The sequence below is a fragment of the Variovorax sp. KK3 genome, from assembly GCF_001984055.1.
Classification (GTDB): domain Bacteria; phylum Pseudomonadota; class Gammaproteobacteria; order Burkholderiales; family Burkholderiaceae_C; genus Variovorax.
Window position 1 is genome coordinate 1 of record NZ_LYVO01000026.1, and the last position, 56,914, is coordinate 56,914.

Annotated in this window: 52 protein-coding genes (1 of these 52 cut by a window edge); 23 read left to right on the top strand and 29 right to left on the bottom strand. The window is 65.5% G+C overall.

Annotated elements, in window-relative coordinates:
• Nucleotides 1–168 precede the first annotated feature (168 nt).
• The 5 genes from B0W80_RS14505 to B0W80_RS14525 all read right to left on the bottom strand — a co-directional run bounded on the left by B0W80_RS14505 (nt 169) and on the right by B0W80_RS14525 (nt 8,412).
• On the bottom strand, nt 169–471 hold the full coding sequence (locus tag B0W80_RS14505; RefSeq protein WP_143684626.1) for a hypothetical protein: 303 nt from the start codon (nt 469–471) through the stop codon (nt 169–171).
• Nucleotides 472–655: 184 nt separating this feature from the next.
• The gene (locus B0W80_RS14510) at nt 656–1,282 is read right to left on the bottom strand and encodes a response regulator transcription factor (RefSeq protein ID WP_076999862.1); all 627 of its coding nucleotides are present in this window, start codon (nt 1,280–1,282) and stop codon (nt 656–658) included.
• Between the two features lie 46 nt (nt 1,283–1,328).
• A complete protein-coding gene (locus tag B0W80_RS14515; RefSeq protein WP_143684630.1) occupies nt 1,329–3,386 on the bottom strand; it encodes an ATP-binding protein in 2,058 nt (685 codons plus the stop codon).
• A gap of 42 nt (nt 3,387–3,428) precedes the next feature.
• Nucleotides 3,429–4,244 (bottom strand): carbon-nitrogen hydrolase family protein, encoded by an 816-nt coding sequence (locus tag B0W80_RS14520; protein WP_076999864.1) that lies wholly within the window; start codon nt 4,242–4,244, stop codon nt 3,429–3,431.
• Between the two features lie 37 nt (nt 4,245–4,281).
• The gene (locus tag B0W80_RS14525) at nt 4,282–8,412 is read right to left on the bottom strand and encodes a YhdP family protein (protein ID WP_076999865.1); all 4,131 of its coding nucleotides are present in this window, start codon (nt 8,410–8,412) and stop codon (nt 4,282–4,284) included.
• Nucleotides 8,413–8,437: 25 nt separating this feature from the next.
• Here B0W80_RS14525 and glnE point away from each other — a divergent pair, with 25 nt between their 5' ends.
• Together glnE and B0W80_RS14535 are read left to right on the top strand one after the other, a co-directional pair.
• On the top strand, nt 8,438–11,209 hold the full coding sequence (gene glnE / locus B0W80_RS14530; RefSeq protein WP_076999866.1) for a bifunctional [glutamate--ammonia ligase]-adenylyl-L-tyrosine phosphorylase/[glutamate--ammonia-ligase] adenylyltransferase: 2,772 nt from the start codon (nt 8,438–8,440) through the stop codon (nt 11,207–11,209).
• On the top strand, nt 11,202–12,332 hold the full coding sequence (locus tag B0W80_RS14535) for a septal ring lytic transglycosylase RlpA family protein (protein WP_076999867.1): 1,131 nt from the start codon (nt 11,202–11,204) through the stop codon (nt 12,330–12,332). The genes glnE and B0W80_RS14535 overlap by 8 nt, the downstream gene beginning before the upstream one ends.
• A 37-nt stretch (nt 12,333–12,369) precedes the next feature.
• On the opposite strand, the gene B0W80_RS14540 is transcribed toward B0W80_RS14535, so the two are convergent.
• Together B0W80_RS14540 and B0W80_RS14545 are read right to left on the bottom strand one after the other, a co-directional pair.
• Nucleotides 12,370–13,320: an RNA polymerase sigma-70 factor gene (locus tag B0W80_RS14540; RefSeq protein WP_076999868.1), complete on the bottom strand. Its 951-nt coding sequence runs from the start codon at nt 13,318–13,320 to the stop codon at nt 12,370–12,372.
• 55 nt (nt 13,321–13,375) lie between these two features.
• Complete coding sequence (locus B0W80_RS14545) at nt 13,376–14,233, bottom strand: ferritin (protein ID WP_076999869.1); 858 nt, start codon at nt 14,231–14,233, stop codon at nt 13,376–13,378.
• Nucleotides 14,234–14,372: 139 nt separating this feature from the next.
• Here B0W80_RS14545 and B0W80_RS14550 point away from each other — a divergent pair, with 139 nt between their 5' ends.
• Nucleotides 14,373–14,951 carry a glutathione peroxidase gene (locus B0W80_RS14550; RefSeq protein ID WP_076999870.1) on the top strand — a complete coding sequence of 193 codons (579 nt, stop codon included), beginning with the start codon at nt 14,373–14,375 and terminating at the stop codon, nt 14,949–14,951.
• Between the two features lie 391 nt (nt 14,952–15,342).
• On the opposite strand, the gene B0W80_RS14555 is transcribed toward B0W80_RS14550, so the two are convergent.
• A complete protein-coding gene (locus B0W80_RS14555; protein ID WP_076999871.1) occupies nt 15,343–15,954 on the bottom strand; it encodes a glutathione S-transferase N-terminal domain-containing protein in 612 nt (203 codons plus the stop codon).
• A 106-nt stretch (nt 15,955–16,060) separates the two neighbouring features.
• Here B0W80_RS14555 and B0W80_RS14560 point away from each other — a divergent pair, with 106 nt between their 5' ends.
• Genes B0W80_RS14560 through B0W80_RS14575 form a run of 4 tightly spaced genes read left to right on the top strand, consistent with a single transcriptional unit; the run spans nt 16,061 to nt 20,371 of the window.
• A complete protein-coding gene (locus B0W80_RS14560; protein ID WP_076999872.1) occupies nt 16,061–17,221 on the top strand; it encodes a YjgN family protein in 1,161 nt (386 codons plus the stop codon).
• Between the two features lie 55 nt (nt 17,222–17,276).
• The gene (locus tag B0W80_RS14565; protein WP_076999873.1) at nt 17,277–18,335 is read left to right on the top strand and encodes a M48 family metallopeptidase; all 1,059 of its coding nucleotides are present in this window, start codon (nt 17,277–17,279) and stop codon (nt 18,333–18,335) included.
• A gap of 37 nt (nt 18,336–18,372) precedes the next feature.
• The gene (gene purB, locus B0W80_RS14570) at nt 18,373–19,761 is read left to right on the top strand and encodes an adenylosuccinate lyase (RefSeq protein WP_076999874.1); all 1,389 of its coding nucleotides are present in this window, start codon (nt 18,373–18,375) and stop codon (nt 19,759–19,761) included.
• A 49-nt stretch (nt 19,762–19,810) separates the two neighbouring features.
• A complete protein-coding gene (locus B0W80_RS14575) occupies nt 19,811–20,371 on the top strand; it encodes a YaeQ family protein (RefSeq protein WP_076999875.1) in 561 nt (186 codons plus the stop codon).
• Nucleotides 20,372–20,416: 45 nt separating this feature from the next.
• On the opposite strand, the gene B0W80_RS14580 is transcribed toward B0W80_RS14575, so the two are convergent.
• Entirely contained in the window at nt 20,417–20,725 is a 309-nt protein-coding gene (locus B0W80_RS14580; RefSeq protein WP_076999876.1) for a putative signal transducing protein, read from the bottom strand.
• Between the two features lie 13 nt (nt 20,726–20,738).
• Nucleotides 20,739–21,203, bottom strand: coding sequence for a DUF3717 domain-containing protein (locus B0W80_RS14585; protein WP_076999877.1), 465 nt, complete (start codon nt 21,201–21,203; stop codon nt 20,739–20,741).
• A 418-nt stretch (nt 21,204–21,621) separates the two neighbouring features.
• Here B0W80_RS14585 and B0W80_RS14590 point away from each other — a divergent pair, with 418 nt between their 5' ends.
• Genes B0W80_RS14590 through B0W80_RS14600 form a run of 3 tightly spaced genes read left to right on the top strand, consistent with a single transcriptional unit; the run spans nt 21,622 to nt 23,252 of the window.
• Nucleotides 21,622–22,359, top strand: coding sequence for a TerC family protein (locus tag B0W80_RS14590; RefSeq protein ID WP_076999878.1), 738 nt, complete (start codon nt 21,622–21,624; stop codon nt 22,357–22,359).
• Between the two features lie 48 nt (nt 22,360–22,407).
• Nucleotides 22,408–22,872, top strand: a complete 465-nt coding sequence (locus B0W80_RS14595; protein WP_076999879.1) for a hypothetical protein — start codon at nt 22,408–22,410, stop codon at nt 22,870–22,872.
• Between the two features lie 23 nt (nt 22,873–22,895).
• Nucleotides 22,896–23,252: a phage holin family protein gene (locus B0W80_RS14600; RefSeq protein ID WP_076999880.1), complete on the top strand. Its 357-nt coding sequence runs from the start codon at nt 22,896–22,898 to the stop codon at nt 23,250–23,252.
• A 9-nt stretch (nt 23,253–23,261) separates the two neighbouring features.
• Here the strand turns inward: B0W80_RS14600 and B0W80_RS14605 are convergent, their stop codons facing one another.
• Complete coding sequence (locus B0W80_RS14605) at nt 23,262–24,821, bottom strand: M48 family metalloprotease (protein WP_076999881.1); 1,560 nt, start codon at nt 24,819–24,821, stop codon at nt 23,262–23,264.
• Between the two features lie 56 nt (nt 24,822–24,877).
• Here B0W80_RS14605 and moaC point away from each other — a divergent pair, with 56 nt between their 5' ends.
• Nucleotides 24,878–25,381 (top strand): cyclic pyranopterin monophosphate synthase MoaC, encoded by a 504-nt coding sequence (gene moaC, locus B0W80_RS14610; protein ID WP_179106922.1) that lies wholly within the window; start codon nt 24,878–24,880, stop codon nt 25,379–25,381.
• Nucleotides 25,382–25,412: 31 nt separating this feature from the next.
• Here the strand turns inward: moaC and B0W80_RS14615 are convergent, their stop codons facing one another.
• Nucleotides 25,413–27,095 (bottom strand): Wzy polymerase domain-containing protein, encoded by a 1,683-nt coding sequence (locus B0W80_RS14615; protein WP_076999882.1) that lies wholly within the window; start codon nt 27,093–27,095, stop codon nt 25,413–25,415.
• A 149-nt stretch (nt 27,096–27,244) separates the two neighbouring features.
• On the opposite strand from B0W80_RS14615, the gene B0W80_RS14620 reads away from it, so the two are divergent.
• The 7 genes from B0W80_RS14620 (at nt 27,245) to B0W80_RS14650 (ending at nt 36,125) form a co-directional block, all read left to right on the top strand.
• On the top strand, nt 27,245–27,703 hold the full coding sequence (locus tag B0W80_RS14620; RefSeq protein WP_076999883.1) for a type IV pilin protein: 459 nt from the start codon (nt 27,245–27,247) through the stop codon (nt 27,701–27,703).
• On the top strand, nt 27,658–28,299 hold the full coding sequence (locus B0W80_RS14625; protein ID WP_256856580.1) for a Tfp pilus assembly protein FimT/FimU: 642 nt from the start codon (nt 27,658–27,660) through the stop codon (nt 28,297–28,299). Before B0W80_RS14620 ends, B0W80_RS14625 begins: the two co-directional genes overlap by 46 nt.
• Before the next feature lie 2 nt (nt 28,300–28,301).
• Nucleotides 28,302–28,706 (top strand): type IV pilus modification protein PilV, encoded by a 405-nt coding sequence (gene pilV / locus B0W80_RS14630; RefSeq protein WP_076999885.1) that lies wholly within the window; start codon nt 28,302–28,304, stop codon nt 28,704–28,706.
• Entirely contained in the window at nt 28,703–29,905 is a 1,203-nt protein-coding gene (locus B0W80_RS14635; RefSeq protein WP_179106923.1) for a PilW family protein, read from the top strand. The genes pilV and B0W80_RS14635 overlap by 4 nt, the downstream gene beginning before the upstream one ends.
• Entirely contained in the window at nt 29,902–30,522 is a 621-nt protein-coding gene (locus B0W80_RS14640) for a hypothetical protein (RefSeq protein ID WP_076999887.1), read from the top strand. The genes B0W80_RS14635 and B0W80_RS14640 overlap by 4 nt, the downstream gene beginning before the upstream one ends.
• A gap of 15 nt (nt 30,523–30,537) precedes the next feature.
• Nucleotides 30,538–34,722 (top strand): PilC/PilY family type IV pilus protein, encoded by a 4,185-nt coding sequence (locus B0W80_RS14645; RefSeq protein WP_076999888.1) that lies wholly within the window; start codon nt 30,538–30,540, stop codon nt 34,720–34,722.
• Nucleotides 34,723–34,829: 107 nt separating this feature from the next.
• Nucleotides 34,830–36,125: an ATP-grasp domain-containing protein gene (locus B0W80_RS14650; protein WP_076999889.1), complete on the top strand. Its 1,296-nt coding sequence runs from the start codon at nt 34,830–34,832 to the stop codon at nt 36,123–36,125.
• 15 nt (nt 36,126–36,140) lie between these two features.
• Here B0W80_RS14650 and B0W80_RS14655 read toward each other — a convergent pair whose 3' ends face one another.
• Complete coding sequence (locus B0W80_RS14655; RefSeq protein WP_076999890.1) at nt 36,141–37,136, bottom strand: glycosyltransferase; 996 nt, start codon at nt 37,134–37,136, stop codon at nt 36,141–36,143.
• Nucleotides 37,137–37,276: 140 nt separating this feature from the next.
• Here B0W80_RS14655 and B0W80_RS14660 point away from each other — a divergent pair, with 140 nt between their 5' ends.
• Nucleotides 37,277–38,290, top strand: a complete 1,014-nt coding sequence (locus B0W80_RS14660) for a glycosyltransferase family 2 protein (protein ID WP_083745404.1) — start codon at nt 37,277–37,279, stop codon at nt 38,288–38,290.
• 55 nt (nt 38,291–38,345) lie between these two features.
• On the opposite strand, the gene B0W80_RS14665 is transcribed toward B0W80_RS14660, so the two are convergent.
• The 13 genes from B0W80_RS14665 to sucC form a co-directional block, all read right to left on the bottom strand.
• Nucleotides 38,346–39,164 carry a methyltransferase domain-containing protein gene (locus B0W80_RS14665; RefSeq protein WP_083745405.1) on the bottom strand — a complete coding sequence of 273 codons (819 nt, stop codon included), beginning with the start codon at nt 39,162–39,164 and terminating at the stop codon, nt 38,346–38,348.
• Nucleotides 39,161–40,654, bottom strand: a complete 1,494-nt coding sequence (locus B0W80_RS14670; RefSeq protein WP_179106925.1) for a lipopolysaccharide biosynthesis protein — start codon at nt 40,652–40,654, stop codon at nt 39,161–39,163. Before B0W80_RS14670 ends, B0W80_RS14665 begins: the two co-directional genes overlap by 4 nt.
• 102 nt (nt 40,655–40,756) lie before the next feature.
• Nucleotides 40,757–41,866, bottom strand: a complete 1,110-nt coding sequence (locus B0W80_RS14675) for a DegT/DnrJ/EryC1/StrS aminotransferase family protein (RefSeq protein ID WP_083745406.1) — start codon at nt 41,864–41,866, stop codon at nt 40,757–40,759.
• A gap of 17 nt (nt 41,867–41,883) precedes the next feature.
• Nucleotides 41,884–43,062 (bottom strand): hypothetical protein, encoded by a 1,179-nt coding sequence (locus B0W80_RS14680; RefSeq protein WP_076999894.1) that lies wholly within the window; start codon nt 43,060–43,062, stop codon nt 41,884–41,886.
• Nucleotides 43,059–43,820, bottom strand: a complete 762-nt coding sequence (locus B0W80_RS14685; protein ID WP_143684628.1) for a hypothetical protein — start codon at nt 43,818–43,820, stop codon at nt 43,059–43,061. Before B0W80_RS14685 ends, B0W80_RS14680 begins: the two co-directional genes overlap by 4 nt.
• 19 nt (nt 43,821–43,839) lie before the next feature.
• Complete coding sequence (locus B0W80_RS14690) at nt 43,840–45,012, bottom strand: glycosyltransferase family 2 protein (protein WP_083745407.1); 1,173 nt, start codon at nt 45,010–45,012, stop codon at nt 43,840–43,842.
• Nucleotides 45,013–45,110: 98 nt separating this feature from the next.
• On the bottom strand, nt 45,111–45,626 hold the full coding sequence (locus B0W80_RS14695; protein WP_076999897.1) for a pilin: 516 nt from the start codon (nt 45,624–45,626) through the stop codon (nt 45,111–45,113).
• Between the two features lie 205 nt (nt 45,627–45,831).
• Nucleotides 45,832–46,638 carry an MBL fold metallo-hydrolase gene (locus B0W80_RS14700; protein ID WP_076999898.1) on the bottom strand — a complete coding sequence of 269 codons (807 nt, stop codon included), beginning with the start codon at nt 46,636–46,638 and terminating at the stop codon, nt 45,832–45,834.
• A gap of 207 nt (nt 46,639–46,845) precedes the next feature.
• Complete coding sequence (locus B0W80_RS14705; protein WP_076999899.1) at nt 46,846–47,496, bottom strand: FHA domain-containing protein; 651 nt, start codon at nt 47,494–47,496, stop codon at nt 46,846–46,848.
• Nucleotides 47,497–47,562: 66 nt separating this feature from the next.
• Entirely contained in the window at nt 47,563–48,372 is an 810-nt protein-coding gene (locus B0W80_RS14710; RefSeq protein WP_076999900.1) for a Stp1/IreP family PP2C-type Ser/Thr phosphatase, read from the bottom strand.
• A 32-nt stretch (nt 48,373–48,404) separates the two neighbouring features.
• Nucleotides 48,405–49,088 (bottom strand): TerC family protein, encoded by a 684-nt coding sequence (locus B0W80_RS14715; protein WP_076999901.1) that lies wholly within the window; start codon nt 49,086–49,088, stop codon nt 48,405–48,407.
• An 89-nt stretch (nt 49,089–49,177) separates the two neighbouring features.
• Nucleotides 49,178–50,071, bottom strand: coding sequence for a succinate--CoA ligase subunit alpha (sucD, locus tag B0W80_RS14720; RefSeq protein WP_076999902.1), 894 nt, complete (start codon nt 50,069–50,071; stop codon nt 49,178–49,180).
• An 11-nt stretch (nt 50,072–50,082) separates the two neighbouring features.
• A complete protein-coding gene (gene sucC / locus B0W80_RS14725; protein WP_076999903.1) occupies nt 50,083–51,246 on the bottom strand; it encodes an ADP-forming succinate--CoA ligase subunit beta in 1,164 nt (387 codons plus the stop codon).
• A gap of 193 nt (nt 51,247–51,439) precedes the next feature.
• Between sucC and argC the strand changes: the two genes are divergently transcribed.
• Nucleotides 51,440–52,363: an N-acetyl-gamma-glutamyl-phosphate reductase gene (argC, locus tag B0W80_RS14730; protein ID WP_076999904.1), complete on the top strand. Its 924-nt coding sequence runs from the start codon at nt 51,440–51,442 to the stop codon at nt 52,361–52,363.
• Between the two features lie 66 nt (nt 52,364–52,429).
• Here argC and recX read toward each other — a convergent pair whose 3' ends face one another.
• Both recX and recA read right to left on the bottom strand, forming a co-directional pair.
• Nucleotides 52,430–52,882 (bottom strand): recombination regulator RecX, encoded by a 453-nt coding sequence (gene recX, locus B0W80_RS14735; RefSeq protein ID WP_076999905.1) that lies wholly within the window; start codon nt 52,880–52,882, stop codon nt 52,430–52,432.
• A 12-nt stretch (nt 52,883–52,894) separates the two neighbouring features.
• On the bottom strand, nt 52,895–53,968 hold the full coding sequence (recA, locus tag B0W80_RS14740; RefSeq protein WP_076999906.1) for a recombinase RecA: 1,074 nt from the start codon (nt 53,966–53,968) through the stop codon (nt 52,895–52,897).
• Nucleotides 53,969–54,115: 147 nt separating this feature from the next.
• On the opposite strand from recA, the gene B0W80_RS14745 reads away from it, so the two are divergent.
• Genes B0W80_RS14745 through B0W80_RS14755 form a run of 3 tightly spaced genes read left to right on the top strand, consistent with a single transcriptional unit; the run spans nt 54,116 to nt 56,813 of the window.
• Complete coding sequence (locus tag B0W80_RS14745; RefSeq protein WP_076999907.1) at nt 54,116–54,601, top strand: MarR family winged helix-turn-helix transcriptional regulator; 486 nt, start codon at nt 54,116–54,118, stop codon at nt 54,599–54,601.
• Between the two features lie 60 nt (nt 54,602–54,661).
• A complete protein-coding gene (locus tag B0W80_RS14750) occupies nt 54,662–55,333 on the top strand; it encodes a response regulator transcription factor (RefSeq protein ID WP_076999908.1) in 672 nt (223 codons plus the stop codon).
• 28 nt (nt 55,334–55,361) lie between these two features.
• Nucleotides 55,362–56,813, top strand: coding sequence for a sensor histidine kinase (locus B0W80_RS14755; RefSeq protein WP_076999909.1), 1,452 nt, complete (start codon nt 55,362–55,364; stop codon nt 56,811–56,813).
• 24 nt (nt 56,814–56,837) lie between these two features.
• On the opposite strand, the gene B0W80_RS14760 is transcribed toward B0W80_RS14755, so the two are convergent.
• On the bottom strand, nt 56,838–56,914 hold the 3' portion of the coding sequence (locus B0W80_RS14760; protein ID WP_076999910.1) for a sporulation protein. 115 nt of this gene lie beyond the right edge of the window; only the last 77 of its 192 coding nucleotides appear in the window; the start codon falls outside the window, past its right edge; its stop codon occupies nt 56,838–56,840.

Below are 56,914 nucleotides of genomic sequence, written 5' to 3' on the forward strand. Positions count from 1 at the left end.
GGTGATGCGTGCAAGCGCCAGCGGCGTCTCCAGGTCGATGCGGGCTGACGGATTGCCTGCCTGCTCTCTCTTGCTGATACGGGCGCGCACGCTCTTGCCGGCGCAGTTGGACTGGACGCGCTTCGCCCAGCCGAGGAATGCATTCAACATCGAGGCCTCCCTGGACGACTACCGCCGCTGACCCATGCCCAGCATCCCGACGAACGGAGCGAACATTTTGGGCACCTGTTTTTCTTGCTCGACGGCGCCGAGCTTCAGGTAGATCTCGGCAGAGTTTTTCTTCGCGACGACCTTGGCTTCGAAGTGGCCGCTCTTCCAGAAAATGACACGGCCGAAGGTCGACGGCGTTTCCAGGTCGAGCCTGATCGATGGATTGTCCGGGTCTTGCCTCTTGGTGATTTGCGCCTGCATGTTTTGACTGGCGCCGGCAGCCTCCATGCGGTGGGCCCATGCAAGAAATGCGTTCAACATAGTTCTCCCCTCAAAGATCGAGTTGGCGAGCGAAAGAGTCTTCAGGTGCCCCCGTGAGGGCTGTCGAACCGTAACAAGCATCCAACAATGTGCTCTTGCAGCGCGACAAAGTGCGAGAAAGACGCTGCACGCCTGCCAATCGACGCGGCGGGCTTGCGCGGGCTGCGCAGGCCGCCGCGAGAACTCAGATATCCCTCAGCAAATTCGCCAACTCCACCGCAGACTTCACCTCCATCTTCTCGAACAGCCGCGCCCGGTGAACTTCCACCGTGCGCACGCTGATCGACAGCTGGTCGGCGATCAGCTTGTTGGGCAGACCCTCGACCACGCGCCGCATCACCTCGCGTTCGCGCTCGGTCAGTTCCTCCACGCGCTTGGTGAGCATGCCGCGCGCGCGCTGCGCCTCGACGGCGCGCAGCGAAGCGCCCAGCGCATGCTCGATGCGGTCGACCAGCGCGTTGTCGGAGAAAGGCTTCTCGCAGAAGTCGAAGGCGCCTCGCTTGACCGCATCGACGGCCGTGGGCACGTCGGCGTGTCCGGTGAGGAAGATGACGGGCAGCACGTCCAGCAGGCCGCGCTCGGCGAGGCGGTCGAAGAGCACCAGGCCGCTGGTGCCGGGCATGCGCACGTCGAGCAGAAGGCAGTGCGGCTGGTCGGCCAGCGGGCCCTCGGCCAGGCGCAACTCGAAGTCTTCGGCGCTCGCGAACTGCTCGCTCACCAGCCGCCGTGACCGCAGCAGCCAGGCCAGGGCTTCGCGCACGATGGCGTCGTCGTCGACGATGAAGATCAGGGCATCGATAAGGGGTTGCATGCTTCGAGATTCCGGGACGAAAGGCGCGGGTGCCGAGGAGCAGCCATCAAGCGGTGGGCAGGGTAAAGCGGAAGACGGTGCCGCGCGGCCGGTTGGGCTCGTAGGCCAGTGCGCCCCCATGCTGCTCGACCACCGTGCGGCACAGGCTGAGGCCGAGGCCCATGCCGTCGGGGCGGGTGGTGAAGAAGGGAGTGAAGAGGCGCGCCGAGGTTTCCTCGCTGATGCCGCCGCCGCGGTCGGCCACCGAGAACTCGATCCACCGGCGCAGGTCGGTCTTGTCGAGCGCCGTGCTGCTTTCGCCGACGGCACGGGCGTGGCTCACGCGCAACTGCAGCACGCGGTCGCTCAGCTCCGGCAGGTCCATGGCCTGCATGGCGTTGCGCGCCAGGTTGAGCAGCACCTGCTCGACCAGCGTGCGGTCGCACTGCACGCGCGGCAGGCGCTCCTCGAAATGCACGTCGACCCGCACGCCGAGCTTGCGTGCCTGCAGCCGCACCAGCGGCAGCACGGCCTCGATGAGGGCTTGCGGCGCGACGGCTTCGCGCGTGCGGTCGCGGCGCCGGACGAAGTCGTGCACGCTGCGGATGACCTGCCCGGCACGGTCGGCCTGCTCGGCGATGCGGCGCACCGCCATCGCGACCTCGCCATGGTCGCCGCCGGAACCACCGCCGGCATTGCGCAGCAGGTTGAGCGAGCCGCTCGCGTAACTGGCGATGGCAGCCAGCGGCTGGGTGAGCTCGTGGCTCAACAGCGAGGCCATCTCGCCGACGGTGGCCAGGCGTGCGCTGGCCTGCAGCCGCTCCTGGCTGGCGCGCGACAGCTCCTCGATGCGGCGCTGCTCGCTGAGGTCGATGGACGCGCTCATCCATCCGGTCTGGGCGCCCTGCGCGTTGATCAGCGGCGCTTCGAAGATCAGCACGGGGAAGCGGCGGCCTTCCTTGTGCATGAAGATCGACTCGAAGCCCTCGCGCGGGGGCACGCCGCCGGCCATGCGCTGGTTCTGGCGCAGGCGGTACTCCTGCGCCAGCTCGGTGGGCCAGTAGGGCACGTCGCCCGCATGGTCCATGAGCTCTTCGGCGCTGAAGCCCACCATCTCGCAGAAGGCCGGGTTCACGTAGGTGATGCGGCCCTGCAGGTCGCGCGCGCGCAGGCCGGTGATGACCGAGTCCTCCATCGCCTTGCGGAAGGCCAGCGCGTCGGCCAGGTCGTGCTCGGCGCGCAGGCGGCGGCGTGTGTCGCGTGCCAGCAGCACCAGCACCGACACCAGTGCGATCGAGATGGCGGTGACCAGTCCGGTGAGCAGGTTGGGGAAGAGGTCGGGCGCCGCGCGCCAGCCATCGACGCGCAGCATCAAGGTGGCGCCGGGCAGGTCGACCAGTTGCTGGGCCGTGAACACGCGGGTGCCGACGCGGCGCGCGGCGCCGATCGCCACCAGGCGCGTGCCGTCGGCCTCGGTGAAGGCGACCTCCTGGCCGCGCGTGAGCGTGGGCGCGACCAGCTCGATGAGCGTGTCGCGCAGCGAGTAGGTGGCGACGAGGTAGCCGCCGCCTTCGACCGGCAGGCACAGCTCCATGACTTCGAGGCCGCCGCTCGGCGTGAAAGGGACGTAGTGGCTCGACGAATAGGCGGGCGCGCCGGTCTTGCGCGCGGCCGCGCAGGCGAGCGTGACGTCGGGCTGCTCGGGGCCACGGCTCGCGTCTTCGAACACGCGCCGGCGGTATGGCGTGTCGACCGCGGCCAGCGTGCGCAGGGCGCCGTCGCGCCATTCGAGCCGCAGCCATTCACGGTGCTCGCGCAGCAGCGCCGCGGCTTCCACGGGCCAGCGCTCACGGTCGAGCCCCACCGCCTGCGAGGCGCGCAGGCTCTGTGCATTGCGCTGGAGGCCGCTGCGCAGGTCGGACACGGCGTCGGCGGTGTCCCGGTCGAGCACGGTCTGCACCTGCTCGACCTCGTGCCGGCCGGCGAGCCAGACCACGGTGGCGAGCAGGGCGACCACCAGAACGGCCAGCAGCACCCAGAGGAACCAGCGCTGCCACAGCGAATGCAGCGAGCGCAGCGAACGCAGGCCCGACACGGCCCCGCGGACGGTTCTGGCGATGGGCAATGCGGTGGAGGACACGGGCCAGTGAAGCGCTGACGATGGAATTCAGAGCACGCGGTGCGAGAGCGCGGGCAGTTGGGTGCGCGCACGTTCGATCTGGGCGGCGTCGAGATCGAAGCAGACCACGCCCTCCTCCGATGCGCGTTGAGCCACGATGCCACCCCACGGGTCGACCACCATCGACTGGCCCCAGGTGCGGCGCCCGTTCTCGTGCTTGCCGCCCTGGGCGGGTGCGACGACCCAGCACAGGTTTTCGATGGCACGCGCGCGCAGCAGCAGTTCCCAGTGCGCGGAGCCTGTGGTGTGGGTGAAGGCGCTGGGCACCAGCAGCAGCTCGGCGCCCTGCCGCGCGAGCGCACGGTACAGCTCGGGAAAGCGCAGGTCGTAGCACACGCTCATACCGATGCGCCAGCGGTGCCCGTCGCGAGAGGGCAGGTCGAAGCACACCGGCTGGCTGCCGGGCGAGATGACGTTGCCCTCGTCGTAGCGCTCGCGGCCGTTGTCGTAGAAGAACAGATGGATCTTGTCGTAGCGCGCGACGCGCTCGCCCGCCGGCGAATAGGCCAAAGAGCTGTTGAACACGTGCGTCTCGTCGCCGGTTTCGAGCGGAAGGGTGCCGCCGACGATCCACAGGCCGAACTCGCGCGCGGCATCGGCGAGGAAGCCCTGCACGGTGCCGGCGCCGTCGGTTTCGCGCAGGCCCAGCTTGTCGGTGTCGCGCGCGCCCATCATGCAGAAGTACTCGGGCAGCACGGCCAGCTCGGCGCCGGCCGCCGCGGCTTCGCCGAGCAATGCGTGGGCACGAGCGAGATTGGCTTCGCGGGCGATGGCCGAGACCATCTGGATGGCGGCGACTTTCATGAATGGGCTCCGGGTGTCGTCACGTGTTCGATCGGGTTCAGCGGGGCGCCGGCGTCTGCGGCGTGCCCAGGGCTTCCGGCAGCAGCCGGCGCGGCACCTTGACGATCTTCGGATCGGTCCAGGTGCCGTCGATCTGGAACTCCTGCGTCGTCGCGGCGATGAGCGGGCGGCTCAGCACCATCTGCGCGAGGAAGGTGCCCAGGCCGATCGCAGGATTGATGGCGGTGGCGACCAGCGCGGCGGTGCCGGCGTTGATCTCGGGCACGACCACCACGCGAAGGTTCTGCGTTTCCTTGGCGATGTCGGCCGAGCCGTCCATCAGCACGGCGGCGTTGACGCCCTTCATCTGCAGGTTGTTGGTGGTGGCCACGCCCTGCTCGACCGTCGCGTCGCCGCGCAGGAAGTCGAAGGAAAAGCCCTGGCTGAACACGTCGCGGAAGTCGAGCGTGAGACGCCGCGGCAGCGCCTGCAGGCTGAGCACGCCGAGCAGCTTGGCGATGCCGGGCTCGGCCTTCAGGAACTGGCCCGACTGCACGTCGATCTTGAGCTGGCCGCCCAGGCTGGGATAGTCCAGCGAGAAGGGCGAGCCGCTCCAATGCATCTGGCCTTCGAGGCGGCCACGGCCGGCGCGAATCACGTCCTTCATGCCGAAGCGGCCGAGCAGCCCGCCGGCGTCGGCGATGTCGAGCTTGAAGTCCATGGTGGTGCGGCGCGGCTCGGCGCGGCCACGCGCTCCGCCGGGCGCGGCGGCCCAAGCGCCCTGCGCGTTGAAGCTGGCCTCGGGCGTGGTGAAGCTCAGCTTGTTCAGCCGCCACTCGCGCCCCGCGCCGCCGCGGTTGACGGCGTCGATCTCGGCGCGGCCGAGCCGGCGGCCCAGCAGCTCGAAGTCGTCGACGACGATGTCGAGCGCGGGCAGCGTGCTGGGCTGTTCGTCGAGCAGCGATTCGACCTGGTTGGCGGTGCTCGGGGCGATCTTGAGGCGCGCCAGCCGTGCGTAGAGACGCCCGGCCTGGTCGCTGCGGTATTCGGCATAGCCGCTGAGCTCGGTGGCGTCGATGTTGGCGCGCCAGAGCTGGCCATCGCGCGTGCCGCCCATCACCACGTTGTGCAGGGTGCGGCCGCCGATCGCGAGCTCCTGCGCCCGCAGCGCGAGCACGGTGGGCATGTAGTCATCGTCGTCGTCGCCGCCGGCCGCGGCGGGTGTGCGCTCGGCGGGCTTGCCGGTGGTGTCGCCGAAAAGCGCCTGCCAGGCCGGAACGTCGATGCGTGCGAGCTGGATGTTGGCGAGCACGCCGCGCTCGGGCGCCGCGGCGGACTCGCCGGCGGCCAGGCCGAAGCCGATGCCGCCGCGCAGCACCCGAGGCTCGTTGCCGGAGATGTCGCGCAGATACGAGGCCGAGCCGATGCGGCCCAGTTCGACCGATATCCGGTCGTGCACGAGCGCGCTGCCGCTGGCACGCGCCTCGCGCAGCACGATCTTCTTCTCGACCGTGAGCGGCATGGCCTCTTCGGCCGGCTTGGCCAGCGGCACGGGCAGCGTGAGCCCCAGGCCCTGCAGGTTGCTGGCCAGCGAGAACTCGGACGCGCCGTCGCGCAGCGAGAAGTTCGCTGTGTAGGCGGTGCCGCCGCTGGCGTGCTTGGCCAGGCGCGCGAGCCAGTCGACCTCGCGCGCCGCGCGCAGGCCTTCGGCGCTGGCATTGCCCTGGGCGCGGAAGTTCAGCTCGGTGGCGGCGGTGCCGTAGCGGCCCGAGCCCTCCAGGCGAAAGGCGCCGCCGAGCGCGCGCGCCTGCACGCCGGCCAGCGAGAAGCCGCTTTCGCTCAGGTTCAGGATGCCGCGCGTCTGGGTCAACGCGGGCGCCTCGGGCAGGAACTGCAGTTCGTTGTCGGCGAAGGCGATGCTGGCCTGCACCTTCGATTTGTCCATGGCGGACAGGGGCAGCTCCAGGCGCAGCCTGTAGTCGGCATTGCCGGTGGCGCGCGCACGCGCGAGCGTCGGGGCGGCCTCGCCGGTCAGCGGCCCGCCGGCGCGCAGCAGTTCGGCCAAAGGCCCCTTGGCCTGGGCCTCGACCTTGAGCAGCGGCGACGGGTGGCCCATGTCGGCGATCTGCGCGTCGGCCTTGCCGACCTCGATGCCCGATGCGCCCACGATGCGCCCGCGCGCATTGCGCACCAGCATGCCGGAGCGCTCGAAGACCAGCTCGCCCGACAGGCCGTTGAGGGCCGGCCAGGGCCGGCCGTCGCCGAGCGACGGCGGCACGTAGGCGAAATGCACGTCCTGCACCCGCGCGGCGATGCGGAAGTCGCCGAGCTTCGGGTCGTTGAAGGGCATGTCCCACAAGTCGCCGCGCACCTTGAAGTCGACGGCGCTGGCGGTGCCCTTCTGCACCGCCTCGCGCACGTAGTCGCGCGTGTGCTTGGGGATGTCTTGCGGCAGGTAGCGGAAGACGCGGGTGCCGTCGGCCCGCGTGAGCTTGCCCTGCAGGTCGAGCACGCCGGGAAAGCGCGAGCGGCTGCTCGATGAAGCGGGCTCGCTGGTGCGCCAGGTGGCGACGGCCTCGCCTTCCGCGTCGGCGTTGGCGAACTTCAGGCCTGCGACCTGCAGCTGGATCGCTTCGCCGTCGCGCTTCCACGCCAGCTGTGCGGACAGGCGTTCGACCGGAATCCTGGGCTCTTCGAACACGCCGGGGAAATCGAGGGCACCGTCGGCAATGGCGAGCACGGCGCTGCCGCCGGCCTGCGTGGCGTCGAAGTCGATGGTGGCGCCGCGGATGCCGGGCGCGCCGACCGGCGGAGGCTTCGGCTCCGCCACCGGCGCTGCCGCGACCGGCCCGCGCGGACGCGAGGCGTTCGCGACGGGCGCCGGCGGCGCAGGGTCGTCGGCAGGCTGCGAAGCGATGGCGAGGCCGCTGACGCGACCACGGGCCTGGTATTTGTCGGGCGCGCCGACCGGGCCCTGCCAGGTGGCGTCGATGCGCTCCACCAAACCGCGCGGCGCCAGGCCGACCATGAGCTTGCGCGTGGCATCGGGCAGCGGCAGGCGGTCGCCGATCATGGCCAGTGCCGCCAGGTCGAGCCGATCGGCGCGCACGGCGCCGCGCTCGGTCTGGCGGCCTTTGGACGGGACTTGCTGGAACCACAGGTTGCCACCGGGCCAGCGCATGCCGTCGGCGGTCTGGAACTCGAGGTTGGCGGTGGAGAACTCCACGGCCTCGTCGGTCATGCGGCCGGCCAGCCGGCCGGTGACGCCGCGCAGCACCAGGGGCTGCAAGTCCTTGCCCATGGTCGCATCCACGCGCAGCAGGGCCAGGTCGGCCGTGCCGCCGGTGACGCGGCCGTCGTCGATGTCGGCCCACACGCGCAGCGCACCGGCGCCTTCGCGCACGCGGGCGTCGAGCGACACGTAGCGGCCCAGCTGGCGGATGTCGATGCGCGGCAGCTCGGCGTAGGCGACGCCGTCCCAGCTCTGCCAGTTGCCGCTGCGCACCGACAGCAGCGGCTGCCGGAACTGGCCGCGCAGCGTGAAGCGCTCGCCCCATCCAGCGGGCGGCGTGGCATCGAGGCGGAGGGTGTGGCTGCGCGGGCCGTTGCGGGCGATGAACTGCACGTCGGACAGCAGCAGCGGCGGCGCGCCGCGGCTGTCGTCGGTCCATCGCACCGTGCCGCCCTGGATCACGAACTCGCGCTGTGCGAAGAACCAGTCGGCGCCGCGGCCTTCACCGCTGGTGTCGGTCGACATGTCGAGGCCGGCCACGTGCAGCTTGCCGGCGGCGTCCTTGCGCACCTCGATCTCGGGCCGCTCGATGTAGAGCTGCTCGAAGTTCAGGCGCCACAGCGAACGCGGCGACACGCTGGCCACCACCCTGCCGAGCCGCAGTGCCTCGCGCTGATCGTCGTCCTGCAGCACCACGTCGCGCAGCTCGAACCTCGGAAACAGGGTAGCGCTGCTGGCGGTGATCGACCCGATGCGAACAGGTACCCCGATGGCCTTGCTGGCCTGCGCTTCCAGCGCGGGACGGTACTCGCCGATTCGCGGCACAATCCAGCTGTGTAGGACAAGCACTGACAGCGCAAGCAGAAGCCATGCAGCGATCAGCAAACCCAGCAACCAGCGCGCCGCAACAGCGGTGATCTTGAGCAGACGTGAAGGGGAAGACGTCGTGTCGTTCATTGAGGATCGCGCTGTGAAGGGAATTATGACTGCGAGCCCCTCGACCGGTTCCATCGAAGCAGCGGCAGCACTCGCCGCGCACTCGCGTTTCGTGCAGCGCCTTCGCCGTCGCTATGCGAACGAGTTGGCCCTGCTGCCGGCCGGCGAGCCGCAGCACCCCCATATGGCGCAGGCTTATGCGGCACTGCGCGAGCGCGGCGACGGCGTGGCCGACGCACTGCGAGTCGTGCGCCAGTTGGTGATGGAGCGCCTGGTCACGCTGGACTGCGGGCAGCAAGTGCCGCTTGCCGTGGTCACGACCGCGGTCACCCACCTTGCCGAGTTCGCGCTCGACACCGCATGCCGCGAGGCCGGCGCCGAGCTCGAGCTCCAGCACGGCGCGCCGCTCGCACCCGACGGCCGGCAGGCGCAGCTCTGGGTGGTGGGCATGGGCAAGCTGGGCGCGCGCGAGCTCAACGTGTCGAGCGACATCGACCTGATCTACCTGTACGACCACGACGGCGATACGGCCGGCGATGCGCAGGGGCGCGGCCGCATCGCGAATCAGGAGTTCTTCTCGCGCGTGGTCAAGCGCATCTATGCGATGGTGGGTGACACCACCGAGCATGGTTTCGTGTTCCGGGTCGACCTGGCACTGCGGCCCAACGGCAACTCGGGGCCCAGCGTGGTGTCGCTCGATGCGCTCGAAGAGTATTTCCAGGTGCAGGGCCGCGAATGGGAGCGCTTCGCCTGGCTCAAGAGCCGTGTGGTGGCGCCCCGTCGCGCCATCGACGACGGCTCGGCCCAGGCGCTGCGCGGGGCCGTGCTGCCCTTCGTGTTCAGGCGCTATCTGGACTACAGCGTGTTCGATTCGCTGCGCACGCTGCATCGGCAGATCCGCGAGCAGGCCGCGCGCCGCAGTGCCGGGCGGCCCGAGCGCGCCAACGACGTGAAGCTGTCGCGCGGCGGCATTCGCGAAATCGAATTTATCGTGCAGCTGCTGCAGGTGGTGCGCGGCGGGCAGTTCCCTGAGTTGCGCACGCGGCCCACGCTCGATGCGCTGCAGCGCCTCGCGCGCGCCAGCCTGATGCCGCAGGAGACGGCCGATGCGCTGGCATCGGCCTACGAGTTCCTGCGGCGCGTCGAGCATCGCATCCAGTACCTCGACGACCAGCAGACCCACGTGCTGCCGGTGCAGGACGACGACCTGCGCTGGATCGCCGAGACCATGGGCTACGAGGGCTGCTGCCCGTTCCTCGCGCAGCTCGATGCGCACCGAGAGTTCGTGGCGCAGGAGTTCGACAAGCTGCTGGGCGGCCAGAAGCAGCCCTGCACGCGCTGCAACGGCAAGTCGGCGCAGGGCGCATCGACCGACCTGAGCGACCTGGTGGACGAGCTGCCGGCGGCCTTCGCCGAGCGCATCCAGGCCTGGTGCGACAGCCCGCGCGTGCAGGCCCTGCGCGACGAGACCCGGGTGCGGCTGCGGCAGCTGGTGCAGCGCACCGCCCTGTGGCTGCGCGAGCCCGACGGCGAGGCGCGCGGCCAGGCCGCCGACCGTGAGCAGGGCGCGCTGCGCTGGGCCGACTGGATCGAGCCGCTGATGCGCCGCGAAAACTACATCGCGCTGCTGGTCGAGCGGCCCGCAGTGCAGGAGCGGCTCTTGCGGCTTCTGGGTTCGGCACGCTGGCCGGCGCGCTACCTGATGCAGCACCCCGGCGTGATCGACGAGCTCGCCAGCCCCGAGATGCTGGCCGGCCGCTTCTCGGCCCCGGAGTTCGAGCGCGAGCTCGAAGCGCGACACCTGTCGCTGCGCCAGACCGGCGAAGCCGACGAGGAGCGCTTGCTCAACCTGTTGCGCCACGCCTACCACGCGGAGCTGTTCCGCACGCTGGCGCGCGACGTCGACGGCCGCATCACGGTCGAGCAGGTGGCGGACGACCTGAGCCTGCTGGCCGACACCGTGCTGCGTATCACGGCGCGCTGGTGCTGGCCGCAGGTGCGCAACGCCCACCGCGAGGCGCCTCGCTTCGCGATCATCGGCTACGGCAAGCTGGGCGGCAAAGAGCTGGGCTACGGCAGCGACCTGGACATCGTCTTCGTCTACGACGACGACGACGAACGCGCCGGCGAGGTGTACGCGAGCTTCGTGCGCAAGCTGATCAACTGGCTCACGGTCAAGACGCGCGAGGGCGACCTGTTCGAGATCGACACCGCGCTGCGGCCCAACGGCAACTCCGGCCTGCTGACCACGAGCTTCGAGGCCTACGAGAAGTACCAGCTGGGCCGCGGCAGCAACACGGCTTGGACCTGGGAGCACCAGGCCATGACGCGCGCGCGCTTCGTCGACATGGCCGCGGAGCCCGAGGGCGGCGAATGCTCGCTGTGCGAGCGCTTCGACCGCATCCGCGAGGCCGTGATCGCTGCGCCGCGCGACCGCGAGGCGCTCAAGGCCGAGATCGTGGCGATGCGCGAGAAGGTGCGCGCCGCGCGGCCGGTCAAGGCCGACCGCTTCGACGTGAAGCACAGCCCCGGCGGCATGGTCGATGCCGAGTTCGCGGTGCAGTTCCTGGTGCTGTCCGAGGCGAAGGACCATCCCGAGCTGGTGCCGAACGTGGGCAACATCGCCCTGCTCATCCGCGCGGAGCAAGCCGGCCTGCTGCCCGAAGGCGTGGGCCGAGACGCCGCCTCGGCCTACCGCGAGTTGCGGCGCGTGCAGCACCGGGCGCGGCTCAACGAGGAGCCGACACAGGTGCCGATGAGCGCGCTGGTGACGGAGCGCGAAGCGATGCTTCGTCTCTGGAAGGCGGTGTTTGGCTAGCCGGTCGAGCGCGCACGGCCTGGCGCTCGTGGCGGGCGCGGTGCTGCTGGTGCTGGCGGGTTGCGCGAGCGGGCCGCGAAGTGGCGGCTCGGGCATCGGGCGCGACGGGCCGGACGCCAATCCGCCATCGGGCCTGGGCCAGGTGCCGGACGCCGAGCCGCGCGTCGAGGCCATCCGCAACAGCGGCAGCACGAGCAAGCCCTACGTGGTGCTGGGGCGCTCCTACGTACCGATCACGGACGACCGGCCCTGGCGCGAGAGCGGGCTGGCTTCCTGGTACGGCCGCAAGTTCCACGCGCAGTCCACGGCCAGCGGCGAGCCCTACGACATGTATGCGATGACCGCCGCGCACAAGACGCTGCCGCTGCCCAGCTACGTGCGGGTGCGCAACCCGGCCAATGGCCGCGAGGTGATCGTGCGGGTGAACGACCGCGGGCCCTTCCACGACGACCGGATCATCGACCTGAGCTACACCGCGGCTTACCGGCTCGACCTGCTGCGCGGGGTGGCGCCGGTGGAGATCGAGCGCATCACGAACATGGACATCCGGGCCGGAACCTGGCGGCGCGGTGACACGGCGCTGGCGCAGGCCTCGGCGGTGGCGCCGACAGCCTTGCCGATGCCGATGCCCGCGCCGGCACCGGCTGGCATGCCGCCGGTCGGCGTGGCGGGCGCAGCCGCTCCCGCGTGGACTCCTGCGCCAGCCGCCGACGGCGTTGCGGTGCCGTCCGTGCTGACCTCGCCGGTGCTGGCCGTGCCCTCGACGGAGGTTCGCGACCTGGGCACGCTGGCGCCGCCAACCTCACCCGCCCCTGACGCAGCCCCGACGTCTGCAGCGCCCGCCGCGCTGCCGCCGCAGGATTCCGCGCGGCCCTCCGCCGCCGGAACGGCCGGCTTCTGGGTGCAGCTCGGCGCCTTCAGCCAGCGCGACGGCGTGGAACGCTTTCAGCAGCAGGTGGCGCGCGGCATGCCCGGCCTCGCGAACAGTCTCAACGTGTTCGCGGAGCGCGGCACCTACCGGCTGCAAGCCGGCCCCTTCGCCTCGCGCGACCAGGCACGCGACACGGCCGAGCAGGTGCGCAACGGCCTGCAGATCGCGCCGATGATCGTCGAGCGCCGCTGAGCGCGCCCAAGCGCTCCCCGGGCCGCATCAAGGCGCGTCAGGGCGCGTCAGCCGCGTCGGCGTCGGGTGCCGGCGTGCGCAGCGCCTCGAGTTCGGCCCGGGTGATCGCGCGCGTCGAGAGGTGCGCGGCGATGTGCGCCAGTTTTTCGGGATTGCGCTGGGTGCGGATGCGCAGGATGCGCTCGCCGTCGGTCTCGATGGTCTGCACCGATTCCAGCGCGCCGTTGAAGAAGCGCAGCAAGCCCGGCTCGCCGTTGATCTCGACGACTTCGAGGCGCAGGCCGTCGCCCAGCAGGCGCGGGACGGAAAAGTAGTACTGCGCGATGCGCTGCGCGCCGCGCAGCATCTTGCGGAAGGCCGGCACCTTGCCGCCGCTGTCGCCCACCAGCTCGGCGTCCTCGGCCAGCAGTGCCTTCAGCCGCTCCATGTCACCGCCGGCGGCAGCCTGCGCGAATCCCTGCATCAAGCGCCAGTGGACGTCGCGCTCGACGGTGAAGCGTGGCCGCTCGTCCTGGATCTGCGCCTTGGCGCGATGCACCAGCTGCCGGCAGGCCGCCTCGCTCTTGCCCAGGGTGCGCGCCAGATCGGCGTAGTCGGTGTCGAATACCTCGCGCAGCAGGAAGGCGGCGCGGGACTCGGGCGCCAGGCGCTCCAGCACGGCCAGGAACGCGACGGAGATGTCGTCGGCCCGTTCGAGCATCTGCTCGGGCGACGCGGGCGCATCGGTCAGCAGCGGTTCAGGCAGCCACGTGCCTTCGTAGTGCTCGCGTTGGAGCTTGACGGAGCGCAGCCGGTCGATGGAAAGGCGCGTGACCACCGTGACGAGCCAGGCCTCGGGATTGTTCAGCGCGTCGAGCGTGGCGTCGTTCCAGCGCAGCCAGGCGTCCTGTACCACGTCTTCAGCGTCGGCGGCCGAGCCGAGCATGCGGTAGGCGATGCCCAGCAAGCGCTTGCGGTGGAGATCGAAGGTACGGGTCGAAGCGTCCATGCCTGTGAGACGAACCGGCGGGGCCTTTTGTGACGGCCCGCCCGCGCTCGACGACTCAGGCGCCTTGGTATTCGGCCTTGGGCCCGAGCGACGTCGCCAGTTCCTTGCGGTAGCGGTTCAGCTCCTGCACGGTCTTGAAGCTGCGGTTCATCAGCAGGCTCAGGTTGTGCAGGATGCGGTCGCCGACCTTGTTTTCCCAGACGATGTCGAACTTGATCTGCTTGTCGAGCCAGTGCTCGAGCCAGTCCGGATCGGGCACGCGGCTCTGGATGGTGTCGTTGGGGAAAAGCGCCTTGTTGACGTGCAGGTTGGTCGGGTGCAGCGCCTGGGCGGTGCGCCGGGCGCTGGCCATCAGCACGCCGACCTTGGTGAAGGCGGCACGGGCTTCGTCGCCGAACTTCTCGAGCGCGCGCTTCATGTAGCGCAGGTAGGCGCCGCCGTGGCGGGCTTCGTCCTGGCTGAGCGTGGTGTAGATGTGCTTGATGACGGGCTCGGTGTGCCACTCGGCCGCGCGGCGGTACCAGTGGTTGAGCCGGATCTCGCCACAGAAGTGCAGCATGAGGGTTTCGAGCGGAGGTGCCGGGTCGAAGTCGAAGCGGACCTCGTGCAGTTCCTGCTCGGTGGGCGCGTGCTGCGGGCTGAAGCGCTTGAGGTATTCCATCAGCACCAGCGAGTGCTTCTGCTCCTCGAAGAACCAGATCGACATGAAGGCGGAAAAGTCGCTGTCATGGCGGTTGTCGCGCAGGAACATCTCGGTGGCCGGCAGGGCGGCCCACTCGGTGATGGCGTTCATCTTGATGGTCTGCGCCTGTTCTTCCGACAGGCGAGCCGCGTCGAAGGACTGCCAAGGAATGTCCTTGTCCATGTCCCAGCGGACGGATTCGAGCTGTCTGAAAAGTTCCGGGTAGAGCATCAATGACTTTCTGAACCGCGCGATTTTAGTCGCCGACCTTGGCGCCGCCGTGACAAGCGCGCGATGATGCGGTATAGACGCCCACGCCGCCGTCCGGCCGGGCCACCCTTTCTCCCCCGGGAAGCCCTTGGAAGACCTTATGCGAAACGCCCTTGTCCGATCCCTCGTATTCGTCGCCGCCCCTCTGGGAATCCTGCTGCCGGCCACGTCCAGCGCGCAGGAAAAGGCGCCTGCGAACTGCCCCGCGATCCTGCAGCACACCTTCCCGCGCCTGCAGGACGAAAAACCCCAGACCTTGTGCCAGTACACCGGCAAGGTGGTGCTGGTGGTCAACACGGCAAGCTTCTGCGGATTCACGCCGCAGTACAAGGGGTTGGAGGCGCTGGACAGCAAATACCGCTCGCGCGGGCTGGTGGTGCTGGGCTTTCCGTCCAATGACTTTTCGCAGGAGACGGGCTCGAACAAGGAGATCGCCGACTTCTGCGAAAGCACCTTCGGCGTGAAGTTTCCGATGTTCGCCAAGTCGTCCGTGCGCGGGGCGGATGCGAACCCGTTGTTCAAGCAGTTGGCGCAGACCTCGGGCACGACGCCCAAGTGGAACTTCTACAAGTACCTCATCGGCCGCGACGGCAAGGTGGTGGAGTCGTATTCGAGCATGACTTCGCCGGACGACAGGGCCTTCGTGCGCGAGGTCGAGAAACAGCTCGGCCCGCAGTAACGCGCCGCGCGTTCACAAACGCTTACCACTCGCTTGGGAACCGGCCCGGGGGCGTCGCGCTCTGAACAGTTCGGGTGTGAAAGCCCGTCCCCCATGTTCAGGTTTACATGTTGCGAGGCCTTCCAGGCGCCTGACGCCTGGTCGAAATCTTGAGGCGATTCTTCTCCTCCTCCCTCCCTCCCTCCTTCGTCTCAGGGCGCCTCGCAACATTTTTCACTCGCCCCCAGGCTGCGCGCACTTCGTGTCGCTTCGCCAGCCCCCTACCGGGGGCAACACCAGCGGCCCGGCAAAGCCGGTTCCGCGGTGTTTCACCAACAAAAAGCCCCGCGGTGCGGGGCTTTTGCTTTGGGGGCGAGCTGGCTTGTGCCGAGCGCTGCTTTGTCCTTGTCCTTCAGGGGGCGGTGTCGGCGAAGCTGGGGCGGAGCATGAGCTTGTCGTAGAGCTTGTTGAGGTTGGGGTGGTCGCCGCGCCAGTCGATGTCGGGGAAGCGGAAGCCGATCCAGCCCAGGGCGCAGCCGACGGCGACGTCGGAGAGGCTCAGGTGGATGCCGCTGCAGAAAGGCTTGTCGCCCAGGCCCTTGGCCATGGCGCGGATGCCGGCGTCGACCTTGGCGCGCTGGCGGTCCATCCAGGCCTGGCTGCGCTCGCCGTCGGCGCGGCCGGCCCAGTTGGCTTCGAGGCGCAAGAGGATGCCGGCGTCCATCACGCCATCGGCCAGCGCCTCCCAGGTCTTGACCTCGGCGCGCTCGCGGCCCTGCTGTGGGATGAGCTTGCCGACGGGCGACAGGGTCTCCAGGTACTCGACGATCACGCGCGAGTCGAACATCGCCTCGCTGCCGTCCATGATCAGGCAAGGAACCTTGCCCAATGGGTTGGAACTGGCGATGGTCGTGTCGGCGGACCAGACGTCTTCGACGATGAACTGGTAGTCGAGCCGCTTCTCGGCCATGACCACGCGCACCTTGCGCACATAGGGGCTGGCAGCGGATCCGATCAGTTTCATGCGGGCTCTCTCCCCCTCCGGGGTGGTCGTTGTAGCGTTTTGATTCTAGGGGAACGCGCCCGATGCAGAATCCGTGTCCACGCCAACCGAGGGAGAAGGTGGAGAAATGGACACAGAAGCGCCTGGTTCAAGCGCGCCCGAGCAGCACCCGATCGAGTTCACGGCCAGCGGCAGCGAGTACTTCCGCATCTGGATCGTGAACCTGCTGCTCATCGTCGTCACCCTGGGCATCTATCTGCCGTGGGCGAAGGTGCGCAAGCTCAAGTATTTCTACAGCAACACCTGGGTCGGAGGCGATGCGCTCGACTTCCACGGCGAGCCGGTGAAGATGCTGCGCGGCACCCTGATCGCCGCCGGATTCCTGATCGCCTATTCGGTGGGCAGCAACTTCTCGGGCTGGGCCGCGCTGGTGGCGGCGCTGGCCTTCGTCGCCCTGTGGCCGGCGCTGTTCCGCGCCTCGATGCGATTCCGCCTGGCCAACACGAGCTGGCGCGGACTGCGCTTCCACTTCGCGGGCGATCTGCGGGGCGCCTACGCCAGCATGCTGCCGCCCCTGGCATTGGCGCTGCTGCCGGTGGCGCTGGCGGGTGCGATGGGCAGCGTGCCGGCCGATGCCGATGCCAGGCCCGAACTGCCGCCGATGCTCGGCGGCGTGGTCGGCATCTGCATGCTCGCGTTCATGGCCGGCATCCCCTACTTCCTGTGGCGAATCCGCCGCTATCAGCACGACCACTACGCCATCGGACCGCTGCAAACGCGGCTCAAGGCCGACCTGGGCGTGCTCTACGGCATCTTCATCAAGCTGATCGGCATCAGCTTCGTGGCCGCCATCGTCGTGTTCGTGGCGGTGGGCTTGTTCGCGTTCATCGGCCGCAAGGCCGGCATGGGTGTCGGCTTCGTGGTCACGGCCGCGCTGGCCGGCTTCGCTGGCATCCTGCTCTTGAACATCCTGCCGAAGTCGTACCTGCAGGTGCGGCTGCAGAACCTGCTGTGGTCGACCACCGGCAACGAAGTGCTGCGCTTCGACAGCCAGCTGAAGCTGGGCGGCTACCTGGGCCTGCAGTGCCGCAACTACCTGCTGATCTTCCTGACGCTCGGCTTCTACTGGCCCTTTGCAGTCGTCAAGACACGGCGCGCGCAGCTGGAGGCCGTCGCCCTGCACACGCGCGTCGGGCTCGACCAGATCAGCCAGGTCGCCCGCCGCGAAGACCCCGGCGCGGCCGGCGACATGGCGGCGGACCTGTTCGGCCTGGACATCGGCATGTGAGCGCCGTCCAGCCACCCGAAAGCGCCCGCACGCCAGCAGAAAGCCGAGCGCTTCGATGAATTCCGCCATGGAGGTCCGCTTCTTCGACGGCCGCAGCACCCGCCCGCATGCGGCGCGGCTGCATGTCCAGGGCGACCAGCTGCTGCTCGCGCCGGCCGCCGGCGAAGACTTCGAAGCACTGCGCCTGCCGCTCGCCCACCTGCGCTGGCCCGAGCGCACGCGGCACGGCGGCCGCCTGCTGCAGTTGCCGGATGGCGCGAGCGTGCAGGCGCTCGACGTGGTGGCATGGGACGCCTGGGTGGCCCAACTCGGCCGCAGCGAAAGCTGGGTGGTGCGGGCCCAGCAGAACTGGCGCGGCGTCGGCCTGGCCGTGCTGCTGTTGATTGGCGCGATTGCCGTGCTGTACCAATGGGGCTTGCCGTGGGCCGCACGCGGCGTGACGGCTGCGGTGCCGGTGCGCGTCGATGCGCTGATCGGCGCCGAGGTGCTCGAATCCATCGACCAGTCGATGCTGCTGCCCAGCGCCCTGCCGCGCGAGCATCAGGAGCGGCTTCGCGCCGGCTTCGCCCGCATGGTGAAGGCCGCCCATCCGGACGATGCGCCGGCGTGGAAGCTGGAGTTCCGGCGCGGCCGCGACCGTCGGCTCGGACCGAACGCGCTGGCGCTGCCGGGCGGCACGATCATCCTCACCGACGAGCTGGTGCAGCTCATGCCGGGCGACGACGACGCGGTTCTCGGCGTGCTGGGCCACGAGTTCGGCCACGTGCGGCTGCGCCATGCGATGCGCCAGCTGGTGCAGGCCTCCGCGGTGGGTTTCGCGGTGTCGATCGCTTTCGGCGACTACGGCACGCTGATCGGCAGCGCGCCGGTGCTGCTGGCCACGCTGGGCTATTCGCGGGATGCGGAGCGTGAGGCCGATGTCGAATCGGTGCGGCTGATGCGCGCCGCAGGCATCCATCCGCGCGTGATGGTCGGCTTCTTCGAGGCCATCGAACGCTGGCGCACCGAGCAGAAGCGCGCGGGCGCGGACGACGACGCCATCGGCCTGGCTTTCTCGTCCCACCCCGCCACGGCAGAGCGCATCGCCTTCTTTCGCGAAGCGCCCGACAACTGAAAATTGAAGGACGTGCGGCGGCGCCTAAAATTCGGGCATGAGTTTCTCCACTGTCTCCGCCCTTTCCCCCCTCGACGGTCGCTACGCGGCCAAGCTTTCGGCCCTGCGGCCACTGATGAGTGAACAGGGCTACATGCACAGGCGGGTACAGGTCGAAGTTGCGTGGTTCATCGCGCTGTCGGACTGCGGCTTCGCGGAGTTCAAGCCGCTCACCGGCGGCGCGCGCAAGTACTTGCTGGGCCTCGTCAACAACTTCTCCGAAGCCGACGCCACCGCGATCAAGCAGATCGAGAAGACCACCAACCACGACGTGAAGGCGGTGGAGTACTGGGTCAAATCCAAGTTCGAAGCGCGGCCCGAGTTGCTGGCGGCTTCCGAGTTCGTGCACTTCGCCTGCACGAGCGAGGACATCAACAACACCAGCCATGCATTGCAGATCCAGGCCGCGCGCGACAAGGTGATGCTGCCCGCCATCGACGGGCTGATCGCCACGCTGCGCGACATGGCCGGCAAGTTCGCCGAAGTGCCGATGCTGTCGCGCACACACGGCCAGACCGCCAGCCCGAGCACGGTGGGCAAGGAGATCGCGAACGTGGCGGTGCGCCTGGCGAAGGCGCGCGAGCACATCGCCAACGTGCAGCTGCTGGGCAAGATGAACGGCGCGGTGGGCAACTACAACGCCCACATGGCGGCCTGGCCCGAGTTCGACTGGGAGGCCTTCAGCCGCAAGGTGGTGGAAACGCCCGCGCCGCTGGGCCTGGGCCTGGTGTTCCAGCCCTACAGCATCCAGATCGAGCCTCACGACTACATGGCCGAGCTCTTCGATGCCGTGGCACGGACCAACACGATCCTGGTCGACTTCGCGCGCGACATCTGGGGCTACGTCAGCCTGGGCTACTTCAAGCAGCGGCTCAAGAAGGGCGAGATCGGCTCATCGACGATGCCGCACAAGGTCAACCCGATCGACTTCGAGAACGCCGAGGGCAACCTGGGCCTGGCGAACGCGCTGCTGCGCCACCTGAGCGAAAAGCTGCCGATCAGCCGCTGGCAGCGTGACCTGACCGACAGCACGGTGCTGCGCAACATCGGCGTGGCCTTCGGCTACGCGGTGCTCGCATATGCCAGCCTGGCCACCGGTCTGGGCAAGCTCGAGCTGAACCAGGAAGCGCTGGCAGACGACCTCGACGCTTCGTGGGAAGTGCTGGCCGAGCCGATCCAGACCGTGATGCGCCGCTTCGGCGTGCAGGGCGCCTACGAGCAGCTCAAGGAGGTCACGCGCGGCAAGACGGTGACGGCCGAGGCCTTGCACCAGCTGATCCGCTCGCTCGAGATTCCCGAGGCCGAGAAAGAGCGCCTGCTGGCCATGACGCCGGGCAGCTACACCGGCAAGGCCGCGGAGCTGGCACGGCGGGCGCAGGCGTCCTAGCCTTCGGCCCGCGAAGAGCGGACGGGGAGGCGCCTACACTCGCCACCCCATGGCGCTCAAATCCACCATCTTCAAGGCCAACCTCCAGGTTGCCGACATCGACCACGGCTACTACGCCGACCACGCGCTGACGCTGGCGCGCCATCCGAGCGAAACAGACGAGCGGATGATGATCCGCCTGGTGGCGCTGGCCCTGAACGCACACAAGCTGCAAGACGTCTGCCAGGGCGACGGCACGCTGGCCTTCGGCGCGGGCCTGTCGAACCCCGACGAGCCCGACGTCTGGCTGCGCGACTTCACGGGTGCCGTGCGCCTGTGGATCGAGGTGGGCCAGCCCGAGGACAAGCCCATCATCAAAGCCTGCGGCAAGGCCGACGAAACGATCGTCTACGCCTTTCACCATGCGGCGGAAGTCTGGTGGCGCGGCATCGAGAACAAGCTGACGCGGCCGCAGAACCTGGCCGTGTACCGCGTGCCCACCGAGGCCTCGCAGGCCCTCGCAGCCCTCGCGCAGCGCTCGATGCAGTTGCAGGCGACGATCCAAGAGGGCGCGCTGATGCTGGGCGACGGCACGCACAGCGTGGACATCGAGCCGCTGCGTTGGAAGTAGCGAGGTTGCCAGGTAGCTAGGCAGTAGGCAGGGCGCCCTGCCCGTTCAGGCGCCGTTCTGCATCATCGCGCCGCAGCGCCAACATTGCTCGAAGCCACCCTCCACCAGTTCGCCGCAAGCGCATTGCCAGCGCCGCTGAGGGCGGTGCTGCAACGCGTGCAGCAGCGCTTCGGCCCGCTCGAACTGGGCCTCGTCCTCGACCCAGATCTCGGGCAGGCACTGATCGGGCGGCAGTTGGCCGACCGCGCCGCCCAGGAACTCGCGCTGCACCGATGCGGCCACACCTTCCTCGCGCAATGCGTCGGCCCACAGCGTGGCGATCGCCAGGTTGGGCGCTTGCGCGAGGCGGCGCATGGTGTCGGCGGCCTCAGGCGGGCAGGTCGGCCGATGCGTCCGCGGCCGGCACATCGTCTGGCCAGACCGGCTCGGTCTCGCGGGCGCGCTCGGCGTAGCGGTTGAAGCGCCAGGCCTTGTCGAGCATGGTGATGCGGCGCCAGGTGGCGCGCTTCTGGCCGGGCGTCATCGACGGCCAGTGCTGGACTTCGTCGAAGCTGCGGCCGCAGCCCTTGCACTCGTCGTCGCCCTGGCTCGTGGAGCAAATGGCGATGCAGGGCGTGTCGGGCGTGGTCTGGTACCAGGCCAGCCACGCATCCCAGGCCTTGGCAGGGAAGCCCACCTCGGAGGCCTCGTCCTCGTGATGGAAGACCATGAGCGCATAGACCTCGGCCAGGGCGCGCAGTTCGGGCGCCAGCGTGATGCCGTCGGGCGAGGGCTTCCGCTCGCGCCAGTAATTGATGGCGGCCTCGATGTCGGTGATGTGGATGGCGGCCATGGGGGTCGGCAAAATTCGGACGGGCATCATAGACCGGCAAAGTCCGACGGCAGGCGAAGGCCAAGCGTCGCTCTTAAATCAATAGCGCGTCGAAACCGCCTGGCGCGGCTTGCGGAACGTTTTTTCTTGAAGCCCTTGAAAAATCCAATTGCCATCCATGCGTCCTCGATGCTTTAATCCGGCCTTCGAAGGGGAGTAGCTCCCACCCGCCCTCCACGAGGACGGAACTTCGACAGGTCGTCAATACGAGACACAACACCTCCGGCCTGTCGGGCAGCTCACGCTGCCGAGCAAGACCTTCGTCTGGAACCCGCTCGGGTTCGGTCGAAGCGTTTGCGTGTCTCGGGGCCCCCGTGGGTCCTCATTCAGCCGCTTGGCCCGAGTCGTCGGGGATGAAGCACTACGAACAGAGGACGCTATGGAACAGTTCATGACCCCAGAATTCTGGGTTGCCGTCGGTCAGATCATCATGATCGACATCCTTCTCGGTGGCGACAACGCCGTCGTCATCGCCTTGGCCTGCCGCAAGCTGCCCCCCGCGCAGCGCACCAAAGGCATCCTGTGGGGCACCGCCGGCGCCATCCTGCTGCGCGTGATCCTCATCTTCTTCGCGCTCACCCTGCTTGCCATCCCCTTCCTGAAACTCGCCGGCGCCCTGCTGCTGGTGTGGATCGGCGTGAAGCTGCTGGCGCCCGAGCATGACGACGCGCACGGCAACATCGCCGCCAGCGACAAGCTGTGGGCCGCCGTCAAGACCGTGATCATTGCCGACCTCGTGATGAGCGTGGACAACGTCATCGCCATCGCGGGTGCCGCTCAAGGCGCCGGCGAAGGCCACCAGATGCCGCTGGTCGTGTTCGGCCTGCTGGTGAGCATTCCGATCATCGTCTGGGGCAGCCAGCTGGTCATCAAGCTCATGGACCGCTTCCCGATCATCATCACGCTGGGCGGCATGCTGCTGGGCTGGATCGCCGGCACGATGGCTGTGACCGACCCCGCCATCGCCAACACCGCCGCCTGGACCTGGGTGCCGAAGCTGCCGCAGACCGACACCGTGCGTTACATTGCCGGCATCGGCGGCGCGCTGCTGGTGTTCGCGATCGGCAAGTGGGTGCTGATGCGCCGGCCGAAGCCGCAAGACACCGCCGCGGCCTGATCTCGACACGTAGCCTCTGACACTCCAACGACGCAAGAAGGAGCGCCCATGGAAAAGATCATTCTCTATGTCGACGATGCGACCTATGCGCGCGAGCTGCTGTCGCGGCTCACGCCCGAAGCGGTCGGCGTCGGTGCCCGCCACTGGGTGCTGGTGGCGTGCGCCCCGCGCATGACGCATCGCATCAGCAAGTGGGTCAGCCACAGTGCGCGCGAGAACTGGCGCAACAAGTGGTTCGCCAAGACGCAAGACATGCTGATGCCGCTGCTGGAACTCGAGGAAAGCCGGGTCACACCCGTGCTGGCCAAGGGTCCGCTCACCGAGCTGACCCAGCGGCTGAAGATGGAGCACGGGTCGGGTCGCGTGATCGATGCGCGCCGGCCCAAGATCGGCGTCGAACTCGAACCGGTGGCGCCGGACGTGCAGCCGCCGGCCCAGGCCGGCTGGGCGCTGCCTGGCGCGATGCTGGGCATGGGCGCCTTGCTCGTGCTGGCGAACGAGCTGTCGGAATAAGGCACCCTGCCGCCTCCCGACGCATGCGTCTGCTCATCAAGTGGCTGCTCAGCGCGCTCGCGCTGCTCGCAGTCACCTACATCTACAGCGGCGTTCAGGTTCCGAACTTCACCTCGGCCCTGATCGCCGCTGCCGTGATCGGCCTGCTCAACATGGTGGTGCGTCCGGTGCTGGTGATCCTCACCTTGCCGGTCACCATCGTCACGCTGGGCCTCTTCCTGTTCATCATCAACGCCCTGCTGTTCTGGGCCGCCTCGGGGCTGCTCTCGGGCTTTCACGTGAACGGCTTCGTCGCGGCGCTGATCGGCTCGCTGATCTATTCTCTGCTCGGGCTCGTCATCGAGGCGGCACTGGGCGGCCTCTTCTCCAAGCGCCGCTGAGGCGCTTTTTCATTTGAGCGGCGGCTCCGCCGCCTGCTCCTTGACCAGCACCTCGATGGCACGCGCCCGCGTGTCGATGATCGAGGCCTCGTAGTGGTCGATGGGCCCCTCTCCCTTTCGCATGAACTCCTGCGCCGCCTTGAAGCGGTCGCGCGCGCCCGGATAGTCCAGCACCGCCACGTTGGCTTCGGCATCGGCGCGGATGGCACGCAAGGTGTCGTTCTGTGCGTTGTACAGGTTGCTCAGCGCGCGCCAGGCGCCGGCGTCGCGCGGATGCGTCGCCACCCAGTCGCGCAGCGGCGGCACCATGGGGCCCGGCTGACGGGCGGCAGCGGCCGCCTGGGCCGCCAGCATCATCTCGTCCCGGTGCTTGGCCTTGGGGTCGAGCAAGGCCAGGGCCTTGGGCGCGTCGCCGGCCACGAGTTCGATCTCGGCCGACAGCAGGCGTGCCAGGCGCGCGCCCGACGGATCTTCTGCGACGCGTGTGCCCAGCCGCTGTGCGAGCGCCCGGGCCGACTTGTAGTCGCGCAATTCGTTGGCCGCCAATGCGGCCGCATAGAGGGTGCCGGCCTGCTGGGCCGGCGTGCTGCGCGCGAATTCGCCGCTGCCCGCCGCGTCGACGTACTGCCGCAGCACGTCCACGCCGGGGCGTACCAGCACCCGGGCCCGCGCCGCGATCTGGGCATGGTCCATGGCCAGGGGCATGGCGGCGCTGCTGCCAGGCCGGAACTGAAAGCGGCCCTGCATGTCGGAAATGCGCTCGCTGTTGAGCGGATGGCTGCGTAGGTAGGGATAGGAGCCGTTGTCGTTGAGGCGCGCGGCGTACTGCAGCTTCTCGAACATCGCCGCCGCACCCTGCGGCGCAAATCCCGCCTGCGTCATCACGCCGAAACCGACGCGATCGGCTTCGCGCTCCATGTCCCGCGAGAACCCGAGCTGGCTCTGCATGAACGCGGCCTGGCTGCCCATCAGCACCGCTTGTCCGGCGTCTCCACTGCGGCTCTTGCCGGCGGCGATCATGCCCAGGATCATGCCGGCCAGCAGCAGCGGCATCTGCCGGCTCTGCTTGGCCATGATGCGAGAGATGTGCCGCTGCGTGACGTGCGAGAGCTCGTGCCCGAGCACCGTGGCGAGTTCGTCGCGGCTGCCGGTGACTGCGATCAAGCCGAGGTGCAGGCCCAGGTAGCCGCCCGGCAGCGCGAAGGCATTGATGCTGCGGTCACGCCCCAGCATGACGACCCAGGCGAAGCGCTCGTCCAGTTCGGGCGTCAGGTCCCCACGCAGTCGCGCCGCGGCCATCAGGCGCTGCCAGATGTCCTGCACGTACTCGCCGAGCACCGGGTCATCGATGTAGTCGGGGTCGCGATAGAGTTCCCGCGCGATCTGATCGCCGAGGCGGCGCTCGGCGCTGGCAGTCATCTCGCCGCCATCGCCCATGCCCGGCAGAAGCTGGGCCTGCGCGAGTGGTGGCATGGCCAGCTGGCAGGCGATCAGCAGGCACGCACAGAGCGTGCGCAGCAGCGGCCTGCTTCGGCGGGTCGTGTCAGGGGAAGTGGTCCGGCGCGGCATGACGGATGGCGGCAAAGGGGCCTCGTATGATGCGTCAGTCTGCGGAACGTTCAAGCATGAGTTCTTCTTCACTTACCCATTTCGATGCCCAGGGCCAGGCTCACATGGTCGACGTGGCCGGCAAACCGGCGACGCGGCGCGTCGCGGTGGCCACCGGGTGTATCGAGATGCAAGCCGCGACGCTGGCGATCATCGAATCGGGCGGCGCGAAAAAGGGCGATGTGCTGGGCGTGGCGCGCATCGCGGGCATTCAGGCCGCCAAGAAGACCAGCGACCTGATCCCCCTGTGTCATCCGCTGGCCCTGACGCGCGTGGCAGTGGACTTCGCGATGGCCGAAGGCGGCACACCGCAGGTGGCCTGCACAGCCACCGTCGAGACGGTCGGGCCGACCGGCGTGGAGATGGAAGCCCTCACCGCCGTGCAGGTGGCACTGCTGACCATCTACGACATGTGCAAGGCAGTGGACCGCGGGATGACGATCACGGGTGTGCATGTGGTCGAGAAGCACGGCGGGAAGTCGGGGAGCTATATCGCCGGGCAGCCCCAGTCCGCGGGCTGAGCCTCGTTCATTCATCTTCTCGTCCACCGATTCATTCGGACGGATCGTCGATCGGCAGGTCATTGCGCCAGCGCTCGTATTCGCGCGGATAGGCGATGCTGAAGCGCTGGATGTGGGCCGAGGCCTCGTCGCGCAGGCCCAGCAGGATCGCGCTGTCAATGAGCTTGGCGACGACGCGCGCTTCGGGGGAGAAATGGAGCAACTGCACGGCCAGCGCGTGAACCTGCGTTGCATGACCCTCATCCACCGGCGAGAGCGCCAGTTCGGCAAAGCGCACCTGGTTCGCGAACAGCCATGAGCCCGCGACCTTGTTCAGCGTGTCGTCCTGCAATGCCGGCAGGCGCTCGTCGCGGGGAAGATAGATCTGGCTGATGCGGGCGTAGTCCCAGGCGGCGTAAACGGAGCCGATGAGCAGCACTGCCGCACCCAGCACCGGTGCTGCTTTCGACGGAAGGCGTGGCGGTGCGACAGACGCCGCAGCAGGCCACAGGAAGCCGATGCAAAGCCCGAACACCAGCTGGAACGGCCCGTACCACAGCGGATATTCGAGCAGGCTGTGGATCAAGATCATCGTCAGCAGCCCCCAGACCATGAGCCGTGCCGGATCGGCTTCGCGCCACGGACGCGCCGCGATCGCCAGCCATCCGAACCCGCTGCAGATCAAGAGGGCTGCGGGCACGCCCAGCTCCACGCTCAAATGCAACGGCAGGTTGTGGGCGTTGTCGAGCAGTTCGGTGAAGCGAATGCCTTCGTACAGCGTGCTGTAGTGGGCGAAGGCGAGTTCACCCCAGCCCCAACCCGTCCAGGGACGCAGCGCGATCAGATCGAGCACGTTGTGCCAAAGGATCATTCGACTGTGCGCGAGCGGGGCGCCTTCGCGAAGGCGCTGGCCCATGGTTTCGACGCCGCCGCCCGCGAGCAGCGGCAAGAGCCACGTGGCGAAGAAGTAGACGGGAATCGAGGCCAGCAACAGCAACGGAGGAGGAAGCCGGAAGCGCCCCGGCCCGCGCCGTTCGCGCCATGCGAGCCAGGACGACACGCCGGCGATCGACAGCAGTTGCAGCAATCCCGTTCTGGAGGTCGACGCAGCGAGACCGAACAGCAGCAGGCAAACCGCGATCGTCCATGCGACACGACGCCAGCCCAAGGTCCAATCCGGCTGAAGCCAAAGCGCCGCGACCAGCGCCATGCTGAGCAAGGTGGCCAGTTGGTTGCGCTGTCGAAGGCTTCCGTACGCCTGACCAGGCTCGGGGGCATTCATCCAAGGCAACAAGGTCTCCGCCAGGCCGAAGTACTGAAGCAGCCCCAGCAACGCGCTGAGCAGCCCGGCGGCCAGCAAACCCCAGGCAACGACCGCCGGCAGTGGTTGGTTTGGCTGCGTGCCGCCCGCCCCGATACACGCCATCGCCATCACTGCGGCCATCGTCGTCGCAACGACCGCTGCGAGCGACAGGTTGGGCACGCAACGAATCAACACCAAGCTGCCCGTCAACGCCAACCAGCCCGCGAGCGGGGGCGAGGGCCGGGCCGCAGATACACCCAGCGCCAGAAGCAGGAACGCCATGCAGATCCACGTGGCCAGCTGCTGCCAGGCGTTGGCCGAGGGACCAGCGGCCATGGGAAACAGGAAGGGCAGCGCGACGAGGGCTGCGCACATCGGCAACCGGACGGCTTGCTGCGCACTCGTGCGGGCGCAAACCGCAGCGGTCGTCATCGATAGCATTGTGCAACTGAGAAAAAGTACACGAAAGGTCTAACGCAAGTCGACAGAAGGAACATGGATGCAGACAAACGGTTGAATCTAAATCTCAATCGCCGCTGACAATTTGTCACGTTCCATTCTTGACTCGAAGGGTCGCTCACGTGACTAGCCTCTACCGATCACATCTGCGGCGCGCGGCCGGCTTCACACTCATCGAAGTGATGATCGTGGTCGCGATCATCGGCATCCTGGCGGCGGTGGGGATTCCTGCCTATTCGGACTACGTGCGCCGCGGGCAGGTCGTGGAAGGCACGAATGCGCTCGCAGCCATGCGCACGGAGATGGAGCGGTTCTATCAGGACAACCGGACTTACGTGAACGCGACGCCCTGCACTGCGTCGCTCGCGAACCGTACGGTCGGCAAGTTCGTGCTCAGCTGCAATCCGAACCCGACTGCCACCGAATACACCTTGCTCGCAACGGGCAGTGCGCCCCTGACCGGCCTGGTCTACACCGTCAACAACACCAACGTACGCGCCACCACCGGTGTGCCCACCAATTCGGGTTGGGTTACGTGCGCCTCGACCTGGATCATGAAGAAGGGCCAGACATGCTCATGAGGGCGCGAGGCTTCACCCTGGTCGAACTGCTGGTCACCATCGTCATCATGGCCATTCTGTTGACGCTGGCGATGCCGTCGATGTCCGGGTGGGTGCGCAACAGCCGGCTCCGGGCAGCGAGCGATTCGCTGCAGGACGGGCTTCGCACTGCGCAGGCGGAGGCGCTCCGCCGAAGCCGCCAAGTCGTTTTCTCGCTGACGGACGACAAGCCGACCACGGCCACCTACACGGCCAAGAACAACGGCAAGAACTGGGTGATCAAGACCATCCCGCTGACCGGTTCGGGCGAGACTGCCACGCTGATCGAAGTCGGCGTGATCGCCGAGCTGAGCTCAGACATTCAAATCGCCGGGCCCGCGAACGTGTGCTTCAGCTCGATCGGGCGCATGGTCGCGAATTCAGACCCAGGCACGAACTTCGGAGAGTGCGAATTGCCCACTACCACGCCCCCGGTCCGGCCGTTCAACATCAGCTACGCGACGCCCTCCGCCGGTATCGACCGCCCGCTGCGCGTGACCTTGGCCCTCGGCGGACAAGTCCGGCTGTGCGACCCCGCCAAGACCTTGAGTTCCTCTGCGCCAGACGGCTGCCCTTGACCATGCCACGCCTACGCAAACCACATCCGAAGGCACGCAGCGCGCGCGGGATCGCCCTCATCGAGGTGCTCGTGTCGATCCTCATTTTCTCGCTGGGCCTGCTGGGGCTGATCGGCCTGCAGGCACGCGCCGTGTCGTTCTCCTCCGACGCGGAAGACCGCAATCGGGCCGCCATGCTCGCCAACGAGCTTTCCACCTCCATGTGGCTGGGCAACTCGGTCAACGTCGATGCGACGACGCTCACGAACTGGCAGACGCGCGTCAACAGCCCATCCGCGGGCGGCCTGCCCAACGGCTCCGGCACCGTCACGGTCACGGCCGGCGTCGCCGAGATCCTCATCACATGGCGCCCGCCTTCGCGCGAGTCGGGCGACAGCCGCTTCGTCACACGGATGGTGCTGCCATGAACTTTCCGCGTCGTCTGTCTCTTCGCCGCCTGCATCAGCGTGGCATGACGCTCATCGAGTTGATGGTGGCCATCACCATCGGCCTGCTGGTCACGTTGGCCGTCACCAGCGCGGTGATCTTCAGCGAATCGCAAAAGCGCACCACCACGTCGGTCAACGACATGGGGCAGTCGGGCGCCTATGCGGCTTATGTGATGGACCGCGCGGTTCGCAGCGCAGGCTCCGGGTTCACGCAATCGTGGGACTTGGGCATCTTCGGATGCAAACTCAGCGTGGCACGCGGCGGCGCTGCGATTCTCCCGCGCACCACCGCTTTTCCTGCACCGTTCGCCAGCTTCCTCGGCGGCGCGACCGGCGCCGCGGATTTGCGCATTTCGCCGATCCTGATCGGTGAAGCACAGGGGCTGGACGGGTTGTCCGACGTGATCGCGGTGATGGGCGGCAATGGTGCCGCAGGTGCAGTGCCGCGGGCCATCCGTTCCAGCGGCGCCACCGCCAACATTTTGCGTCTGGACAACACCATTTCCCTCGCCGCGAACGACCTCGCGCTCGTCAGCCAGGTCGGTACGACGGATTGCCTTTTCGAGCAGGTCAACACCGGTTTCTCGGACAGCGCCAACAACGAAACCCTGCCCCTGGGAAGCACGTACTACAACGCGGCCAGCGGCGCCCTGCAGACTATGGCGGCCGGGGGCACGTCCTACCTCACGCCACTCGGCAATGCGACGACCAACGACGTGCTGTTCCAGCTCTACGGCGTGGGTGCCAACCAGACACTGTTCAGCTTCGACCTGTTGCGCGGCAACGGAACCGACGCGGCGCAGGCCATGGTGGAAGGCGTCGTCTTCATGAAAGCGCTCTATGGTGTCGTGAACACCAGCACGGGCGCGTTTGACAGTTGGGTCAAGCCAAGCGGCAGCTACGCCATTAACACCGTCATGACGACCCCGTTGACGGCTCGCAGCATCGCGGCCGTTCGCGTCGCGCTCGTGCTTCGCACCAATCTTGCAGAGAAGCCCGACGAGAACTTGAAAAAGGTCGCCCCTGCTGCCTTCACACTTTTCAGTGGCGTGACGACAAAGGCCGGCGTCTCTTTGAGCACCGACTACAACCTGAGCGCGGACCAGCAGAACTACCGCCACCGCGTGGTCGAGTTCACCGTGCCCCTGCGCAACATCCTTCTGCTGCCTACGACATGAGCAAGCCTCACCGTCCCCCATCTGTCCGGCAGGGCCAGCAAGGTGTCGTCCTTCTGCTGTGCCTGATCATCCTCGTCGTGCTTCTTGCTGGCGGCGTTGCCGTCATGCGATCGATGAACGCATCGCTGGTCAGCGCCGGCAACCTGGCATTCAAGCGCGACCTAGTCAACCGCGGAGAGCTCGCGGCGGCCGATGTGATGACCCTGTTCAAGACCGGCACGCTGGCCGGCGCCTCGGCGGACATCAACAACGTGAAGGCGGAGAACTACAGCGCGACGCGCCTCGACACCAACGACCGTGGCATTCCGGTCGCGCTGCTGACCACCACGGCCTACGAGGCCATCGCAGACAAGAAGATCGAGAACACCACCGACAAAGTCACGGTGCGATACATCATCGACCGGATGTGCAACGCGGTCGGAGCGCCCTCGACGCTGGGCCCCAAGGGCTGCGTCTACGCCCCGCTGACGACGCAGGTGACCGGCGGCAGCAGCCAGCGCGCGAAAGACGACCTCCCTCCGCCCTCCACCCTCATCTACCGCCTCACCATCCGCGTCGATGGCCCCCGCGACACGCAGGTCTTCCTGCAGTCCTCGTTCACCAAACCCGACCTCTGACACAGCGAGCGCCTCATGAAAACGCCAACACTGCTGCGCTTCGGTATCGTCGCCGCGTTGCTCGGAATGGGGCTCGGCCTGCAGGGCGAAGCCGAAGCCTTGACCAATCTGGCCGACCAACCGGTCTTCGCGACCTCGAACGTGCCAGGCAACCTGGCACTGGCGCTGTCGGTGGAATGGCCGACTGCGTCGAGAACGGCGCATACCGCGACGTACAGCAGCGCCAGCACGTACCTCGGGTACTTCGATCCCAACAAGTGCTACACCTATGTCGCGAACACCGGCGTGAATCCGGCGGTGCCCGTGACCCTTCCATTGACAACGGGCAAAGGTGATCTGGGCCAGTTCAATCCGACGGGGGTGGCCGTCAGTCGTCGATGCACCGGCACCACGCTGAACGGAATGTGGAGCGGCAACTTCCTCAACTGGGCAGCCACCGCGACGATCGACCCGTTCCGTTGGGCCATGACCGGCGGTCGCCGCGTCATCGACACGGCGACGGACACCGTGCTCGAAAAAGGATGGCATTCCGGCCAGGGCCTGTTTCCCGATCGCACCGTTCCCGCCAGCGAGATCGCGGGTGCCACGCCCTTCCTCAATGCCACCGGCTTGACGGTCTCGATCAACGGCCGCGGCTTCGCGATGCAGACGACCACGACGGGCAGCGGGCTCAAGGGCGAGTACTTCAACAACATGACCCTGTCGGGCTCGCCCGTGTTGACGATCCCGAGCGACTCCGCATTCAACGACTGGGGCACCGGCAGCCCGGGCACGGGCGTCAACGCCGACCGCTTCTCGGCGCGCTACTCTGGCACCTTCGTGGCGCCCACCACGGGCCTGTACACCTTCAAGGTGAGGGCGGACGATGGCGTTCGCCTGTCGGTCAACGGCACTCTCTTGATCAATCAGTTTCGCGACCAGTCGCCGACGGACTACACGGCGACCGTCTACCTGACGGCGAACCAGTCCTTCGACCTCCTGGTCGAGTACTACGAAAACAGCGGCGGCGCCGTTCTCCAGTTGTCCTGGGCCAAACCGCTGGGCCTGTACGAGGTCTTCACCGACAGCGTCGGCAGCCCGACCAACACCTACACCATGCGCAACAAGGTGTGCGATCCCAGCGCGCCCGGCGGCGTGGAGAGCAACTGCAAGCAGTACGGCTCGAACTGGAAGCCCGAAGGCCTGATGCAGCAGTACGCGAGCCGCATGCGCTTCAGCGCCTTCGGCTACCTGAACGAGTCCGGCAACGGCCGGGACGGCGGCGTCATGCGCGCGCGCCAGAAGTTCGTCGGCCCGACGCAGCCGGTGCCCGGCCTTCCGGATATCACGAACACCGAAGGCGAATGGAGCTCGACCACCGGCGTCTACGTGCGCAACCCGAATGCCACCGATGCCACGGCGACATCGGGCAGCGGCGTCACGATCAGCGACAGCGGCGTGATCAACTACCTGAACAAATTCGGCCAGTTGCTTCCCGGCAACTACAAGGACAACGACCCGGTCGGCGAGCTCTACTATGCGGCGCTGCGCTATTACCGCAACCTCGGCAACGTGCCGGAGTGGAGTTCCCTGAGCAACACCACCGCAACGCGCGCAAAGCAACTCGACGGCTTCCCGGTCATCACTAACTGGGACGACCCGATTCAGTATTCGTGCCAGCGCAACTTCGTCCTCGGCATCGGCGACATCTACACCCACGCCGACAAGAACGTGCCGGGCAACACCAACACGGCCAACGAGCCCACGTTGCCGTCGGCGGTGGCCAACGACACCACGGTCAATGCCGTCACCGCCACCAACAAGGTCGGGCAGTTGCAGGGCATGGGCAACGACCTGGGAACGCGGACCAACGTCTCGAGCAACTGCTGCAGCGACAACTCCGCACGCATGGCGGGCCTGGCCTACGACGCCAATACCAAGGACATCCGCCCCGACGTGGCCGCGCAGGCCAACACCATCGGCAAGCAGACCGTGCAGACCTACTGGGTCGACGTGCTGGAGCAAGACTTCCAGTCCAACAACCAGTTCTACCTGGCCGCCAAGTTCGGCGGCATGAAGGTCCCCAGCGATTTCGATCCCTACACCTTCTCGGGCACCATTCCGATGACCTGGTGGTCCACCAACGGCGAGACGCTGACGGACACGCGGCCGAGCCCGAACGTCGTGCAGGATCGGCCCGACAACTACTTCACCGCCGGCCGGCCCGACACGATGGTGGATGGCCTGACGCGCGCCTTCGCGAGCATCGCCAACGCGATCAAGGCCTTCACGACGTCGTTCTCTGTGTCGACCGCTCAGGTGGCGTCTACGGGTTCGGCCTCCTATGCCTCGCAATACGACTCCAATGGTTGGACCGGTGTGCTTACGGGCAACCGGATCAGCTTCGCCACCGATGGCACGCCGACGTCGACGCAGGTGTGGAGCACGGCCACGACCCTGGAAACGCAACTGGCCGGCACCGGTTGGGATACCAACCGGCGCGTCGTGACCTGGACCGGGAGCGCAGCTGTGCCCTTCCGCGCCGCTGATTTGCCCGCTCCGATGCGAAATCCTGCAGGCCCGTTGAACACGCCATGGGACACGTCCTCGGACGCCGAGGCCTTCGTCAACTACCTGCGTGGCGACCGGAGCAACGAGAAGAGCTCGACCAACAGCACTCGCCCCTATCGCCAGCGCCTGGCGCTGCTGGGTGACATCGTGAATTCCAAGGTGACCCCGGTCGCTGCCCCGTCGATGCGTTTCTCGGAAGCGATCAATCCCGGCTACGCGAGCTTCAAGACGACCTGGACCAACCGGCCGACCATGGTTTACGTCGGCGCGAACGACGGGATGATGCACGCCTTCAACGGCGCGCTGACTGGGACGACGGCCGGTACCGAGCAGTTTGCTTACGTGCCCAGCGCTGTGATCTCCGGTCCCAGTTCTCCCGCAACGCCCGCGCTGAATGGCTTGGCGCAGCTCGGCAACCCCAACTACGAGCACCGCTACTACGTCGACGCGACGCCGCTCGCCTTCGACATCGACTTCAACAATGCCGGCGGCACCTTCACCAGCACCAGCGCGGCCACCTCCGACTGGCGCACGGTGGTGATCGGCGGCCTGGGCAAGGGCGGCAAAAGCTTCTACGCCATCGACGTGACGAACCCGGCCGGCATGACCACCGAGGCGATCGTCAAGACCAAGGTGCTGTGGGAGTTCACGGACAACACGATGGGCTTCAGCTTCGGCGCGCCGCTCGTCGTGAAAACCGCGAAGTACGGTTGGGTCGTCGTCTTCACGTCGGGGTACAACAACAGCGATGGGTACGGCTACGTGTACTTCGTCAACCCGCGCAACGGCCAGTTGCTCGAGAAGGTGCGGACCGGGGTCGCTTCGGACGGTCTGGCCCAGGCAACGGCCTACATCCGCGACTTCACCGACGGCACAGCAGACGCGGTCTACGCCGGCGACCTGAACGGGCAACTCTGGCGCTTCGACGTGACGGCGGCGCGCGGCAGCAGTGGCTCCTATCCGGTGCCGCTGCGCCTGGCCACCGTGGCGGACGGAAGCGGCAACGCCCAGCCCATCACGCAGCAACCGCTGGTCGAGATCGATCCGGTCAGCCGCAAGCGCTATGTGATGTTCGGCACCGGCAAGCTGCTCGACACGGTCGACATCAGTTCGTCCGCGGGCCAGTCCTTCTACGCCATCATCGACGGCACCGCGACGGCGTTCGGTACGTCGACAGGCCTGCCGGCGGGCGTTTCCTACCCCGTGGTTCGCGGCAACATGACGGCGTTGAGCGACACGACCCTCATCAGCGGCACGGCGAACGACTTCACCAACAAGGTCGGCTGGTATCTGGACCTCGGCACCACATCGAGCATCGCCTGGCGCTCGGTGGCCAATGCGACCTCGTTCAACGGGATCGTGTCGTTCGCTTCGCTGCTGACCACGGGCAACGCCTGCAGTCCATCAGGGCAGAGCCGGATCTATGCGGTGAACTTCGGGACCGGCAAGTCGGTGCTGACGCCCATCGGGACCGTTAGCTACGTCTCCAACTCGGCTGCGATCACCGATCTGAAGTTCCTTAGCGTCGATGGCCGGGTCCGTCTGGTTGCAGGTGACGTTCAAGGCGCGCTCAGGAACATCGGCGTTCAGACGGGCGGCGGGACGACGGTGAGGCTGTTGAACTGGCGGGAAGTCCCGACGGTGGATTGAGCTGAGGGGCCCGCGCATTCGGCTGGCAGCCATAATCGCGCGAGGCTGATATTTGCCTCGATGCGGGGGCAGTTCTTTGTTTCCACAGCGTTCCTTCGATGTCCCGGATGCAACCTGTCAATGTCTTCGTCTTCCCTTGCGGCTCCGAGGTTGGATTGGAGATTCATCGGGCGCTTTCTCAATCCAAGCACGTTGTGCTCTTCGGGGGCAGCAGTGCCACGGATTGCGGTGAACTGATATTCGAGCGCTTTGTCGGGAATCTGCCTTTTGCCGGCAGCGACGGTTTGCTGCCGGCACTGCAGTCCGTGATCGAGGCGTGGAAGATCGACTTCATCTTCCCCGCGCACGATACCGTCGTCGAGGAATTCGCACGATGGCAAGAAAGCGGTCTGCTGGGAGCGACGCAGGTCGTGGGCTCTTCTGCAGCAGCGAGCACTTTGGCGCGCTCGAAGGCCGCCACATACACGCGCCTGCATGGAGTGATCGAGACACCCCGGGTGTACGAATCGGTCGACGAGATCGATCACTATCCGGTATTCCTGAAGCCAGACATAGGACAAGGTGCGAAGGGCACGTTCACGGCTTACACGAGAGAAGCTGTGATGTTCTATCGAGGCCTGGACCCCAGCTTGCTCATCCTCGAGCATTTGCCGGGTCGAGAGTTCACCGTCGATTGCTTCAGCGATTCACAAGGAGCGTTGCTGTTTGCAAATGGGCGAGAACGAGCGCGCATCCTGAACGGTATCAGCGCTGCGACCAAGGCTAACGGCGACCCTCGCTTTTCGGAGTTGGCACGCCGCATTCACGCAGAAGTCGGCTTTCGGGGGGGGTGGTTCTTCCAAGTCAAGGAGCGCCGAGACGGCACGCTTGTTCTGATGGAGATCGCCGCCAGGATTGCTGGCGCGTCGTGCTTCCAACGCATACGTGGCGTGAACCTGGCACTGCTCTCTTTGTTCGACAGACTAGGGATGCATGTGGATCTCTTGGAGAACGCTGCTCCCGTGCAAATGGACCGTTGCCTCCAGAATCGATTTCGCTTGGAGTTCGAATACGACATCGTGTATGTCGACCTTGATGACACGGTGCTGTTGAGCGGACGCCCCAACTTTCGTCTGCTTGCCTCGCTGTATGCGCTCAAAGATCAAGGCAAGGAACTCGTGCTCCTGACGCGTCATCGTGCGCGTCATGGCCGCGCACCATCGGACTCGTTGGATGGTGCAGCCGTCCATCCTGCGCTTTTCGACCGGATCATCGACGTTGCGGAGGACGAATCGAAGTCGGCCAAGATCGCAACCCGGCGGGCGATTTTCATCGACGACTCTTTCCGAGAGCGGAGAGACGTCGCGATACGATGCCGGGTTCCCGTCTTCGATTTGTCGGAAGCGATCGAGATATTTGGGTGACAGCTGCGATGCCGATCAGTAGCGCGCGTGATACACGACCGGGACCCGCTGGGGAATGAAACGTCGACGAATCGCGTTGACCGAGACTGCCCAGGCCAGCCCGGCGACTCTCATCGCCGTCAACACGCCGAGTAGGATCGGTCGAACATTGGCAGCACGGCAACAGCGCATGAACTGCTCGAATTCAAGGTGCGGCGCCTTCCCTTGTAAGCCGAAAAGCAATCGATACGCTACGTAGTTCGCGGCAGCTCGCCGCTGCGATCGCGGCGATGCGAGAGGAATAGCCGCGAACAGCGCCTCGCGATAAAGCGTTCGCACGCTCTCGCCATCGGTCTTTTGCACGGACTGTTGAAGGTTCGCACGATAACCGGCCAGCGGCTGGTCGATGAAGCCGATGTCTCCTTCCTTGCATAGGCTGAGTAGGAGGGTGAAGTCGATGTAAGGCGTTGGCGTACTGAGCACAGCATGTGCGACGCTCGCCCTGTAGAGCAACGAGCTGTGATTGATGAAGTTTCCTCCCTCGACCAGATAGTCGATTCCGAATCGGGAGACTTCGGCGTTGGTGAACACGCCGACCTCGCGTCCCACGGCGTTGACCACAATGGCGTTCGTACAGACGGCGATGCAAGACCGGTTCTCCTGCAAGAAGCCCATCTGTGCCGCCAGCTTGCCGGGAAGCCAGAAATCGTCCCCATCAAGATGCGCCACGAACTCGCCGCGGGCCATTTCGATCACCGAAAGATGGTTTCTGGCGCCGCCGATGTTCGTTTTATGCCTGAGCACTTCCAGATCAGGGTGACGAGACTTCAAGGCAGCCAGCCTTTCCGGCGTTTCGTCGGTAGAGCAGTCGTCTCCGACGATGACTTGCAGGACATAGTCGCCGACGCCGCGTTGCGCGTAGACGCTGTCGACGCACTGCTCAATGAATTGCGCTTGGTTGAAGGTGACGATGCAGACGGAAATGCACGACCTGTGCGCATTGCTTTGGGCATCGACATCTGCACTTTTCATGTGGCAATCCTAGCGTCCCGCCCATCCGCTTGCGGAGGGGGCCCGCATCGATGTAGCGAGTTTGCCGCCGACGTCACGAAGCCCGAGCAATCGCTTACGCTTGCGCCTCTACAGCGGGGTCCGTCGGCGAGCCCACGCGATTGCAGGACAAGGTGTTTGGAACGATGGCGCGAAGCCCCGAAACTCCGTTCGACAATGAAGATTGCACTTTACAGACCATGACAGTTGCCGTATTAATGTCGACGTTCAACGGCGAGCGGTACGTCGTTGAGCAAATTCAATCCATTCTCCAGCAGCTTCCTGCCGATGGATCATTGATCATAAGAGATGATGGCTCCACTGATGGAACTATTTCCGAAATTCGGAAATTTTGCGACGCAAGAATTCAATTAATTCAAGGAGATAATCTGGGATTTGCGGCGAGCTTTATGCATCTCTTAACAAAAATCCCGCCGAGTTCCACGATCATTCTTTTTTCTGACCAAGACGACATATGGATGCCTGAGAAAATAGAAACAAGCCGCCTTCGCATTGATGAAAAAGGACCCACGCCAACGCTCTATTGCTCTGCACTCACGTTGGTTACAGAATATCTCAAGCCTTTTGGCCGCTCCCCGCCGTGGCCCCGTCAACCGACTTTCGACAATGCTTTGGTAGAAAACATAGCGACGGGTTGCACCATCGCTCTCAATCGCGCAGCGGTATCGCTTATCTTGCGAACCGCGCGCCCGGAGATGATCAGATACCATGATTGGTGGTGTTATTTGATCGTCTCAGCATTCGGCGAAGTTCTGTACGATCCGCAACCTCGGATTCAATATCGGCAGCACCGCCAAAATGCATTGGGCATGTCATCGGGCGGAGGCAGATACGTGAGGATAATGCAGGCCATTAAGCGTCAGAGCTGGTTGGCGATCATGCAAATCCACATACGCGAATTCGCATCCGACTTTGGAGGCGACATCACGCCCTCGCAACGAAAGTCGCTAGAATACATGAGTATTCGCGGAGTACGCGACGCCATTCGGGTCATTTTTTCCATAACGCGCAGAAGGCAGTTCTTGAAAGACGAGTTATTGTTCAGATTGCTGGTACTTTTTGAAATGGTAGTTCGCCGGGACGTACCTTTTGATTCGGCAAAAATGAACTCGTGACAGGCGCGTCATGCCCGTCATCCGTCAAGACGGAGCGGCAGCTGCGCCACACCACTTATTCGGCGCTCTTCTGAAAAATCATGAACGGTTCGGCCGGATTGACGCCGTACCGCTTCGGATCGATTTCCGGAAGAAGCGCCTGATGCGTGCTGATGCAATCGTCGAGGCCTTGCGACGTGAATATGGCGGCGATGTCTCGGCCAAACAGCCGTACATGGTCTTCCTGACCATACGCATGCAGCCTCGCGAATGCGCCTTCAATACCCGAGTCTTCAAACGTCCGAGCGAGCGACGACGCGAAAGGCGTCTGCAAAATCGCGAACCCCTCATGCGAGAGCACCCGCGTGATCTCCTTCAATGCCGATAAAACATCATCGACGTGTTCAAGCACATGGTTGGCGATCACGATGTCAAAACTTCGGTCGGCCGCGGCAATCCCGGTGATATCGAGTTCGACCACACCGGCTCGGACTGGAAACTTGTCGGCCTGCACGTAGTGCGATGGTTTCTGTGCTGCGATCAGCGTTGAAATGTGCTTCTCGGGCGCGAAATGAAGGATTCTTGAACCAGCGATGCGTGGCGTGATCCCCGCCGCATTCATGTACAGAACCAAATGGCGGTCCCGATCGCTGGCGCCGCAATGTGGGCACTCGAAATGATCGACATCGCTGCCGACGACGCCCAGGGCACGCGAAAGTGGCGGCAAGAACATGCTTCCGCCGCGATAGGGCACGAAACGCAACACGCCCCGCTCGCAGATACAGCAATACTTCCTTGGAGGGATCGGCAGGAGATTTAAGGCGAGGAACGGCACGCGCCAAAGCCTGACTGTCAGTTCAGTAAGTTTGGAGTTCACGCTGAATTGAATGGTCAACTCGAGATTCGCCACCGCCGGAGATAGCGCGACGCGAGCACACAGCCAGCAATTCCTTGCAGCAGGGCCCAAATCGCAGCAAGCTCGGCAAGTCGAAAATGCAGCGATGATGTGGCGTCCGAAAACACGGACTTCAGGACCCAGGCCATCAACCCCAGTGGAACGGCGAAGCGGGCAATGCTTCGAATCCAAGGCAGCGGTCCTCCTTCGAGATGCTTGCGGTGGACGACCTGCGGCCAGACGAGGAAGAACAAGGAGGCACTACCGCACCATAAGGTGATCGCACCCACTGCCCCAAGATTGAGCGAACCCATGGTCAGGCATGCGGCCATGCAAACCGCAAGCGACAGCGAGCCGAGGATGTGAGCGCGAAGTTCACCGGCTGCGTTGAGCAGTCCGTAGGGCATCGACGAAAGGGCCAAGAACGAGGCGCCCAAGGCGTATAGCGGAACCAGAGGAACTGCCTCGATGCCCGCATGATCAAGCGCATGGGCAAACCAAACCTGCAACAGATCTGCGGGGAAGGCGATGCACAGCGCGGCGGTTGGAAGCAGGAGACAACACGTGATCTCGGTCGTCGCCAAATAGAGTCGCGTCTGCTCACACCGCGAACTGGAACGGTGGAGCCTGATCAGCGCGGGATACGAGACTTGGAGCAACGGAAGTGCCAGTGCCAACAAGCCCGCCGGGATCGTTGCAGCGATCGCGACTGCTCCGTAGTCACGCAACGGGAGCAGTTGTGAAAGGATCAGCTTGTCCAACTGCGTAATCGAGATCCAAATTGCTGACGCAGCGGCAATCTGCGCTGCCATGGGCCACAGTCTCAGCAGCACATCGACCGACTTCTTCGGCCTGTTGCCCAAACTGAAGCTCAGGCCCCGGCGACATAGAAATGCAAGCGACAGTATCTCCGTCAGTGATACGAGGACTTGACAAAAAAGCCACGTTGAAATGCCACCGCCCACATATCCGAGGACGACAAGCGCGGCAGCCAGGCGTGCAGTCACACCACACGAGTTGACCGCGGCCAGTGCAAGGAACTGTTCCGCGCCAGCCAGCGCCGCCCGATAGAGCTCGCTTGCCCATCGAAGAGTCAGTGCCAGAACGGCTGCGAGCACAGCGAGACCGATAGCGCTTCCATCGACAGCGAGCCCCTCCGTCCGCTGACCTGCAATCCAGATGCAGATCACGAGCATGGCCAACCCGACCATCAACATGCCCAGCAACATGGGGCGCTGCATAGCGTTCAACAGCGCGCCGATTTCGTTGGACCGATGCTCGCGGCGGGCGATTGCGATTTCGCGCGACAACGCGAGCGGGAAGCCGAAGTCCGCGATCTGAATCCAGCCTTGCGCGACGAAGAACATCATCATCAATGCGAACTGCTCTGAGCCCAACTGCGCGAGATAGCTGGGCAGCAGTATCACCAGCAGGCCCGCGGCATAGAGCTGCGATCCGTAGGCCAGATACTTGTCCCTTGAAGCGCTCATCCACATCCGGCAGAACGCCTCATCAATGGACGCCGTGGGCTTTCCATCACGCAGCAGGTTTCGACGACGGCAAGCACGTCGATGCGGCAGGCGCGCCCCACGTCACACGCGCCCACCCTTGACCGCGGCGATGACACGATCCTGATCGGAGATGGAAAGCTCCGGATAAAGCGGAAGACACAGCACCTGATCGGCCTTGCGGGTGGCAACCGGAAGGTTCGCGCTTCCGGAGGAAGGGAGCCCTCGGTACATCGGGAAGGCCGTGATCAACGGATAGAAATACCTTCTGGCGAAGATATTGAAGCGCTTCAGGTGCTCATAGAGTTCATCTCGTCCGCACCAGAAGTCGCGTTCGACCAACACCGGGAAATATGCGTAGTTCGATTCGATCGCCGGGTCGTTCTCCAGCAACTTGAGTCCAGCAACGGCTGAGAGCTGCTCCTGGTAGCGCAACGAAACGCGCTGGCGCGCCGAAATGGCATCGCCGATGCCAGCGAGTTGCAAGACGCCGATGGCGGATTGCAGTTCGTTCATCTTTCCATTGATGCCTGGAGCGACGACCGTGACCTCGTCCACGAAGCCGAAGTTCTTCAGATGATCGATGCGTTCCTTGGACCTGCGATCAGGACAGATGATCGCACCGCCCTCGAAGGTGTTCATCACCTTGGTCGCATGAAAGCTCACGATGGAAAGGTCGCCGTGTCGCAGTAGCGATCCGCCCGAGTCTTGCACGCCGAACGCATGAGCGGCGTCGTAGATCAACTTGAGGCCGTAGGTGTCGGCAATCTTCTGAATTGCTTCGACGTTGCATGGCCTGCCATAGCAATGGACGGCAAGTATCGCGGTCGTTTGGGGAGTGATCGCTGCCTCGATCTTTGCAGGATCGATGTTGAGCGACTCCTCGTCGATGTCGACGAAGATGGGGCGTATCCCATTCCAAAGCAGCGAATGCGCGGTTGCGACAAACGAGTAGGGAGTCGTGATGACTTCCCCCGTGATGCGCAGCGCTTGAAGCGCCGTGACCAAGGCAATCGTCGCATTGGCGAAGAGGGAGACATGCTGCACCCCGAGATGGGTGGCAAGCGCTGCCTCGAAACGCTGGTGGTACTTGCCTCCGTTCGTCAGCACGCGGCTCGACCAGATGTCTTCGAGCATCGGCCGCAAGTCCTCGAGCAGCGGCAACTGCGGCCGCGTGACGTACAACGGTTCCATGTCGGATGGAATGTTCGTCATAGGCCGCGTGACCACGGGGCACCTGATCTGCCTTGGACGTTCCCACACCAGGCTTGACTGTCCGGCAGCAATACGCCGGCTTTTGCGAGCTGAACAGGATTCAGTGCCCGATAGTAGAGATACGAGACGTCGCCGTTGACCTCGGCATAAAGCTTCATGTCGGTACCTGGGTAGTTCACGATGGTCATATCCTGAAGCACCGTCGCCTGGCTGCGGCCAGAGGGGAAGAACCTGGGGCAGGCACGCTCGATTTGCGCAACCAGCGAGGCGATCATTTCGGGCATCTGAGGCGCGGGTCGTATGGCGGAGGCATCATATTTCATGTCGCACAGCCAAAAGCCGACAGGCCCGAGCTCGACGACATCGTTTCCACGCGTCAACCGAATCGGTACGCGCGGCCGCATCGATGCGGACGGGAGCATCCGGCAATCCGAAAAGCGCGAGATGCTCAAGCCTTCGCCCTGGAGCCGAAGATTGAACGCCGCCACAAGTTCGTCATCGGAGCCGGATCGAGCTTCTGCCGATTCAGCGGGAGTGACAAGAACCAAGTGCCGAGATGTGCCCAGAAGGCCGCGCACTGCGGCATCGTCCGAAGGCCGGCGCTTGCCCTGCAGCGCATCGAGATTGATCCAGCGGGCGTTGTGGCTGAACTGGGGCGCAATGATCGAGTAAGTCGGACTTGTCAGCGTGACGTAGGTTGCCGGTTCGACCTTCCCTCGTTCGTCAACTGCGACCTGAAATCCCGTTGGGGATATCCAAGCAGTTTGCGACCATGCGTCCCATGGCGACGTTTGCCAGACCGCCCAACACTGGACGGCCAACATCAGCCCGCCGAGCGTGATCCGCATGCTTCTTGAAAGCGTCGATCTGTAAAGCCATCCGATGAGTAGCGGCCCTGCAAGCAACAGCCCCGGTATGAAGTAGCGCCCATTACCGGAAGTCCAGAGCCATATCACGAAGACGGCAACTCCGTATACGGTCAACGGCACGATCGCGGCCTCTCGGATGGCCCGTCGCCCGGGGCGACTGAGAAGGACCAACAACACGGCGCACGCCACGAACACGAACCTCAGATCGGGCGCCATGATTTCGACATAGATACCGCCGTTCGGCGCTGCCATCGCGAGAGGTCGAAGGATCGCCTCAGCCCACTCGTCAGGAACGAAGCGGATCACGGCGCCGCTCCGCCCAAGAAGGAATCGAAGTGAGGAAAGACCGGATTTCCGAACCGGTGCGCCAACTCCAAGCCCCACGGGGCATACGCGAGACCAAACCCGGCGATCATCGCGACATAAGCAGTCAAAGCAGCTGTCAATCGCCTTCCATCCACTTTGATCAAGAACAGAAGAGGAACAGAAACCGCAATAGGACCATTGCTCAGCTTGAACGCCACGGATGCTCCGCAAAGTAGGCCCACGGCCATGCAAAGAACCAAGCTCCGCCGCGGTTTTTTGTCTTCCAGGAGGTTGGTCGACACAAGTGCGATAGCCCAGATCAACGGGATGGCGGACACCAAATCGTTCGCCGTCGTGTTGAACATCGAAAGCACGACGCTCGAAGCAAACGCCATTCCCATAGCAATCGCGCGCATGCCCGTTCCGAACCATGACCGGTCTGGAATGCAGACTCTGGCGAGTACCCACACGGCAGGCACGCAGATGCATTGAAGCGCAGCCAAGGCAATTCCGGCCTCCATCGCAGAGGCCCCGGATGAATAGAGCTTGTACGCGGGCCAGTAGAGATAAGGGAACTGAAAAGACTGAGTTGCCGCCGGCCAAATGTCGAGGTCGAAGCGAGCACGGTCTGCGACCCAACCGAGATAAATGTGGTGGTTGATGGCGTCCCAGCTCAAACCGAGCCCTCCGCCCGCGACCGGTACCAGCATCAAAAGCACCGCGAAGATTGCGCTGAGCACGAGCGCCTCGGCCTTCATCGATCGCATAAGACTTCCTTCAACCTGAGGCGCCGCCGGTGCGCCCCATGGATTTCAACCAGAAATTCAGCGCCGCACCGAAGAGCGTGGCTGCAGTCGCCTGCGCGCCGAGGATCATCAAGGTCGCAGCTGGAATTGCTGCATGCATCACCTCGGCAGGATCCAGCACGCCGAAGCGTCGATCCTGCCAGTCGAACACCAAGCTCAAGCTCCAAGCAACACCGGCAACGAACAATGCGCCACCGACCGCCAGTCCGCGTTCCAGCGAAACGTGTGGACGAATTGCGGCGAGCCACGGCGGCTCCCTTGCCACACCCGATAGGACGGCCATCCAACGTGTGATCAGCGCAAGCTGAACCAACTGCCAGCCAACGATCAATGAAGCCGCCGAATACAACAGCGAATGAACACCGAAGCCAATGGCATCGAATCTCATCCCATCGGCGCGCAACAGCAAAAGGCCTGCTAAGCCGAACAGCGCGAGCAGTGAGCCGGGGTAGAGAAAAAGCCAGCGAGGGCAAAACAACAGCAGGAATCGCAGATGGCGCCACCCGTCTCGCCAACTGCGAAGATGAGGTGGGCGGCCCCGGCCATCCGGGTACAAGCTCGTCGGCACTTCGGTGATTCTGTAGCCCTTCAATGTGGCTTTGACGATCATCTCGCTCGCATACTCCATCCCAGGCGAATTCAACTGAAGATCGAGCAAGCTCGCACGATCAAAACCGCGAAGGCCGCAGTGAAAATCTCGGATATCGGATCGGAAGAAGAGACGCCCGAGGCCGGACAAGACCGGGTTGCCAAGATACCGGTGCAACGGTGGCATCGCTCCAGGTTGGATGCCGCCCTCGAAGCGATTCCCAACGACCAGTTGGTTGCCTGCTCGCAAGGCACGCACGAAGGGGTCGAGGCTGGAGAAGTCGTAGCTTTGATCGCAGTCGCCCATGATCACGTACTGCCCCGTCGCGCACTGAATGCCTTCCCGCAACGCTGCGCCGTAGCCCTTCTCGCCTGCGTGAACTACGCGAGCGCCAGCGGCAAGCGCAATGGCTTGAGAACCATCTGAGGAGCCATTGTCGGAAACAACAACCTCACCGCGTATCCCGCTCCGCTCAAGGAACTTCCTCGCCTGATCAATGCAATGCCGAACGGTAGCAGCCTCATTTAAGCAGGGCATCAGGATCGTCAATTCCATTTCCGGCTCCATCAGCAAACGTTGCTCACTGTCCCAAGCCCGATAGACATCATAGAAAAAGCCGCCCGAAGGCGGCCTCTTCACTGAGCGTCAGCGGCTCAGGTACGGCACTCGGCAGGCACGTACTTGTCCTTGATGGTGCCCTTGACGACAGCGGAGTTAGTCACGGTGCTGCCAGCCGAAGCGCAGACCCAGGTGATCGAACCAGCAGTGGGAATCGTCGATGCCGAAGCGGTGCCAGAGAGAGCGGTGCCCGCAGCGCGCGAACCGTTCAAAGGGGTGAGGGTCAGCGTGGCGCCGTTGTCGATTTCAGTCTGATACCTGATCGTGATCACGCCCGTGCCTTGGGCAATCTCAACGGCAGAGACGTTGCGGGTAGCTGCCGGTGAAGTCCAGCCGGAAGCGAAGGGAGCGCCGTTCGCAGCGTTCTCGGCAACAGCGGTCTTTGCACTGCCGGCCAGCGAGATGCCGTCCGTGACCTTGGCGCGGATGGTGTAGTCCTGGTAGGCCGGCAGCGCCACCGCCGCCAAGATACCAATGATCGCCACAACGATCATCAGTTCGATAAGTGTGAAACCCTTTTGCACGTTGCGTGCGATGGAACGACGGTTCATTCAAAAGACTCCGGTTGGTTGAAGAAGGCCCGAGGAAAGGCCCCCGGTGCGTCTAACCTTCCGCAGCATCCATGCCACCCCATGCCTGCTGCCCTGTCCCCCGCATACGTGTTCAAAAGTTCACGAACCACTTGCAGCGAGTGACACAGCTGGTTGCCACCCCTGTTTGCCGGCTGACAATTTTTGTCACCCAGCACCATTCAGGTCACACCCGCAGCACTCCCGCGGCTTCCATCCAGCGAATGTCCCAGGCCCGCTGCCCTTGCATCTGCAAGCCATCTGCTAAAGCGGCGATCTGGCTCATGATCTCTTCTGTTTCGGCAGGCTTGGTATGGGTTATGTAGATGGGGTATTCCCTAGCCGGCGCGATCTGCGCCAGCTCGTCCGCCAGGGTCGCGGGCGACAGGTGGAGGCTCCGGCGAGCCAGGCCCTGCTCCCTATTGCTGAACGCCGTCTCGATGACCAGCATCGCGACGTCCAGTTGGTTCACCCGCTGCCAGAACGCCGGATTTCGTTCCGTGTCGCCGCTGAAGACCCAGTGCGGCCCACCGCTGGCACAACGCACGGCAAAGCCGCAGGCCGGTACCGCATGGACGGCCGGAAGCACTTCGATGTGCTTCAGGGCCGCCGTGCCAAGCTCCAGCTCTTGCCCGATCACGATGTCGTGGAAGGTGACGAAGGGCGCCTCCAGGCTGGGGATGCTCGCGAAGTCGGGCCAGATGACGTTGTTGAAGACGTGGGCGCGCAGCGCTTCGATGGTGGCGCGCAAGGCATGCACGCGCAGGGGCTTGTTGCGGCGGCTGGCGACCGCGTCGAGCATCAGGGGCAGCGCGGCAACATGGTCCAGGTGCGAATGGGTGAGCACCACGTCGTCGATGGCGCTCATCTCGTCCAGCGTGAGGTCGCCGACGCCCGTGCCAGCGTCGACCAGCAAATCGCTGTCGACCAGGAACGAGGTCGTTCGGCAGTCTTTCGCGATGGCGCCCGAGCACCCCAACACGCGCACATGCATTTGTGTGGGCCTTTGTTTACCTGAGTGCTATTTGCTTCGAATCGGATTGCGCCGTCCCGGCCGGATGACTTTGGCGCGCGGACAGCGAGGCTAAACGCTCAGCGCACAGACGGTAAAGGACTTTTTTGGCACCGACGGCCGGGCGTGGCGCGAACGCCCCATCAACCGCAGTCGACGCCGCGCGGCAGGCAACTCAGCAGTAGGCGCTTAGCCGGCGACGAACTGCATGCGGGTTCCGCCCAGCTCGAGCACGTCGCCATCCTGCAAGGCGACGGCCTCGTTGCCGAGCGGCTCGCCATTGAGCGCGGTGCCGCCGTCGATGGGCGCCACGACGTAGCCATGCAGGCGCCGCGTAACGGCGGCCACGGCCACGCCGGGCTTGCCGATGGTGGTCACGACCTTCTGCAGCGAAAGCTCGCGCCCGGCACCGCTGCCCGACAGCACGCGGATGACGGCCACACCGGCGCTGCCGCCCAAAGGCGTGTGGATGGTCGGGTCGGACGAAAGCGGAATGGGCCCCGATGGCACGCCCGGGGCGACGACGGCCGGGCCCGCGGCCTCGGCCACGGCAGCGCCGACCAGATAGCGAATCTTGTACTTGCCGACCTCGACGACGTCGTTGTGCTCCAGGGCCTGCTTCTTGACGGCACGCCCGTTGACGTAGGTGCCGTTGGTGCTGTTGAGGTCTTCCAGGTAGACGTCGCCGCCGATCATGTGCAGCACGGCGTGCTCGCCGCTGATCGCGAGGTTGTCGATGACGATGTCGTTGTACGGCCGCCGGCCCAGCGTGGTGCGGTCCTTGGCGAGCGTCACTTCCTTGATAACGACGCCGTCGATCGAAACGATCATTTTCGGCATGGCCGGCTCCTGGATCTCATTTGTAGGTTCACGGAGGTCACACGGACCGGTGCTTGCCCGAGCGGGCTATCCGGGGGCGCGGGACGCGTCGCTCGAACGGGCCCGGGCGAGGACAACGGATATGTTGTCCTTGCCGCCATTCTCGTTTGCAGCTGCAACCAAAAGTGTTGCTTTTTCAAATAGCCCCGCATCTTGCAACAAAATCGTGAAAAGCTGCCCGTCGGGCACCATCTCGCTCAGGCCATCGGAACATAGCAGGAAAAGGTCGCCCGATTGCACGCCGTGCTCATGCAATTCGAGTTCGACATGGCGCTCGATTCCCAGGGCTCGCGTGACCAGGTTGCGGTGCGGCGACAGGCTGGCCTGCTCCGGCGTGATGGCGCCGGCATCGAGTTGCTCCTGCAGCAGCGAATGGTCGCGCGTGAGCAGCTCGAGTTTGTCGTCCCGCAGGCGATAGCAGCGCGAATCGCCGATGTGGCCGACGATCGCGCGGCGCGGCCCGAAGGCGGCCAGCACGAGCGTGGTGCCCATGCCGGCAAGTTGCACGTTGGCCACACCGGCTTCCAGGATGGCGGAGTTGGCTTCGTCGGTGCCGGCCTGGAGGGCGCGGCGCACGGCCCGCGGGTTGGCCGACAGCCCCGCATGGGTGAGCCAACGGCCGAAGCTGGCCTGCAGCAGCGCAATCGCCATGCCGCTGGCCACTTCGCCGCCGTTGTAGCCGCCCATGCCGTCGGCCAGCAACACCAGGCCGAGCCCCGGGTCGTAGGCGATGGTGTCCTCGTTGTTGGCGCGCACCCGGCCGGGGTCGGTGAGCGCGGCGTAGTCCCAGGAGAGCGAGCCGGTATCGGAAAGGACGGGTGCGCCTGGGTTAACCATGAATCAGTTCAATTGAAAATCAACGGCCGCGATCATTGCACGTTCGCGGCGCCGCGCTTCTGCAGCCACTTGCCGAAAGCGACGACGAATACCGCACCCGCTGCTGCGCCGGCGTAATGCAGCCAGGGTGCGGCGGCCAGCGTGTCGTGGAGGACGACGTCGCCGACGGCCGTTTCACCACCGACCCACCCGATCAGGGCGGCGCCGAGGATGATGATGATGGGGAAACGCTCCATGAGCTTGATCATCAGGGTACTGCCGAAAATCACCAGCGGGATGCTGATGGCCAAACCCAGAACCAGCAAGACCATGCTGCCCTGGGCTGCGGCCGCAACCGCGATCACATTGTCGAGGCTCATCACCAAGTCGGCGAGCAAGATGGTGCGCACGGCGGCGAACATGCTGCCATATTGCTTCTCTTCGCCATTGTCTTCATCTTCCTCGCCGAGCAACTGCACGCCGATCCACAACAGCAACGCCCCGCCCAGAATCTGCAAGTACGGCAAGGCCAGGAGCTTCGCGGCGATGACGGTCAGCGCGATCCGCAACACCACCGCGGCGCCCGAGCCGAACAGCACGGCTTTTTGCTGCTGCGCCGGCGGCAAGGACCGGGCGGCCATCGCGATCACCACCGCGTTGTCTCCCGAAAGAATGATGTTGATCCAGACGATCTTGACGAGTCCGATCCAGAAGTCGGTAGTTTGCAAATATTCCATGTCTCGCTTCCACTGTTATGAATTGAAAAAGCGCTCGCAACGTGAATTGCGAGCGCTTTTCCTTTTGTGTGGCTTGGGAGGAGGACGACCTAGATCTGCGCCTTGAGCAGCTTGCCGAGCTCCGAGAAGTTGCGGGTGATCTTGAAGCCGCACTCTTCCATGATGGCGAGCTTGGCTTCGGCCGTGTCGGCACCGCCGGAAATCAGCGCGCCTGCATGGCCCATGCGCTTGCCGGGAGGCGCCGTCACACCGGCGATGAAGCCGACCACCGGCTTCTTCATGTTGTCCTTGCACCAGCGCGCGGCGTCGGCTTCATCGGGGCCGCCGATCTCGCCGATCATGATCACGGCGTCGGTGTCGGGATCGTCGTTGAAGGCCTTCATCACGTCGATGTGCTTGAGCCCGTTGATCGGATCGCCGCCGATGCCCACGGCGCTCGACTGGCCCAGGCCGATTTCGGTGAGCTGCGCCACGGCTTCATAGGTCAGCGTGCCGGAGCGGCTGACCACGCCGATGCGGCCCTTGCGGTGGATGTGGCCGGGCATGATGCCGATCTTGATCTCGTCGGGCGTGATCAGGCCGGGGCAGTTCGGGCCGAGGAGCAGCGTCTGCTTGCCGCCCGCGGCCACCCTGGCCTTCATCTTGTTGCGCACTTCGAGCATGTCCCGGACGGGGATGCCTTCGGTGATGCAGATCGCCAGATCGAGGTCGGCCTCGGCGGCTTCCCAGATCGCGGCGGCGGCGCCGGCCGGCGGCACGTAGATGACCGAGACGGTGGCGCCGGTCTTCTGGGCGGCTTCTTTCACCGAGCCGAAGATCGGGATGTTGAAGATCGACTCGCCGGCCTTCTTCGGGTTGACGCCGGCCACGAAGCAGTTCTTGCCATTCGCATATTCCTGGCACTTCTCGGTGTGGAACTGGCCGGTCTTGCCCGTGATGCCCTGGGTGATGACTTTGGTGTCTTTATTGATGTAGATCGACATGACGATGTTCCTTAGGCCTTTACTGCTGCCACGACCTTCTGGGCCGCTTCTGCCATGGTGTCTGCAGAGATGATCGGCAGGCCCGATTCGGCCAGCAGCTTCTTGCCCTCGGCTTCGTTGGTGCCCTTCATGCGCACCACCAGCGGCACTTGCAGGTTGACCGCCTTGCAGGCCGCGATCACGCCGGTGGCGATGGTGTCGCACTTCATGATGCCGCCGAAGATGTTGACCAGGATGGCCTTCACGTTCTTGTTCTTCAGCATGATCTTGAAGGCCTCGGTCACCTTCTCGGGGGTGGCGCCGCCGCCCACGTCGAGGAAGTTGGCCGGCTCGCCGCCGAAGAGCTTGATGGTGTCCATGGTCGCCATCGCGAGGCCGGCGCCGTTCACCAGGCAGCCGATGTTGCCGTCGAGGCTGATGTAGGCCAGGTCGAACTTGCTGGCTTCGACCTCGGCGGCATCTTCTTCGTCGAGGTCGCGCAGCACCACGATGTCGGGGTGGCGAAACAGGGCGTTGGAGTCGAAGTTGAACTTCGCGTCCAGGGCGATGATGTTGCCTTTGCTGTCACGGTTGAGCGGGTTGATCTCGACCAGGGACGCGTCGGTGTCCATGTAGCAGGTGTACAGCTTCTTGAAGATGTCCACGGCCTGCGCGGTCGAGTCGGCCGGGATGCCGATGCCGTTGGCGATCTCCTTGGCCTGGGCGTCGGTCAGCCCTTCCTTCGGATCGGCGAAGACGGTGATGATCTTCTCGGGCGTCTTGTGCGCCACTTCCTCGATGTCCATGCCGCCTTCGCTCGAAGCGATGAAGGCCACCTTCTGCGTCGCGCGGTCGGTCACGGCCGAGACGTAGTATTCCTTCTGGATGTCGGCGCCGTCCTCGATGTAGAGGCGGCGGACCTTCTGGCCTTCGGGGCCGGTCTGGTGCGTCTTGAGCTGCATGCCGAGGATTTCGCCGGCGAGCTTCTTGACGTCGTCGATGCTCTTGGCGACCTTCACGCCGCCGCCCTTGCCGCGGCCGCCCGCGTGGATCTGGGCCTTGACCACCCACACGGGGCCGCCGAGTTTCTGAGCGGCTTCAACCGCTTCCTGAACCGTGTATGCCGGAATGCCTCGCGGCACAGGCACGCCGAACTTGGCAAGAATTTCCTTGCCTTGGTACTCGTGAATCTTCATGAGGGTGTCTCTCGGGGAACGAGGTTGGAAACGGGGAATCTGGTGTTGCCCTCGGGCCGCGACGCTCGGGCGGGGCCGGGCGGAGGACAGCCGGGGACTGTATCATGGTGCGCCGCACCAACGGTAATACCTTCCTGCGGTGACTACGTAGTTTCTTCTTAACGCCCTCCCCAGGCAATCCGAGGCGTCCACCATGCCCAAGGTCTTCATCGACGGCGAAGCCGGCACCACCGGCCTCCAGATCCGCGAGCGCCTGCAGACGATGCAGCAGATCGAGCTCGTGAGCATCGCCCCCCAGCTGCGAAAAGACGTCGCGGCCAAGCGCGAGCTGATGGCCGGCGTCGACCTCGTGGTGCTTTGCCTGCATGACGACGCGGCGCGCGAATCGGTGGCGCTCATCGATCAGCTCGAAGGCCGCCGCCCCAAGATCATCGATGCGTCGACGGCCCATCGCACCGCCGCCGGCTGGGCATTCGGCTTCCCCGAACTGGCCGAGGGTCAGAAGGAAGCCGTGGCCAAGGCGGACCGCGTGGCCAACCCCGGCTGCTACGCCACCGGCGCGATCGCCATCGTCCGCCCCCTGATCGATGCAGGCCTGCTGCCGGCCGACCACGCCATCGCACTGCCTTCGGTCAGCGGCTATTCCGGCGGCGGGCGCACCATGATCGAGGCGTACGAAGCCGGCCAGGCGCCGCTTTTCGAGACCTACGCGCTCGGCCTCAAGCACAAGCACATTCCCGAGATCATGAAATACACCGGCCTCACCCGCCGGCCTGTGTTCATTCCCTCGGTGGGCAACTTCAAGCAGGGCATGCTGGTGCAACTGCCGCTGCACCTCGACGACCTGCCCGGCCGCCCGAAGGCAGGCGACCTGCAGGACGCGCTCGCCGCGCATTACGCCCGCAGCAACACGCCCGAGCAGTTCGTGAAGGTGCTGCCGCCGACCGACGACGGCAAGCTCGACGCCCTCGCGCTCAACGACACCAACAATCTCGAGATCCGCGTGTTCCCAAACGAGGACCATCGCCATGCGGTCGTCATCGCACGTCTCGACAACCTGGGCAAGGGCGCCAGCGGCGCGGCGGTGCAGAACCTCAAGCTGATGCTCGGCCTCTGAAGCCGCGCCCGCCCTGCAACGGTCGGCCCTGCCCTGCCGCCTTGCATTTGCACGGCGCATCACTGCTCACTCGTCGTCGAAGTCGCTTCGTAGCACCCTGGCGACGACGCCGGCGGCGAAGCCCCGGCTCAGCATGAATCGAAGCTGCTTCGCGCGCTCGGCCGCACTGCCGGGCGGTGTGCCGAAGCGCTGAAGCCAGACCGCGCGAGCCCGTTCGAGCTCGCTGTCCGCGAGGGCTGCCACCGCTTCGGCCACCATGTCGGGCGCGACGCCCTTGTGCAGCAACTCCTGCCGCACCCGCGCTGCGCCATGGCGCGCGGCCCGCTGGTGCACCACCGACTCGACCACTCTCGCCTCGCTGATGTGGTTCTTGGCAGCCAGTTCGTCCAGCGCGCGGGCCAGGGTGCCGGGCTCTTCCTCGTAGCGGGCCAACTTGCGCTCGAGTTCGCTGCGAGTGTGCTCGCGCTGGCTGAGAAGGCGCAGGGCCCGGCCCTTGAGGGAGGGGGCGGCGAAGGCCATCTCCGCGACAGCTTATTTGCCGGCAGGCGCCTCGCCTGCTTCGCCCACCTCGGGCAGCAGCGGGATGCCCAGCGACTCGCGCACCTTGTTCTCGATCTCATGGGCCAGCGCCACGTTCTCACGCAGGAACTCGCGCGCGTTGTCGCGGCCCTGTCCGATCTTCTCGCCGTTGTAGGCATACCAGGCGCCCGACTTGTCGACGATCTTGACGGTCACGCCCATGTCGATGATCTCGCCCTCGCGGCTGATGCCCTCGCCGAACAGGATGTCGAACTCGGCCGTCTTGAACGGGGGCGAGACCTTGTTCTTCACCACCTTGACCTTGGTCTCGTTGCCGATCGCCTCGTCGCCCTTCTTGATGGTGCCGATGCGGCGGATGTCCAGGCGCACCGAGGCGTAGAACTTCAGCGCATTGCCGCCGGTGGTGGTTTCGGGCGAGCCGAACATCACGCCGATCTTCATGCGGATCTGGTTGATGAAGATGACCATGCAATTGGTCTTCTTGATGGTGGCGGTGAGCTTGCGCAGCGCCTGGCTCATCAGGCGGGCCTGCAGGCCGGGCAGCGAGTCGCCCATTTCGCCTTCGATTTCGGCCTTGGGCGTGAGCGCGGCGACCGAGTCGACCACGATCAGGTCGACCGCGCCCGAGCGCACCAGCGAATCGACGATTTCGAGCGCCTGCTCGCCGGTGTCGGGCTGGCTGATCAGCAGGTCGGAAAGGTTGACGCCCAGCTTCTGCGCGTACTGCACGTCGAGCGCGTGCTCGGCATCGACGAAGGCGCAGGTGCCGGCCTGGCGCTGCATCTCGGCGATGACCTGCAGCGTGAGCGTGGTCTTGCCCGAGGATTCCGGCCCGTAGATTTCGATCACGCGGCCGCGCGGCAGGCCGCCGACGCCCAAGGCGATGTCCAGCCCCAGCGAGCCGGTGGAGACGACCTGGATGTCCTCCAGTGCTTCGCCTTCGCCCAGCCGCATGATCGTGCCCTTGCCGAACTGCTTTTCGATCTGGGCCAGGGCGGCTTGCAGGGCCTTGGCCTTTTCGGTGTTGGCGCCGGCGATGCTCGAGCCCTTGACGACTGCGTCCATGTGGAAATCTCCTTGAGGATCAATAGGTTGCTATGGATTTCGCCCAACCTGCTTTTAACGACAGCCTGGATGCTTGATCAGTAGTGTAGGGGTTGATGGAATCTTGAAAACCCATTTTTTGGTCAGCCTGGCTTACTATCGACAGCCATGATCGACAGCGCATTTCCGATAGACCCCGACGCCTGGCGGCAAACCCACCTGGGCCGCCTGCTGGGCCACGCCATGCGCCGCTTCGACGAGCGCGTGCTGCAGTTGATGGCGCACGATGCCGACGTGCCGCTGGCGCTGTCCAACCTCGCGGCGCGCGCGCAGGTCAGCGCCGCCCACATCCACATCACGCGGCACCTGTCTCGCCAAGGCTCGCGGCTGACCGAGCTGGCCTACAGCGCCGGCATGACCAAGCAGGCGATGGGCAAGCTGGTCGACCAGTGCGAGGCCTGGGGCCTGGTGACGCGTGGCCCCGACGACCGCGACGCCCGCGCCCGGCGCGTGGTGTTCACCACCGACGGCCTCGCCTGGCTGGAAGCCTTTCGCCGCGCGGTGGCGCAGGCCGAGCACGAGTTCCGCACCAGCGTGGGCGACGAGGTCGCCACCGTGGTTTCCATCGGACTCGAAGCCTATGCCGCAGCCTAGAATCCCGCGCAGTAGACGGCCCGGCGACCCGCGCAGGGCCGCCACGTCTGGAGAGACGGCATGCGAATACTGATTGCGGAAGACGACCAGGTGCTGGCCGATGCGCTGTTGCGCAGCCTGCGCACCTCGGGCTCGGCGGTGGACCATGTGGCCACCGGCTCGCAAGCCGATGCCGCGCTGATGACCAACAGCGAATTCGACCTGCTGATCCTCGACCTGGGCCTGCCCAACATGCACGGCCTGGAAATCCTCAAGCGGCTGCGCGCCCGCGGCTCCCAGTTGCCGGTGCTGGTGCTGACGGCTGCCGACAGCGTGGAAGAACGCGTCAAGGGCCTGGACTACGGCGCCGACGACTACATGGCCAAGCCCTTCTCGCTGCAGGAACTGGAGGCACGCGTGCGCGCCCTCACGCGGCGCGGCATGGGCGCCACCAGCAATGCGATCAAGCACGGCCCGCTGGTCTACGACCAGGCGGGCCGGGTCGCCACCATCGACGGCAAGATGGTCGAGCTTTCGGCGCGCGAGCTGGGCCTGCTCGAGGTGCTGCTGCAGCGCGCCGGCCGGCTCGTCAGCAAGGACCAGCTGGTCGAGCGCCTGTGCGAATGGGGCGAGGAAGTCAGCCTCAACGCGATCGAGGTCTACATCCACCGCCTGCGCAAGAAGATCGAGAAGGGGCCGATCCACATCGCCACCGTGCGCGGGCTCGGCTACTGCCTAGAAAAGATCCCCTGATCCGCCACCTCTGTTTCCCGGGCGCTCGGTGAAGCTCTTCCAGCGCGCGCAGCGCTCCCTCTTCGGCGAGATCCTCGATTGGATGCTCACGCCGCTCCTGCTGCTGGTGCCGGTAAGCATCGGCGTGACCTGGCTCGTGGCCCAGGGCATCGCCAACGCGCCCTTCGACCGCACGCTCGAATACAACATCCAGGCGCTGGCCCGGCTGGTGGACGTGACGGCCCGGCAAGAGCCCTTTCTGCTGCCGCCCACGGCCCACGAGATCCTGCGGGCCCACGACGCAGACCACGTCTACTTCCAGCTGCTCGACGGCGACGGCCGGCTCCTCGCCGGCGAACGCGACCTGCCGGAGCCCAACACCGACGAGCCACCCGCGTCGGGCGTGGTCTACCTGCACAACGCCGCCTTCCACGGCCAGCCCGTGCGCGTGGCCTCGCTGTGGATCGCCGGCCAGACGCCCGAAGCGCCCCCGGCCCTGCTGCAGCTGGCCGAGACGCGCGAAAAGCAGTCGGTGCTGGCCGGCGAGATCATCAAGGGCGTGCTGCTGCCGCAGTTCGCCATCCTGCCGCTGGCGGTGCTGCTGATCTGGCTGGCGCTGGTGCGCGGCATCAAGCCGCTGTCGGTGATCGAGGCGCGCATCCGCGAGCGCCGGCCGGGCGACCTGAGCCCGCTCGACGAATCTTCGGTGCCGCTGGAAGTCGTGCCGCTGGTGCTCTCGGTCAACGACCTGCTGAACAAGCTCAGCGACTCGATCGGCACGCAGAAGCGCTTTCTGGCCGATGCGGCACACCAGCTCAAGACGCCGCTGGCGGGGCTGCGCATGCAGGCCGACCTGGCGCAGCGAGAAGGCGCCGACGCGGCCGAACTCAAGCAGTCGCTCAAGCAGATCGGCCGCGCGAGCATCCGCGCCACGCACACGGTGAATCAATTGCTGTCGCTGGCCCGCGCCGAGGGCGGCGGCGCGGCCATCGCGCGGCAGTCCTGCGACCTGGCGAAGCTCACGATCGAGGTGGTGCGCGAGGCAGTGCCGCGCGCCATCGAGAAACGCATCGACCTGGGCTACGACGGCGCCGAGCCGGGCGCGCCGGGCGTGGTGCTCGAAGGCAATCCAACCTTGCTGAAGGAGCTGGTGCGCAACCTGGTGGACAACGCGATCAACTACACGCCCTCGACACCCGCGCGCCCCGGCGTGATCACAGCGCGCGTGCTGGGCGACCCCTTCGGCCGCATCATCATCCTGCAGGTCGAAGACAACGGCCCCGGCATCCCCGAAGGCGAACGCGAGCTGGTGTTCGAGCCCTTCTATCGCGTGCTCGGCAACGAGGCCGACGGCTCCGGCCTGGGCCTGCCGATCGTGCGGGAGATCGCGCGCAAGCACCATGCGACCGTGAGCCTCGAAGACGCCCATCCGGCCCAGCGCCCGCTGGGGGCGCGCTTCAGCCTGCGCTTCGACGCCAACGACCTCGAGGAAGAAGACTGAACGCCGGGCCTCGACGGGGCAGGACTAAGGCCTGGGCGCCGACTCGTCCTTGAGGATCTTCAGCATCTGCGGCCGGATCTGCTGCGTGAGCCGCTCCGGCT

Bases quoted from the DNA above. Each gene is read 5' to 3' on its own strand.
- B0W80_RS14745 (WP_076999907.1), top strand. From the start codon at position 54,116: ATGATCGACAGCGCATTTCCGATAGACCCCGACGCCTGGCGGCAAACC.
- B0W80_RS14600 (WP_076999880.1), top strand. From the start codon at position 22,896: ATGCGTCTGCTCATCAAGTGGCTGCTCAGCGCGCTCGCGCTGCTCGCA.
- B0W80_RS14690 (WP_083745407.1), bottom strand. From the start codon at position 45,012: ATGGAATTGACGATCCTGATGCCCTGCTTAAATGAGGCTGCTACCGTT.
- pilV (WP_076999885.1), top strand. From the start codon at position 28,302: ATGCCACGCCTACGCAAACCACATCCGAAGGCACGCAGCGCGCGCGGG.
- B0W80_RS14635 (WP_179106923.1), top strand. From the start codon at position 28,703: ATGAACTTTCCGCGTCGTCTGTCTCTTCGCCGCCTGCATCAGCGTGGC.
- B0W80_RS14540 (WP_076999868.1), bottom strand. From the start codon at position 13,320: ATGGACGCTTCGACCCGTACCTTCGATCTCCACCGCAAGCGCTTGCTG.
- B0W80_RS14700 (WP_076999898.1), bottom strand. From the start codon at position 46,638: ATGCATGTGCGCGTGTTGGGGTGCTCGGGCGCCATCGCGAAAGACTGC.
- B0W80_RS14575 (WP_076999875.1), top strand. From the start codon at position 19,811: ATGGCGCTCAAATCCACCATCTTCAAGGCCAACCTCCAGGTTGCCGAC.
- glnE (WP_076999866.1), top strand. From the start codon at position 8,438: ATGACTGCGAGCCCCTCGACCGGTTCCATCGAAGCAGCGGCAGCACTC.
- B0W80_RS14590 (WP_076999878.1), top strand. From the start codon at position 21,622: ATGGAACAGTTCATGACCCCAGAATTCTGGGTTGCCGTCGGTCAGATC.
- B0W80_RS14750 (WP_076999908.1), top strand. From the start codon at position 54,662: ATGCGAATACTGATTGCGGAAGACGACCAGGTGCTGGCCGATGCGCTG.
- B0W80_RS14670 (WP_179106925.1), bottom strand. From the start codon at position 40,654: ATGAGCGCTTCAAGGGACAAGTATCTGGCCTACGGATCGCAGCTCTAT.
- purB (WP_076999874.1), top strand. From the start codon at position 18,373: ATGAGTTTCTCCACTGTCTCCGCCCTTTCCCCCCTCGACGGTCGCTAC.
- B0W80_RS14510 (WP_076999862.1), bottom strand. From the start codon at position 1,282: ATGCAACCCCTTATCGATGCCCTGATCTTCATCGTCGACGACGACGCC.
- B0W80_RS14615 (WP_076999882.1), bottom strand. From the start codon at position 27,095: ATGACGACCGCTGCGGTTTGCGCCCGCACGAGTGCGCAGCAAGCCGTC.
- B0W80_RS14710 (WP_076999900.1), bottom strand. From the start codon at position 48,372: ATGGTTAACCCAGGCGCACCCGTCCTTTCCGATACCGGCTCGCTCTCC.
- B0W80_RS14560 (WP_076999872.1), top strand. From the start codon at position 16,061: ATGGACACAGAAGCGCCTGGTTCAAGCGCGCCCGAGCAGCACCCGATC.
- B0W80_RS14675 (WP_083745406.1), bottom strand. From the start codon at position 41,866: ATGGAACCGTTGTACGTCACGCGGCCGCAGTTGCCGCTGCTCGAGGAC.
- moaC (WP_179106922.1), top strand. From the start codon at position 24,878: ATGAGTTCTTCTTCACTTACCCATTTCGATGCCCAGGGCCAGGCTCAC.
- recA (WP_076999906.1), bottom strand. From the start codon at position 53,968: ATGGACGCAGTCGTCAAGGGCTCGAGCATCGCCGGCGCCAACACCGAA.
- argC (WP_076999904.1), top strand. From the start codon at position 51,440: ATGCCCAAGGTCTTCATCGACGGCGAAGCCGGCACCACCGGCCTCCAG.
- B0W80_RS14555 (WP_076999871.1), bottom strand. From the start codon at position 15,954: ATGAAACTGATCGGATCCGCTGCCAGCCCCTATGTGCGCAAGGTGCGC.
- B0W80_RS14715 (WP_076999901.1), bottom strand. From the start codon at position 49,088: ATGGAATATTTGCAAACTACCGACTTCTGGATCGGACTCGTCAAGATC.
- B0W80_RS14705 (WP_076999899.1), bottom strand. From the start codon at position 47,496: ATGCCGAAAATGATCGTTTCGATCGACGGCGTCGTTATCAAGGAAGTG.
- B0W80_RS14545 (WP_076999869.1), bottom strand. From the start codon at position 14,233: ATGCTCTACCCGGAACTTTTCAGACAGCTCGAATCCGTCCGCTGGGAC.
- B0W80_RS14605 (WP_076999881.1), bottom strand. From the start codon at position 24,821: ATGCCGCGCCGGACCACTTCCCCTGACACGACCCGCCGAAGCAGGCCG.
- B0W80_RS14640 (WP_076999887.1), top strand. From the start codon at position 29,902: ATGAGCAAGCCTCACCGTCCCCCATCTGTCCGGCAGGGCCAGCAAGGT.
- B0W80_RS14695 (WP_076999897.1), bottom strand. From the start codon at position 45,626: ATGAACCGTCGTTCCATCGCACGCAACGTGCAAAAGGGTTTCACACTT.
- sucC (WP_076999903.1), bottom strand. From the start codon at position 51,246: ATGAAGATTCACGAGTACCAAGGCAAGGAAATTCTTGCCAAGTTCGGC.
- B0W80_RS14525 (WP_076999865.1), bottom strand. From the start codon at position 8,412: ATGAACGACACGACGTCTTCCCCTTCACGTCTGCTCAAGATCACCGCT.
- B0W80_RS14685 (WP_143684628.1), bottom strand. From the start codon at position 43,820: ATGAAGGCCGAGGCGCTCGTGCTCAGCGCAATCTTCGCGGTGCTTTTG.
- sucD (WP_076999902.1), bottom strand. From the start codon at position 50,071: ATGTCGATCTACATCAATAAAGACACCAAAGTCATCACCCAGGGCATC.
- B0W80_RS14550 (WP_076999870.1), top strand. From the start codon at position 14,373: ATGCGAAACGCCCTTGTCCGATCCCTCGTATTCGTCGCCGCCCCTCTG.
- B0W80_RS14650 (WP_076999889.1), top strand. From the start codon at position 34,830: ATGCAACCTGTCAATGTCTTCGTCTTCCCTTGCGGCTCCGAGGTTGGA.
- B0W80_RS14565 (WP_076999873.1), top strand. From the start codon at position 17,277: ATGAATTCCGCCATGGAGGTCCGCTTCTTCGACGGCCGCAGCACCCGC.
- B0W80_RS14580 (WP_076999876.1), bottom strand. From the start codon at position 20,725: ATGCGCCGCCTCGCGCAAGCGCCCAACCTGGCGATCGCCACGCTGTGG.
- B0W80_RS14505 (WP_143684626.1), bottom strand. From the start codon at position 471: ATGTTGAACGCATTTCTTGCATGGGCCCACCGCATGGAGGCTGCCGGC.
- B0W80_RS14595 (WP_076999879.1), top strand. From the start codon at position 22,408: ATGGAAAAGATCATTCTCTATGTCGACGATGCGACCTATGCGCGCGAG.
- B0W80_RS14655 (WP_076999890.1), bottom strand. From the start codon at position 37,136: ATGAAAAGTGCAGATGTCGATGCCCAAAGCAATGCGCACAGGTCGTGC.
- B0W80_RS14645 (WP_076999888.1), top strand. From the start codon at position 30,538: ATGAAAACGCCAACACTGCTGCGCTTCGGTATCGTCGCCGCGTTGCTC.
- B0W80_RS14520 (WP_076999864.1), bottom strand. From the start codon at position 4,244: ATGAAAGTCGCCGCCATCCAGATGGTCTCGGCCATCGCCCGCGAAGCC.
- B0W80_RS14585 (WP_076999877.1), bottom strand. From the start codon at position 21,203: ATGGCCGCCATCCACATCACCGACATCGAGGCCGCCATCAATTACTGG.
- recX (WP_076999905.1), bottom strand. From the start codon at position 52,882: ATGGCCTTCGCCGCCCCCTCCCTCAAGGGCCGGGCCCTGCGCCTTCTC.